Raw genomic sequence first — 56,668 nt, 5'->3', positions numbered from 1 at the left:
CGGCCCACTCCACCGCGGTCGTCTCGAGCTCGGCGTGCGGGACGACCGCGTTCACGGCACCCATCTCGTAGGCGCGCTGCGCGGAGTACTCCCGCGCGAGGAAGAACACCTCGCGCGCGGCCTTCTGCCCGATCTGGCGGGCGAAGTACGCCGAGCCGTAGCCCGCGTCGAAGGAGCCGACGTCGGCGTCCGTCTGCTTGAAGCGCCCGTGCTCGGCGGAGGCGAGGGTGAGGTCGCAGACCACGTGCAGCGAGTGCCCGCCTCCCGCGGCCCAGCCGGGGACGGCCGCGATGACGACCTTCGGCATGAAGCGGATGAGGCGCTGCACCTCGAGGATGTGCAGGCGGCCGTTCCGCGCGGAGTCGATGCCCTCGGCGGTCTCGCCGTCGGAGTACCGGTAGCCGTCGCGGCCGCGGATCCGCTGGTCTCCCCCGGAGCAGAACGCCCAGCCTCCGTCGCGCGGGCTCGGGCCGTTGCCGGTGAGGATGACGACGCCGATGCGCGGGTTCGTCCGGGCGTCCTCGAGGGCGCGGAACAGCTCGTCGACCGTGCGCGGCCGGAACGCGTTGCGGACCTCGGGCCGGTCGAACGCGACCCGCGCGATGCGGCCGGAGCGGTCGTGGTGGTAGGTGATGTCCTCGAGTGCGTCGAAGCCGTCGACGGCCGCCCAGCGGTGCGCGTCGAACAGTTCGGAGACCTGCGTGCTCATGTCACGACCCTACTGATCCGGACTGCACGGCGACTCGACACCGCTCGGGCAGACGGAAGGGGACCCCGCTGACGCGGAGTCCCCCTGCCGGTGCTCGCCCCTACTTGGCGGCGGAGGTGGTGCGGTTCTCGGCCGACACCATCCAGGCGTACTGCTCGAGGCTCTGGATGATCGCGTGGAGGAGGTCCGCGCTGGTCGGGTCCTCCTCGTCCACCTGGTCGTGGACCTCGCGCATGGTGGCGGCGGTGTTCTCGAGGCGGATCGTGACCAGGTCGACGGTCTCGGCCGTGTCGATCTCGCCGTGCGGGTACTCGGGGAGGGTGGTGGTCGCGGCGACGGTGTCGCTGCGGCCGTCCGGGATCCCGTGGAGGGCGCGCATGCGCTCGGCGATGTCGTCGCTGAACTCGCGCGCGGCCTCGATGATCTCGTCGAGCTGCAGGTGGAGGTCGCGGAAGTTCTTGCCGACGACGTTCCAGTGGGCCTGCTTGCCCTGGACGTGGAGCTCGATCAGGTCGACGAGGACGATCTGGAGGCTGTCGAGCAGCTCCTTGGAGGCCTTGAAGCCCTTCTCGGCGTTCTGACGGCGGCTGGTCTTGGCACCGGAGCCCGCGGGGGCTTCGACGTGGCGTTCGAGGGTGGTGGTCATGGACCGTTCCTTTCTCTTGCAGTGCCGGGTGCGGTGTCCCGCCCCGAGTCTGGCTTCTTCGGCTGGACGGCGCCCGCACGCGCGGGGTGCGCGCGCTGGGCGGGGCCCGTGGTTGCGGGGATCAGATCGTGGCGACGGATCCGGAGTCGACGCGGTAGTTCGAGCCGTTCACGAACGAGGCGCGGTCGGAGCAGAGGAAGGCGATCACGGCTGCGACCTCCTCGGCCTCGCCCCGGCGCTTCAGCTCCATGTACGGCCGCTCCTCGTCGAGGAAGGACGAGATCGCCTCGTCGACCGAGGTGCCCCTCTGCTCGGCGCGCTTCGACATCATCGCGTCGGTCATCGGAGTGCGGATGAACGCGGGCGAGACCGTGTTCACGAGGAGGCCCTCCTGCGCGTAGGAGCGCGAGAGGCCCTTGGCGAAGGCGAGGACCCCCGCCTTCGCGGCGCAGTAGGGCAGTTCGTCGTCGTAGGGCTGCACGGCGTCCTCGGAGGCGGTGAGCACGAGCCGGCCCCAGCCTCCGGTGCGGAGGTCGGGGAGGAACTCGCGCACGAGCCGCACGGGGCCGAGCAGGTCGACCTCGAGGGTGCTGGTCCAGCCCTCGTCGTCGATCTCGTGGAAGAGGCCCTGCGCCCCCGTGACTCCGGCACACTGCACGAGGATGTCGATCGCGCCGACCGCTCCGGCCACGCGGCGGTGCAGCTCGGCGAGCTGCTCCGTGCTGGTGACGTCGGCGGCGAAGGCGTGCAGGCGGCCCTCCGGAGCGTCGAGCCCGGCCGCCGCCCGGTCGAGCTCCGCCTGGTCCTTGTCGGTGATCACGACGGTCGCGCCCTCGGCGAGGAGGAGCTGCGCCGTGGCCAGGCCGATGCCGGAGTCGCCTCCGGTGACGAGGGCGATGCGGCCGCTGATGCCGAGATCCATGCTGAGGTGCTCCTTGTGGGTGCGGTGCGAGGGGGTGGTACTGGTCTACGCCCCTCGGAGCCGGCCCTCAACGGGTTGCGCGGACGCCGTCGGCGGGGTTACGCGCGGCCGACCTTCTCCGGCGCCAGCTCCTCGATGGTGATGGCCGCGTTGATCAGCGCGAGGTGGCTGAGCCCCTGCGGCAGGTTGCCCCAGAAGGCCAGGTCGTCGACCGCGATCATCTCGGACATGATCCCGACGTCGTTCGGGACCGTGGCGACGAGCTCGTCCATCAGGGCGACCGACTCGTCGTGCCGACCGACGCAGGCCAGGGCGGACGCGAGCCAGAACGAGCAGGCCACGAACGGGTGCTCCTCGCCCTCCATGCCGGAGTAGCGGAACAGCAGCGCACCGCGGCCGAGCTCCTTCACCAGGGCGTCGATGGTGGAGATCATCCGCTCGCCGCGCTCGTAGCCGCTGGGCGCGTGCAGGAGCACCGAGGCGTCCAGCTCCTCGCTGCCCGGGTACATCACGTAGGAGCCGAGCTCCTCGGACCAGCAGTGCTCCTCGATCCACTCGCGGATGCGGTCGCGCTCGAAGCGCCAGCGGTCGGGGCTGCCCGCGACCTGGCCGAGCTCCGCCAGGTGCACGGCCGCGTCGAGCGCCTGCCAGCAGCCCATCTTCGAGGAGGTGTAGTGCTGCTCCTCCTCCAGCTCCCACATGCCCGCATCGCGGTTCCGCCACAGGTCGCAGGTGGTGTCGGCGACGCGGGCGAGGAGCCGACCGGTCTGGATGTCGAGGACGTTGCCCTCGTCGACGTAGATGCGGCAGATGTCGAAGAGGTCGCCGAAGACGCCCAGCTGCAGCTGGCTCTGCGCTGCGTTGCCGGCGACGACAGGGCCGATGCCGGCGTAGCCCGGGACGTCGAACTCCTCCAGGACGGTCGGCATGGAGCCGTCGAGTCCGTAGAAGATGTGCAGGTCCGGCCCGTGCTCCTTGATCGTGCGGAGGAGCCAGGACAGCGCGGCGTGCGTCTCCTCGCGCAGGCCGAAGCGCACCAGCGCGTGCATCGTGTACGCGGCGTCGCGCACCCAGGCGAAGCGGTAGTCCCAGTTCTTGCCGCCGTTGGGCGACTCCGGGAGCGACGTGGTCGCGGCAGCGGCGATGGCTCCTGTGGGCGAGTAGATCAGCAGCTTGAGCGCGAGGGCGCTGCGCTGGACGGCCTCGGACCACGGGCCGTCGTAGGAGAACTCCTCCGACCAGTCCTGCCAGCTGCGGATGGTGCGGTCGATGCCGCGGTCGACGTTCTTCGCGACCGGGAAGTGCAGCGGCTCGTCGTGCGTGGCCGACACGACCAGGACGTGCCGCACGGCGTCCTTGCCCGCGGTCACGACGAAGGAGCCCGTCAGCTCGTCGCCGGCGCCGGAGGGCGCGTCGTCGCCGTCGGGCCCGTGCTCCTGGCCGGTGACGCCGATGGTGATGTCGCCGGCGCGGATGAGCGAGCGGCCGTCGGCGTTCTGGATCCACGGGGAGAACCGGCCGAGTCCCGTTCCGGGACGCACGGCCCACCGCATCCGCACCTCGCCGTCGACACCGTCCACGCGGCGCGCGAGCTCGGCCCACGGGAGGCGGCCGGCGATCCCGGTGACGAGCGCGTCCGTCACGCGGACGGTGCCCGACTCGGTGGTGAAGGTGGTCTCGAGGACGTTCGTGTCGCGGATGTAGGCGCGCGAGACCTCGGCGGGCTCCTCGGGGGCGAGCTCGACGCAGCCGCCGGACTCGGCGTCGATCAGGGCGGCGAAGGCGGGGGTGGAGCCGAGGTCCGGGACGGGCATCCAGTCGACGCTGCCGTCCTTCGCGATCAGGGCGACCGTGCGACCGTCTCCGATCGCGGCGTAGTCGCGCAGGGGCCTGGTCGAGCGGGGTGCAGCCATCCCCTCACCGTAGGGCGCGGGCGGTGCGCCGATTCGGGCTTGCGGGCGGACGAGCTTGCTTGTAGCGCCCGGTCAGGTCGTGGCGACTCCGCCGTACTCCTCGAGGCGGTCGGTGAACTCGCCGCGGTCCTCGTCCTGGAGGACCCCGTTCGCGTACCCCGCCAGGAACGCGCCCTGCGGGTCCGGCGAGAGGCCGACTCCGTCGAGCATGTCGGCGACCAGGCCGGTCATATCGGCGTCGAGGTCGACGAGGCCCAGCTCGATCGCGGGCACGAGGTCGGCGGAGGAGCGGGCGGTGACGATCCAGAGCGCGGCCGAGGCCTCCTCGTCCGAGAGGTCGCCGTCGAGCTCGTAGCCCGCCTCCGACCACTCCTCGGGGGTGTCGGCCACCTCGACGTCGTCGAATCCGAGGGGCGCGAGCGCTGCGGTGAAGCGGTCGACCGCCGCCTGCCTGTCGGCGTCGGTCGAGACGTCGGCGGCGGCGTACTCGGTCGCCGAGATGTAGTCGTACAGAAGGGAGGGCCCGCCGTAGGCGTTCTGCGACTGCTCGTAGTACTCGTCGTCGGCCGAGGTCCACTCCTCGGGGACGGCGCCCTCGACGGCCGCGACGGCCTGCTCGGCACTCGCGCGCACGTCCTCCGCGGACGGCTGGCCGAGTATCGTCGCGGCGTCGCCGTCCTGGTAGCCGGGGTAGTCGTAGAGCGGATCGGACGGGTCCCCGCTGCCGAACGGGTCGTCCGTCGGGTCGCCGAACGGCTCGGACGGAGCGCTCGTCGACGCGCTGCCGGCGGCGGAGTCGAGCGCGCCGCCCACTCCGACGGCGACGAGCGTGCCGAGCACGCCGGTGTAGACGACGCCCACGAGGAGGCTCGTGCCCAGCGCGATCCAGGCGCCCCTGCCGAGCGGGCGGTGGGAGGGTACGGAGCCCTGCGTCGGGCCCGGGGCGGGCGCGGGCGGCGGGCTCATCGGCATCTGGCTCATCGCACTCCTCCGGACTCCAACGGCAGCCTCGTCAGTCTGGCACCTCGGCGGGCGCTCGGAGGAGGGACCCCGGGGGCTTGCGCGCGCGTCGCCGACCTCCTGCGCCCGGGTGGCCGCCGCGTCGCCCCGGCCGGTGGACAATGGCCGGATGGACGACGTCGTGCCCGCCTCCCCGCTCCCCTCCCTCGGCGAGATCGACGCGGGACTCCGCGTCGTCGCTCTGCCGCTCCGCACCCGCTTCCGCGGCGTCGACAACCGCGAGATCGCGCTCGTGCGCGGCCCCGAGGGCTGGACCGAGTTCTCGCCCTTCCTCGAGTACGGCGCGGAGGAGTCGGCGGCGTGGCTCCGGGCGGCGATCGACTACGGCTGGAGCGAGCAGCCGGCACCGCTGCGCGACCGCATCCCGGTGAACGCGACCATCCCGGCCGTCGCACCGCACGAGGTCGCCGCCGTGCTCGCGAGCTACCACGGCTGCCGCACGGCGAAGGTGAAGGTCGCCGAGCGCGGCCAGACGCTGGCCGACGACGTGGCCCGGGTCGTCGAGGTCCGCCGCCTGCTCGGTCCGGAGGGTCGGATCCGCGTGGACGCGAACGGCGGCTGGAACCTCGACGAGGCCGAGCACGCCGTCCACGCCCTCGCGGAGTCCGACCTCGAGTACGTCGAGCAGCCGTGCGCGAGCGTCGACGAGCTGGCGGAGCTGCGCTACCGGGTGAAGTACATGGGCATCCCGATCGCCGCCGACGAGAGCGTCCGCAAGGCCGCCGATCCGCTCGCCGTCGCCCGGTCCGGTGCCGCGGACCTGCTGGTCGTGAAGGCCCAGCCGCTCGGCGGGACGCGCCGGGCGCTGGCGCTCGTCGCCGAGGCGGGGCTGCCGGCGGTGGTCTCGAGCGCGATCGACAGCTCGGTCGGACTCGCCATGGGCGCCGCCCTGGCCGCGGCGCTCCCCGAGCTGCCCTTCGACTGCGGACTCGGCACCGCGTCCCTCCTCGCCGCGGACGTCACGGAGCGGCCGCTGCGGCCGGTCGACGGCAGCATCCCCGTCGGCCGCGTGGAGGTCTCGGAGGAGCTCCTCTCCCGTCACGCCGTGTCGCCGGAGCGGCTCGCCTGGTGGCGGGCGCGGCTCCGCGACTCCTACGCGCTGCTCTGATCGTCGGCGGCGGGCGCCGCGTCCGAGGAGCGGCAGAATGGGAGCGTCGGCCGCCGGTGCCCGACGCGTCCCCCACCCTCGAGCATCGGAGCACCGTGAGCGCATCGACCGTCCCCGTCTTCCTCGACTGCGACACCGGCATCGACGACTCGCTCGCCCTGGCGTACCTCCTCCGCTCGCCCCGGGCCCGCCTCGTCGGGATCAGCACGGTCAGCGGCAACACCGACGCCCGCCGGGCCGCCGTCAACAGCCTCGGCCTGCTCGCGCTGGCCGGCCGCGACGACGTGCCGGTCGCCGTGGGGGCGCACCACTTCCTCGAGGAGGACTACGCCGGCGGATCTCCGCACGTGCACGGCGACGACGGCATCGGCGGGGTCGCGCTGCCCGAGGGCGGCGAGCCGGTCGACGAGGATCCGGCCGACCTCCTCCTCCGTCTCGCTCGTGAGCACGAGGGCGAGCTGCGGCTGGTCGCGATCGGCCCGCTGACGAATCTCGCGCTCGCCCTCCGTGCGCACCCGGAGATCGCGTCCCTCGTCCACTCGGTGACCGTGATGGGCGGAGCCGCGCTGGTCCCCGGCAACGTGACCGCCGTGGCGGAGGCCAACATTTGGCATGACCCTGCGGCCGCCGCCGAGGTCGTCGCGGCCGACTGGGATCTCACGCTCGTGCCCCTGGACGTGACCATGCGGCACCTGCTGACGGAGGAGGACCGCGCCGTCCTGCTCGCGTCGCCCGATCCCCTCGCGCAGGCCATCGGGCAGGCGCTCGACTTCTACTTCGACTTCTACGTCGGCCACTTCGGCGAGCGCACCGCTGCCATGCACGACCCCATGGCCGCCGCGATCGCCGTCGACGCCGTCGCCCTCACCTCCGCCCCGCGCGTCCACGTCACTGTCGACGCCACCCACGGCCCCGGCCGCGGCCAGACCGTCGCCGACCTCCGAGGCATCTACCGCGGCGTCCATCCCTCCGACGCCCGCACCCGCATCGTCCTCGCCCTCGACGCCCCTTTCGCCCCCCACCTCATCGACGTCGTCACCGCCGCCTGACCCGTCCGCCGTCGCCCCCGACGTCCACCACAGCCACTCGACAGGCACGGATCCGCCCGCAGCCCGTCCATGCCCCCTATGCGCGACACGCCCGCTCCGCGCACTACTCGACCAGCAAGCACCGCCCATGCGCGTCGATCTGCGGGAACTCGACCGACTCGCTCCGCGCGTTCGCGCCACAGGATCTCGATACACGCGCTGCTCGCTACTCGATCAGCATGTCCCGTCGGCCGCCGTCCCCCGGCCCTGCCGCGAAGCGCAGCTGATCAGAACCCGACCGCGTAGCGGAGCCCACCCGGACCCGATCGCGAAGCGGAGCCCGGCCAGACCCGACCGCGAAGCGGAGGCCCCCGCGGCGACCGCGAAGCGGAGCCGTCCTCAAAGCGTGTCCTGGTGGGCGGTCGGCGGGGCCTGGTGGGGTCGATCGCAAGGCGGAGGCGTCGGGCGTAGCGGGAGCTACGTTCGTCGCCGACAACGCCGCGAGCGGCCCCGCCAGGCCCCGCCGATCACATGCCGGTGTCGAGGCCGGAGTAGGCGTGGAGTCCCTTGAAGAACACGTTGACGACGCCGAAGTTGAACATGACGGCGGCGAAGCCGACGATGGCGAGCCAGGCGGAGGGGGTGCCGCGCCAGCCGCGGGTGGCGCGGGCGTGGATGTAGCCGGCGTAGATGGTCCAGATGATGAAGGTCCAGACCTCCTTGGTGTCCCAGCCCCAGTAGCGGCCCCAGGCCTTCTCGGCCCAGACGGCGCCGGCGATGAGCGTGAAGGTCCAGAGGATGAAGCCGAGGATCGTGACGCGGTAGGCGAGGTTCTCGAGGGTGAGGGAGCTGGGCAGGGTGCGCAGGAAGCGGAGGACCGAGCGGGGGCTGTCACCGGAGGATTCGCGGCGGGCCTGGAGAAGCTGGGTGACCGAGAGCGCGAAGCCGAGGGCGAAGAACGCGGTGCCGAGGATCGCGACGAGCACGTGGATGACCAGCCAGTAGGACTGGAGTGCCGGCGGGAGCGGGACGACGGCGACGTAGTAGTTGACGGTCGCGATGCCGAGGAGCACCAGGACGAGGCCGGTGATGAACGCTCCGAGGAAGCGGAGGTCCCAGCGCAGCTGGACGGCGAGGAAGACGCCGATGATGATGAGCGTCCCGGTCATCGAGAACTCGTACATGTTCGCCCAGGGGACGCGGCCGGCGGCGACGCCGCGGAGCACGGTCGCGCCGAGGTGGAGCACGAAGCCGAGGAGCGTGAGCGAGAACCCGATGCGCATGGTCTTCGAGCGGGCGGGGGCGCGGTAGACCTCGTCCTCGACGCGGCTGCCGATGCGGGAGAGCGTCGCGGTGCGTCCGGAGCCGGCGGCGGCGACGGTGGCCTTGCCGCTGGCCGCGCGGTCGGCGGCGGCCGCGGAGGCGACGCGCTCCGCCTCCTGGACGACCTCGATCGACTCGCCGTCGGCCAGGGAGGCGCGGCGGGCGAGGTCGATCGCGAAGAAGACGAACGCCATGGCGTAGATGCCCATGGCGGAGGAGAGGCACAGCACCGAGTACTGCGAGAGGGTCGCGATCACCTCCTCAGGGTAATCGCTCGCCGCCCCGCCCGCCCCTTCGCGCTTGCACAGACTCGGCCCCTGCCCAGCCGGGCGACGGCTGTGGAGGGGCGTCCGGGAGGCGGGTCAGTCGAGCGGGGCGTGCCGGTCGGCGATCGTCCGAACGGCGCGCACCAGCTGGGGGTCCTCGCCGCGGGCGAGTCCCGCGTACTCGAGGAGGAGGCCGCCGTCGTCCTGGGCGGTCGCCTTCACCCACACGCGGCGCCGCGGGACGAACAGCGAGGTGAGGAGTCCGGCGAGCACGAGGATCGCGAAGAGCAGCACCCAGCCCTGGGTCGCGTCGTGGTGGATGTCGAACGAGGCGAAGCGCTTGACGCTGTCGGTGCCGATCCGCGTGGGGTCGGCGCCCGTGTTGTCGAAGGTCACGCTGCCGAGCCCGTTCGGGAGCTCGGCCGTGTCGCCGGGCTTGAGGGTGATCGGCGCGACGCCGGTGGTGCCGCCGGTGAGCCGGGTCAGCGAGTCGGTGTTGAGCACGTAGACGGACGTGGGCACTCCCCCGTCGAGGCCGAGGTCGCCCGCGAAGACGTTCAGCGAGAGCACGGGGTACTGCAGGTCGGGGAAGATCGAGGTCGACGCCCCGGAGGCCAGCGTGTCCTGCGTCGGGTAGAAGAAGCCGGTGAGGCCCAGCTGCTCGGAGAGCCCGTCCGGCACCTTCACGACGCCGACGGAGGTCAGATTCGCGTCCTGCGGGAGGAACGGCACCGAGTCGGTGAAGATCGCCCGGCCCGAGGGGTCGCGGACCGTGATCGTCGGGGCGTAGCCGTTGCCGAGGAGGTAGACGTTCGTGCCGCCGATCGCGAGCGGGTCGTTGACCTTGATCGTGCGGTCCTCGGTGCCCCCGCCGCGCTCGGAGGTCGTGACGTTCGCGGTGAAGTCGACGGGCTGGCCGAGCGCCGACTGGTTCTGCTCCTCGTACTTCACGTCGAGGCTGTCGAGGGTCAGCTGGTACGGGTCGAGCTGGCTGCTGTCGAAGAAGCGGCCGGGGTTGAAGGAGTCGTAGGCCGCGAGGTTGTTCGCGAACCCCTGGGAGCCCTCGACCAGCACGCGCTGCCCGCTGTAGCCGAATCCGCCGCCCATTCCGACGGCGACGAGGATGCCGACCAGGGCGGAGTGGAAGACCAGGTTGCCGGTCTCGCGGAGGTAGCCGCGCTCGGCCGAGACGCTCGACCAGCGGCCGCGCGGGTCGTCGTAGCGCTCGACGCGGTAGCCCGCCCGGCGCAGGACGGAGTGGGCGGAGGCGACGGCCTCCTCCTCCGTCGCGCCCTCGACCTCGCGGACGGTGTAGCCGGCGAGGCGCTGCAGGCGCGCGGGGGTGCGCGGCGGGCGCGACCGCATCGCCTGGAAGTGGTGGCGCGTGCGCGGGACGATGCAGCCGATCAGGGAGATGAACAGCAGCAGGTAGATGCTCGAGAACCAGGCGGAGGTGTAGGTGTCGAACGCCTGCACCCTGTCGAGCAGGGGCGCGAGGTCGGGGTTGTCGACGAAGTACTGGGTCACGCCGTTGGGGTCGGAGGAGCGCTGCGGCACGAGCGATCCGGGGACCGCCGCGATCGCCAGCAGCAGCAGGAGGAACAGCGCCGTGCGCATGCTGGTGAGCTGGCGCCACATCCAGCGGAGCCAGCCGGTGAACCCGAGCGCCGGCTGCGTGACGGTGCCGTCGGAGTCGTAGTGGTCGGCGGGGCGGAAGGAGGCGTCCGTCCTCCGCTGTGCGGCCTCGTCGGGGCGGCGCGTGCTCTCCTCGGGCTCAGATCGCCGGCTGGAAGCCATCGATCACCGCCGAGAGGGATCCGTAGACGAGGGTGTTCCAGATGCCCGTGACCATCAGGACTCCGATCAGGACGAGGGCGGCGCCGCCGAGGATGTTGACCACCCGGATGTGGCGCTTCACGAAGGCGAGCGTGCTGGTCACCCAGCTGAAGCCGAAGGCGACGAGGAGGAAGGGGATGCCGAGGCCGAGGCAGTAGACCAGGGCGAGGAGGGCGCCGCGCCAGGGCGAGCCCACGCCGTAGCTGAGGGCGAGGATCGAGCTCAGCGTCGGGCCGAGGCAGGGCGTCCAGCCGACGCCGAAGACGATGCCGAGCAGCGGCGCTCCGATCAGCCCGGTGGCGGGACGGATCCCGGGCCGGAGCGTGCGCTGGAGGAACGAGAACTGGCCGATGAAGACGAGCCCCATCGCGATCACGACGAGCCCGAGGACGCGGGTGATCAGGTCGGTGTACTGGCGCAGCCAGAAGCCGACCGTGCCCGCCGCCGCACCGTAGAGGACGAACACCAGCGAGAATCCGAGCACGAAGAGGAGGACGCCCAGCACGACCCGGCGGCGTCCGCGGGCCGCACGCTCGTCGGCGTCGGTGAATCCGCCGACGTAGGCGAGGTAGCCGGGCACCAGCGGGAGCACGCAGGGCGACGCGAAGGACACGAGCCCGGCCAGGAGCGCGATCGGCACGGCCAGCAGGAGCTGACCGCTGACGACGATGTCGCCCACGCCGCTACTGCCCCTCGGCGAGCGTGTCGCCCACGAGGGTCGAGAGGATCGACGCCTCCTGGAGCTGGCCGAGGATGCGCGACGCGACGCGCCCCTCCCTGTCGAGGACGAGCGTCGTGGGCACGGCGTTCGGCGGAACGGTGCCGGTGAAGGCGAGCTGCACCGACGAGTCGGTGTCGACGATGGAGGGGTAGCCGAGCCCGAAGGTCTCGGCGAAGGCGGCCGCGGTGGGGGCCTGGTCGCGTACGTTGACGCCGACGAACGACACGCCCTTGTCGGCGAACTCCGTGTTCACCGTCTCGAGGTCCGCGGCCTCGGCGCGGCACGGGGCGCAGCTGGCGTACCAGAAGTTGACGACGACGACCTGCCCGGCGAGGTCGGCGGAGTCGATGGTGGCGCCGGTCTCGTCGGTGCCGGAGAAGACGATGGGGTCGTCCCGGTCGGCGGCGGCGATCTCGGTGACGGTGCCGTCCCCCGAGATGTAGCCCTTGTTGCTGCCGTTGCGGTACTGGTCGGCGAGCGGATCCTCGGAGCAGCCCGTCAGCGCGAGCGCGGCGGCCAGCGCGAGGACGCCCGCGGCGCTGAGCCGCCCCGTCCGGCGCATCAGACCGCTCCCACGTCGGTGGCCAGGCCCTGCAGGCCGGCGGCCGGGTCGGAGTAGCCGACCTCGACGAAGCCGTCGCCGCGGCGCTCGAGGGTCGTGATGCTCGAGAGCGCGCAGCGGCGATTGCGCGGATCGTGGAAGAGGCGCTCGCCGGCGAGGGCGCGGTGGACCGTCCAGATGGGGAGCTGGTGGCTGACGATCGCGGCGTCGCCCTCCTCCGTGCTCTCCCACGCCGACTCGATCGCCGCGTACATCCGCGCCGAGATGGAGAGGTACGGCTCGCCCCAGCTGGGCTCGAAGGGGTTGCGGAGCCAGGGCCAGTGCTTGGGGTTCCGCAGGGCGGAGCTGCGCGCGGCAAGGGACTTCCCCTCGAAGCGGTTGCTCGGCTCGATCACCCGCTCATCGGTGCGGATCTCGAGCTCGAACGCCTGCGAGATCGGCTGCGCGGACTCCTGCGTGCGCTGGAGCGGCGAGGCGATCAGCGCGGTGACGTGGCGCTTGCGCTCGAGCAGGTCGTCCGCCGCGGAGCGCGCCATGCGATGGCCCAGGTCCGAGAGCCGGAAGTTCGGGAGTCGCCCGTAGAGGACCCGGTCGGGGTTGAACACCTCGCCGTGCCGCACGAGATGGATCTGATCGGCAACCACGAGCGTCAAGTGTACGGAACGCGGCGTGGGGGAACGCCGGGAAAAGGGTCGCCTGAGCCGGACCTGAGCGGAGCCTCAGCGCCGCGCCGAGACCGCCGCCGACAGCCGCCGCACGAGCGGTCCGGGCAGGTGCCGCACCACGGCCATCGGGACTCCGAAGCGCACCGACGGCACCGAGACGACGGAGCCGCGCGCGACGTCGCGGAGGAACTCCTCCACCACCGCGTCCGCATCGAGCCAGAGGAAGGAGGGGATGGAGGAGGTGTCCATCGCCGCCCGCTCGTGGAACTCGGTGCGCACCCAGCCCGGGCAGAGCGCGGCCGAGCGGACGCCGGTGCCGCGCAGCTCGACGGCCAGCGACTGCGCGAAGGCGGTCGCCCACGCCTTCACCGCGGAGTAGGGGCCGAGGTGCACGAAGCCCGCGACGCTCGACACCGTGAGGATCGCGCCGCGGCCGCGGGTGGCCATCGCCTCGGCCACCGCACCCGAGAGCACGGCGACCGAGCGCACCATCACCTCGAAGGCGTGGTCCTGAGCGGCGACGTCCGGCTCGGCGAAGGTCCCGTCGATCCCGAAGCCGGCGTTGTTGACGAGGACGCGGACGGGCCGGGCCGGATCGACGAGCCGCGCTCGCACCTGCTCGACCTGCTCGCGGTCGCCGAGGTCGGCGGGCAGGACCTCGACCGCCGCGGCGCCGAGGCCGCGCAGTCCGGCCGCCGCCTCCTGGAGGCGCTGCTCGCTGCGGGCGACGAGGACGAGTCTCCAGCCGCGGCGCGCGAACGCCCGGGCGAAGGCGAGGCCGATGCCGGAGGACGCGCCGGTGATCAGTGCGGTGCTCATGCTCCGACGCTACCCGTCGCCGCCCGGCGGCCCCCGAGTAGACTCCCCTACCGTGACCGACGAGACCCGCCTCCCCCGAACCACTGTCAAGAAGCTCGCCGCGCTCGAGGACGGACCCGTCCGCGTGTCCGGCTGGGTCGAGACCGTGCGCGACCAGAAGAAGGTGCAGTTCGTCGTCCTGCGCGACGAGTCGGGTGCCGTGCAGCTGGTGAACCCGGCCGTGCGCGAGGCCGTCGAGGGCGACGACGCGTCGGCTGCGCGCCTCGCTATTACCGAGGAGATCTCCGGCCTCGCCCAGGGCTCCTTCATCACCGTCACCGGCGCGCTCAAGCACGACGAGCGCGTGAAGCTCGGCGGCATCGAGGTCAAGCTCGAGACGCTCGAGGTCGTCGCCGCGTCGATCCCGGAGGCGCCGATCGCGCCCGACTCCGGCATCGACAAGCGCATGGACTGGCGCTTCCTCGACCTGCGCCGTCCCGAGCAGAACCTCATCGCCCGTGTGCAGACCACGTTCGAGCACGCGCTGCGCACGTACTGGATCGAGCACGACTTCATCGAGATCCACACCCCGAAGCTCATGGCGAGCGCCTCGGAGTCGCGGGCCGAGCTCTTCGAGGTCGAGTACTTCGAGACGAAGGCCTATCTGGCGCAGAGCCCCCAGTTCTTCAAGCAGATGGCGCAGCCCGCCGGCTTCGGCAAGGTCTTCGAGGTCGGCCCCGCCTTCCGCGCCGACCCCAGCTTCACCTCGCGTCACGCGACCGAGTTCACGAGCGTCGACGCCGAGGTCTCCTGGATCGACTCGCACGAGGACGTCATGGAGCTGCACGAGCAGCTGATGGTCGCCGGCCTCACCGCCGTCGTCGAGAAGCACGGCGCCGAGGTCAAGGCGCTCTTCGACATCGACCTGACCGTCCCGACCACGCCGTTCCCGCGCATCCCGCTCGCCGAGGCCAAGCGCATCGTCGCCGAGCGCGGCTACGAGGTGCCCCGCGCCGACGACGACATGGACCCCGAGGGCGAGCGCCGCATCGCGGCCTACGTGCAGGAGGAGTTCGGGCACGACTTCGTGTTCCTCACCGACTACGCGTCGAGCATCCGGCCGTTCTACCACATGCGCCGCGAGGGCGACGGGACGATCACCAACAGCTACGACCTCATCTACAACGGCGTCGAGATCTCGACCGGAGCGCAGCGCGAGCACCGCGTCGACGTCCTCGTCGAGCAGGCCCGCGAGAAGGGCCTGGACCCGGAGGAGCTCGAGTTCTACCTCGACTTCTTCCGCTACGGCGTCCCGCCGCACGGCGGCTTCGGCATGGGCCTCTCGCGCGTGATCATGCTGATGCTGAACCAGGCGAACCTCCGCGAGGTCACCTACCTGTTCCGCGGCCCGACCCGCCTGCTGCCCTAGGCGCGCACCACGGTCGAGGGAGCCCCGGACCATCGAGACCGCCGCGGACGGCGGGTCCCCTCGACGGGCCGGGGTTTCCTTGCGCCAGCGGCTAGGGAGCCGGCAGCACCACGAGGTCGAGGTAGTCGGCCAGGCACGCCACCATGTCCACCGCGTCGCGCTCGAGCAGCCACTGCAGCTGCACGCCGTCCCAGAGCGCGATGATCGACGCCGCCACCCGCTCCGGATCGGACCCCTCGCGCAGGCGCCCGGCGGCCTGGAGCTCGCGCAGCTCGGCCGTGTACTCGCTGCGGAGCCGGCGGAACCGCGCGGCGAAGAAGTCGCGCCCCGGGTGCTCCTGCGTCGTCGACTCGCCGCAGAGCACGGCGTACAGCTCGATCACTCCGGGCGCCGTCTCGTTGTAGCGGGTCTGCCGCAGGATGCCGGCGACCAGCCCCTCCTCCGGGTCCGGCGGCGAGGAACCGTCGCCCGTGATCAGGTCGCGGTGCTCGAGGACCGCGAAGAGCAGGTCGGTCTTCGACGGGAAGTAGTGCAGGAGGCTCGTCTGGCTGAGCCCGACGCGGTCGGCGACCTCCTGGAGGGAGCCGCGGGCGTAGCCCCGTGCGGCGAAGACCTGGTGGGCGGCCTCGATGATGGCGCGGCGGCGCTCGGCCGACTTCGCGTACGGGCCACGTCGCCTCGTCGCCTCCGCCATCGACCCCTCCTCCGCACTGGAGGCGCCTCGCCGTGCCCCTCGAACGGCCAGCGTAGCGGCGGCGGAGGAGCAGTGCCGCCAATTTCGAGTACCTACTCGAATTCGTGGTAGCGTCCCGATCATCGCCGGGTGAGACTCCCCGGCTCTCCACCACGACGAAGTGAGGGAAGATGCATCCGTTCACCCGGAGACAGCTCATCGCCGCCGGTCTCGGCACCGCGGCACTCGGGAGCCTGACGGCCTGCGCGACACCGGGCACCGTCTCGGTCAACACGGCGCCGACGATCGCCCCGGCCACCGGCCCGGTCCGCCTGCAGTACTGGGGCTGGCTGAAGGACCTGCAGAAGGTCTGCGACGTCTGGAACGCCTCGCACCCCGAGATCCAGGTCGAGGCCGTCTGGATCCCCGGCGGCAACGCGGGCGGGTACCAGAAGCTCTACTCGGCCCTCGCCGCGGGCGGCGGGCCGGACCTCGGCCAGGTCGAGATCCGCTCCGTCCCCGAGTTCATGCTCGTCAACGGCCTGGTCGACCTCACCCGGTACGGCGTCGAGCAGTACCGCGACCTGTACGACCCCACGCTCTGGGGCCAGGTCAGCTACACCGGCGGCGTCTACGGCATCCCTCAGGACAGCGGCCCGATGGCGCTCTTCTACCAGCCCGAGGTGTTCGGGAAGGTGGGTGCGGAGCCGCCGACGACCTGGGACGACTGGGCTGCGGTGGCGACGGAGCTGCGCGGAGCCGGCTCCTACATCGACTGCTTCCCGCTCGCCGACGCCTCGGTCTTCGCCGCGTTCGCGACGCAGGCCGGCGCGCAGTGGCTGCGCCCGGAGGAGGACGGCTGGGTCATCGACATGACCGACGACGCCACGACGCGCGTCGCCTCCTTCTTCGACACGGCCATCGACCAGGACCTGGTGCAGACCGGCTACGGCGCCTACTCCCCCGCGTGGTTCGCGGCCGCGGCGAAGGGCGGCATCGCCTCCTGCGCCACCGGCAGCTGGGGCGACGCCCTGATCGAGGGGGTCAGCGGAGGCGCGGGCAAGTGGCGCGCGGCTCCCATGCCCGTCTGGGGCGACACCGGCTTCGGCTCGAGCTTCCTCGGCGGATCGACCGCGGCGGTGTTCTCGAGCAGCAAGCACCCGGAGGAGGCGATCGAGTTCGCCGTCTGGATGACCACCACGCAGGAGGGCATCGACGCGATGATCGCCAACAGCGGCATCGGCTGGTCTCCCGCGGTCGGCGAGATCGGCACGGCCCGCAAGGGTCCGAGCGACTTCTTCAGCGGGCAGAACTACAACGAGGACGTCCTCGTGCCCGCATCGAAGGAGCAGAACCCGGACTGGTCCTGGTGGCCCGTCACGCAGCAGTCCTTCAACATCCTCAGCGACGGCTTCCGGAAGAAGGCGTCCGGGCTCTCGCTCGTGGACGCGGTCGCCGAGGCGGAGCAGCAGATCATCACGGTCTTCGAGAACAAGGGCCTGAGCATCAGGAGGGCCTCCGCATGACCACCACGACCTCCCCCGCCGCCGCCGCGGTCGCGGCCACCACGCGGACGCCGGGCGCGCCCCGGCGCAGCCGCGCGGTCGCCCGCGCCCCGTGGATCCTCCTCGGACCCTTCCTGGCCCTGTTCGTCCTCACGTTCATCGTCCCGATCGTCGTCGCCGTCGGCTCCAGCTTCACGAAGGTGACGCGCTCCGGCCTCTTCGGCGAGGCCGGGGTCACCAGCGGGTTCGCGGGCTTCGACAACTACGCGCAGGCCCTCGCCGACGGCAACTTCATCGCCTCCATCGGGCGGATGTTCCTCTTCGGCATCGTCCAGGTGCCGGTGATGATCGCCCTCTGCACCGTCCTCGCGCTGATGCTCGAGTCGGCGTCGGCGAAGTTCCCCGGCTTCTTCCGGGCGGCCTACTTCCTCCCCTACGGAGTGCCCGGAGTGATCGCGACGATCCTGTGGTCGTTCCTCTACGTGCCCGGCCTCAGCCCGCTCATCGACGCGGCGAACGTGGTCGGGCTCCAGCCCGACTTCCTCGGTGCGGACACGGTGCTCTGGTCGATCGCGAACATCTCGCTCTGGAGCTACACCGGCTACAACATGCTGATCATCGTCGCCCAGCTCAAGGCGATCCCGGTCGAGCTCTACGAGGCGGCGAAGGTCGACGGCGCCTCCACCTGGCGCGTCGCCCGCAGCATCCAGCTGCCGCTCATCCGCCCCGCGCTGGTGCTGACGACGATCTTCTCGATCATCGGAACGCTCCAGCTGTTCGCCGAGGCGCAGGTGCTGAAGACGGTCGCTCCGGCGATCGACAGCCAGTACACGCCGAACCTCAGCGCGTACACCACGGCCTTCGCCTACAACGACTACAACGTCGCCGCCGCCCAGGCCGTCCTGATCGCGCTGGTCGCGTTCCTGCTCTCCTTCACGTTCCTCTCGATCTCGAACAGGAGGTCGTCATGAGCCGCACCGAGACCCCGCCGACCACGACCACCGGAGTCGTCACCGCCGACCGCCCCGTGAAGGCCGGACGCGGGCCCGACCGCTCGGCCGGCCGCAACCGCGCCTCGACCATCATCGTCACCGCGATCCTCGTCGTCGTGGCGGTCTACTTCCTCATCCCCGTCTACTGGGTCGTCGTCGCGGCGACCAAGACGACCGAGGACCTCTTCGCCACCTACGGCTTCTGGTTCGCCCCGACGTTCGCGCTCTGGGACAACCTGACGCAGGTGCTGACCTACGGCGACGGCATCTTCGTCCGCTGGTTCCTCAACTCCGTCCTCTACGCCGGAGTGGGCGCCCTGCTCGCGACCTACCTCGCCGCGGCGGGCGGCTACGCGCTGGCCAAGTACGAGTTCCGCGGCAGCAGGCTCGTGTTCGGGACGATCCTCGCGGGCGTCCTGGTGCCGGGCACCGCGACCGCTCTGCCGCTGTTCCTGCTCTTCAGCCAGATGGGCATCGCGAACACCTACTGGAGCGTGCTGATCCCCTCGCTCGTCTCGCCGTTCGGGCTGTTCCTCTGCCGGATCTACGCTCAGGCGACGGTGGACACCGCGATCATCGAGGCGGCGCGCATCGACGGCGCCGGGGAGCTGCGGATCTTCCACACGCTCGGGCTGCGCATCCTGACTCCCGCGCTGGTCACCGTGTTCCTCTTCCAGCTGGTCGGGATCTGGAACAACTACTTCCTGCCCCTGGTGATGCTCTCGGACACGAACCTGTTCCCGATCACACTGGGACTGAACAACTGGCTCGGACAGGTCGACCGCCTGCCCGAGTTCTACGAGCTGACGACCGGCGGCGTCCTGCTGTCGATCATCCCGCTCGCCATCGCCATGATCGTGCTGCAGCGCTTCTGGCGCGGCGGCCTGACGGAAGGCTCCGTGAAGTGACGACTCCCCCGACGACCTCCCACTACCTGACGGACACCGGACCGGGCTCCGGCCGCCGCCGGGCCCCCCGCTCGTGGCTGCACACCGACGCCCCTGCGCTCCCGCTGGACGGGGAGTGGCGCTTCCGCCTGCTCCCCGCCGCTCCGGGGACCCCGGGCGGCGCCGGCGTGCTGCCGGAGGGCGAGGGCGTGGACGCCGTCGGGGACGAGTCGTTCGACGACTCCGGCTGGGATCTGATGCCGGTGCCCTCGCACTGGGTGCTGCAGGGCGACGGGCGCTACGGACTGCCGGCCTACACGAACGTGCAGTTCCCGTTCCCGACCGAGCCGCCGTTCGTTCCGGACGCGAACCCGACGGGCGACTACCGCCGCACCGTCGTGGTCCCGGAGGAGTGGGACTCCGCCAGGGCGGTCGTCCTGCGCTTCGACGGGGTCGAGTCCCGCTACCGCGTCTGGGTCAACGGCGTCGAGATCGGCATCGGGTCCGGCAGCCGGCTCGCGCAGGAGTTCGACGCCACCGGCGTCGTCCGCCCGGGCGAGAACCTCGTCGTGGTCCGCGTGCACCAGTGGTCGGCCTCGAGCTACGTGGAGGACCAGGACCAGTGGTGGCTGCCGGGGATCTTCCGCTCGGTGCACCTGCTCGCGCGCCCCGTCGGCGGGATCGAGGACGTGTGGCTGCGCTCCTCCTTCGCCGGCGGCGCGGGCCGCATCGAGGCGGAGGTGACCGCCGCGGCCGACGCGTTCCCGCTGACGCTGCGCGTGCCCGGGCTCGGGATCGAAACGGTCTGGGCCTCGGCGGAGGAGATCGCCGCGATCGAGGTGCCCGAGGTCGAGCCGTGGTCGGCGGAGGCTCCGCGCCTCTACGACGCGACGCTCGCCTCAGCCGGCGAGACGGTCTCGCTGCGGCTCGGCTTCCGCACGGTCGAGATCCGCGGCGACCGCTTCCTGGTCAACGGCGAGCGCGTCGTCTTCCACGGAGTCAACCGCCACGAGACGCACCCCGACCGCGGTCGAGCGTTCGACGAGGACTCCGCCCGCGAGGACCTCGCGATGATGAAGCGCTTCAACGTGAACGCCATCCGCACCAGCCACTACCCGCCGCATCCCCGTCTGCTCGACCTCGCCGACGAGCTCGGCTTCTGGGTGGTCCTCGAGTGCGATCTCGAGACCCACGGCTTCGAGCGGGTCGGCTGGGCGGGCAACCCCAGCGACGACCCCGCCTGGCGCGAGGCCTACCTCGACCGCATCGAGCGGACCGTCGAGCGCGACAAGAACCACCCCAGCATCGTGCTCTGGTCCCTCGGCAACGAGGCGGGCACCGGCGCGAATCTCGCCGCGATGTCCGCCTGGGTGCACGGCCGCGACCCGGAGCGCCCCGTCCACTACGAGGGCGACTACACCGGCGCCTACACCGACGTGTACTCGCGGATGTACTCCTCGATCCCCGAGACCGAGCGGATCGGCACCGACGGCTCGCTCACTCCGCTCCTCGGCTGCTCCCCCGGCGAGTCCGCTCGGCAGCGCTCCAAGCCCTTCCTGCTCTGCGAGTACGTGCACGCGATGGGCAACGGCCCGGGAGCGATCGACCAGTACGAGGACCTCGTCGACCGCTTCCCGCGGCTGCACGGCGGCTTCGTCTGGGAGTGGCGCGACCACGGCCTGCGGGCGCGCACGCCGGAGGGCGTCGAGTACTACGCGTACGGCGGCGACTTCGGCGAGGTGGTGCACGACGGCAACTTCGTGATGGACGGCATGGTGCTCTCCGACGGCACGCCCAGCCCGGGCCTGTTCGAGTGGAAGCAGATCGTCGCTCCGGTGCGCCTCACGGTCCGCGGCGACGGCGTCGTCATCGAGAACCGCCGGCACGACGCCTCCACCGCCGATCTGCGCTTCGCGTGGCGGGTCGAGCGGGACGGGCGCGTCACCGCGGAGGGAGTGCTCGACGCCCCGGTCATCGCGGCCGGCGACGCCGTGCACGTGGAGCTCCCCCCGCTCGAGGTGCGCCCCGGCGGCGAGACCTGGCTCACCGTCGACGCGGTCCTCGACGCCTCGACCGCCTGGGCGGAGGAGGGCCACGTGCTCTCCACCGGTCAGCACCTCCTCGCCGCGCCGTCGGCGGTGCCCGCGTGGACCCGCGCCGTCCGCGCCGCTCCGCCCCTCGAGGGCGGCGCGCTCGGAGTCGCGCGGTTCCGCGACGGCCGGCTCGCCTCCCTCGCCGGCCTGCCCGTCGACGGACCGCGCGCCGAGCTCTGGCGCGCCCCGACCGACAACGACGAGGGCGCGGGCTTCCCCGGCTACGTCACCGGCGACCCGTACGACGGCGACGGCCGCGGGATGCCGGCCCCCTCCTCCGCCGCCCGCTGGCGCGAGGCCGGACTCGACCGCCTGGTCGGCCGCGTGCAGGAGGTGGACACCTCCGCCGGGCTCCGCCGCGTGACCCGCTTCTCGGCCGCGGACCTCGATGCGGGACTCCTGATGGAGGAGCGCTGGAGCGTCGACGGGGAGAGCACGGTCCTCCGCGTCGACCTCGTGCCGACCCGGGGCTGGGACTCCTTCTGGCCGCGGCTGGGCATCCGGATCGACATGCCCGCGTCGATCGACGGCGCGGAGTGGTTCGGCACCGGCCCGCTCGAGTCCTACCCCGACAGCCTCCGGGCCGCGCGGGTGGGGCGCTTCACGGCGGAGATGGACCGGCTGACGACTCCGTACGCCCGCCCGCAGGAGAGCGGTCACCGCAGCAGCGTGCGCGAGCTGACGCTGACGGAGGCGGGCTCGCCCCGGCTCCGCATCGAAGCCGCGCGCGACCTGCACTGGCGCCTTCCCGGCTTCACCCTGGCGCGGCACACGCCGCAGGAGATCACGGCCGCCGCGCACCCGCACGAGCTGCCGGAGTCGGAGCGCGCGGTCCTCGTGATCGACGCCGCCCAGCACGGCCTGGGCTCCCGCGCGTGCGGTCCGGACGTGTGGCCCGACTTCCAGCTGCGGCCGGAGGCGCGGACGATCCTCCTCCGCTTCACCGCGGCCCGCTGAGCGCCGGGAGAGGACGAGGGAAGGCCCGCGGGATCGCGTCCCGCGGGCCTTCCCTCGTCCTCCGGACGCGTCAGTCGCTCTGCGTGCGCGGCAGCGGTCCGCCGATGAAGAGGTCCGTGTTCATGCGCCGGCGGCGCATCACGACCAGGACGGCCGCGCAGGCGACGAGCGACGCGGCGACCGCGCCGCCGCCGATCATCAGCGCGGTGGTCGGTGTGATGCCGGCCGGTCCCGCCGAGGCGGCCGTGCTGAGGAAGGCGGTGCGCGCGGCGCTGATCGCGGTGCCGCAGACCTGCTGCGCCTCCCACGGTGCGGCCGTGGTGTCGCTGTCACGGTAGGAGACGGTCACGGCTGCCGTGCGGTGCGACTCGCGACCGAAGGCGACGACGCAGTAGACGGAGGGGTCGGGGTCGGCGACGACCGCGTCGCCCAGCGCCAGCTCGGCCCAGCCGATGGAGTCGGACTGCACGGCGACGTCGCCGGCGGCCAGGTCGGCGCGGGCTCCGGAGGTCTCGAAGGCGCCCACGGCGACCTCCTCGTCGGCGTCGAAGCCCCAGACGGCGCCGCGGGGCGCCTCGGTGCTGCCGTCGCCGAGCTCGCGCGGCTCGAGCAGGAGGCCGTTGCCGGTGGAGGGCGCGAGCCGGAAGACGACCTTGGCGGCGGAGCCCTGGTCGCCCGTGAGGTCGACCGTGAAGGCGCCCGACTTGGTGATCAGCGCGGTCGGCACGGTCGCGGTGCCGCTCCCCGCCTCGAGGGTCAGCGGGGTCTTGGTGCCGTTCGGGTCGCGGAGGACCGCGGAGACGGCCTCGCCGCTGGCGAAGCCGGTGTACGAGAAGCCGACGCCGTAGAACCGGGCGAGCTCGACGGTGAGCGCCTCCGGCTGGACGGCGAGCTCGCGGGTGAGGAAGACGTCCGCGGTCGCGGCACCGGCCGCCGGCTTCGCGCCCTCGGTCGAGGTGCCGAGCTCGGTGCGTCCGGGGGCCGACGCCGCCGGAGTGACGGCGCCCGCACCGGAGGAGCCGGCGGTGCCGGACGTGGTGGTGCCGGAGGTGGTGCCGCCGCCGGAGGTGCCGCCGGACGTCCCTCCGCCGGTGGAGGTGCCGCCGCCAGAGGTGCCGCCGCCGGAGCCGGAGCCGCCGGAGGACGATCCGCCGCCGGTGGAGGGCTGGCCGCCGCCGGAGCCGCCCTGCTGGCCGCCGCCGCCGGTCGATCCGCCGCCAGTGGATCCGCCGCCGGTGGAGGGCTGGCTCGGCTGCTGGGGCGCGGGGTCGACCGGTGCCGGATCGACCGGCGCGGGGTCCACGGGGGCGGGGTCGACGGGCGCGGGCTGCTCGGGTTCTGCCGGCTCCTCGGGCACTCCGGGAACGGAGGGCTCCTCGGGGACGCCGGGAACGGGGTCGGAGCCGCCGTCGCCCGGCTGCTCGGGATCCTCCGGTACGCCGGGGATTGTCGTCGCGGCCGGCTGCTCGACCGTGGTCGAGACCGTCGAGGCGGAGGGTGCCGCGACGGCCGCTCCGGGGAGGGCCAGGCCGAGCACGAGCGCCGCGAGAGCGGCGGCGGGCAGGGCGAGTCGGCGGGATGACGGCATGGCGGTTCCTTCCTCCACGGGCGACGATCTGCGTCCGCGCACGGAGGAGCGCACTCCCCCCTCACGAGGGTAAGGGCGAGAGGCGAGCTATCGCGAGCCGTCCCGTCCCCCGTCAGAGGGACGTCGCGGTCGTGCTTCCGTCCGGACGGCCCGGTCGAAGCTCACCCGCGATCGAGGAGGGCCCGCCGGAGCCGCGCGGGATCGACCCGCCAGAAGGTGTGCACGCGCCCGTCGATCAGCACCACCGGGATCTCCTCGACGAAGCGCTCGTGCAGCTCGGGATCGTCGAGGATCGACACCTCCGAGACGGCGACCGACGCCTCGCCGCCCAGATCGGCGACTACCTGCTCGACCACGGTCCGCGCGTCGTCGCAGAGATGACAGCCCGGCTTGCCCACGAGTGTCAGCTCCACGTCCACCATGCGGTCAGTGTACGGCGACCCCGGCGACGGGCGCCGAGACGGCGAGCGCCGCCGGGATCATCTCCTGAACGCAGACGAGCGCCCGACCCCGGAAGGGCGGACGCTCGAGTGGGAAGAGGCGCGAGCCTACTTCTTGTTGCGACGCTGGTGGCGAGTCTTGCGAAGCAGCTTGCGGTGCTTCTTCTTCGCCATACGCTTGCGACGCTTCTTGATGACAGAACCCACGAAGACCTCACAACGTTCAGGGGGTCGACCGCCCGACGGGCGGCCGCTTACGAAAAACTGGCTCCCGCGAGCTTACACGACCCGGGGCTCCACCGTTTCCGGCTCCTCGGCGCCCCTCACTTGCGGATGCGCAGCGCCTCCGCGACCTTCGTCGCTCCCTCGCTGACGCCCCGCTGGATGTCCTGCACCACGGTGCTGACCTGGTGGGTGCGCTCGGCGAGCGCCCGACCCAGCGACTCCGCCCGGGCCGCGGTCGGAGCGTCGAGCAGGGCGCCGGCCGCCTCGTCCTCGGCGAGGAAGGGCAGCAGCCAGTCCTCGACCTCCGCCAGCGGCGCGTACTCGAGCGCGTAGAAGCGGTGCTGTCCGCTCTCGCGCACCGTGACGAGGCCGGTCTCGCGCAGCACCTTGAGGTGCTTGGAGACGGTCGGCTGGCTCAGCTCGAGGCGCGCCACGATCCGCGACACGCTCATGCCCTCGGCCGAGCCGTCCCGCCGCTGCTCGAGCAGCAGGGCGAGGATGTCCCGGCGGGTCCCGTCCGCGATCACCCCGAAGATGTCAGCCATGCGCCCAGGCTAGTCAGCGCCCCGGGGGCCCGGCACCGAGCGGGTAGCATGGCCGCGATCGAGTGGAGGATCCGCCGTGGTGGTTCGGCAGCAGTTCCGCAGCCCCGTGGGCGTCTCGCCCGTCTCCCCCTGGTCGGGGTTCGAGCGGGCCCGCGACCTCGTCGACGACTTCGCCGGACGCTCGCCGTCCCGCTTCGCGATCCTCATCTTCTCGGCGCTCGTGCTCGTGTTCACCCTGCTGTTCTCGCTGCCGGTGTCGAGCACCACGGGCACCGTCACTCCGCTGCACGACGCCTTCTTCACCGCGATGTCGGTGATCTGCGTGACCGGCCTCGCGACGGTCGACATGGCGACGCACTGGTCGGCGTTCGGCCACTCGATCATCTTCGTCGGCGTGAACATCGGCGCTCTGGGAGTGCTGACGCTCGCCTCGATCATGGGCCTGGCGATCTCGCGCCGCCTCGGGCTCCGGGCGAAGCTCATGGTCGCCAGCGACTCGAACCCGCTGCGGATCCACTCCGGCCCCGTCGCCGAGGGCCAGGCCGTGCGCCTGGGCGAGATCGGCGGACTGCTCGCCACCGTCGCGATCAGCGCCGCCGCGATCGAGATCATCGTCGCGCTCCTGCTGTTCCCGCGGATGCTGATCGACGGGATCCCGATCGGCGAGGCCGTCTGGCACTCCTTCTACTACTCCGCGATGGCGTTCACGAACACCGGCTTCGCCCCGAACGCCGCGGGCCTCACCCCGTTCGAGGACGACTACTGGTTCCTCGGCATCCTGATGCTCGGCGTCTTCCTCGGCTCGATCGGCTTCCCCGTCATCTACGCCTTCTCCCGCGGCTGGCGGCGCCCGCGCAAGTGGTCGGTGCACGTGAAGCTGACGCTGGTCACCTCCGTGATCCTGCTCGTCGCCGGGGCCGTCCTCTACATCGTGCTCGAGTTCGACAATCCGAGGACCTTCGGCAGCCTCGATGCGGGAGACACCGTCTTCCAGTCCTTCTTCCTCTCGACGATGACGCGGTCGGGCGGCTTCTCGACGATCTCGATCCCCGACCTCAACGGCTCGAGCCTGCTCGTGACCGACATGCTGATGTTCATCGGCGGAGGATCGGCCTCCACGGCCGGCGGGATCAAGGTCACGACCCTCGCGATCCTGTTCCTGGCCGCCTTCGCCGAGGCCCGAGGCAACAACGACATGGAGGCGTTCGGCCGCCGGATCCCGAACGACGTCCTCCGCCTGGCCGTCTCGGTCGTGCTGTGGGGCGCGACGACGGTCGCCGTGTCGAGCGTCCTGATCCTGCACATCACCAAGGCCTCGCTCGACCACGTGCTCTTCGACGTGATCTCGGCCTTCGCGACCTCCGGGCTCTCGACGGGGCTCACCGCGGAGCTGCCGCCGTCCGGGGTCTACATCCTGGCGCTGACGATGTTCATGGGCCGCGTTGGTACCGTGACTCTCGCCGCCGCGCTCGCCGCGAGCCAGCGGAGGCAGTTGTTCAGACGACCGGAAGAGAGGCCCATCGTTGGTTGACCGCATCAGGTACGACGCCCCGGTGCTGGTGATCGGCCTCGGGCGCTTCGGAGCCGCCACGGCCGGCCAGCTCGACCGCCTCGACCGCGAGGTCCTCGCCATCGACGCCGACGCCGGTCTCGTGCAGAAGTGGTCGGAGCGGGTCACCCACGCGGTGCAGGCCGACGCCCGCTCGCTCGACGCCCTCGCGCAGATCGGCGCGCAGGACTTCCAGGTCGCCGTCGTCGCGGTCGGCTCCTCCATCGAGGCGTCCGTGCTGATCACCGCGAACCTCGTCGACCTCAAGATCCCGCAGATCTGGGCGAAGGCGATCTCGCGCTCGCACGGCAAGATCCTCGAGCGGATCGGCGCGAACCACGTGATCTACCCCGAGGCGGAGGCGGGCGAGCGCGTCGCGCACCTGGTCTCGGGCCGCATGCTCGACTTCATCGAGTTCGACGACGACTTCGTGCTCGCGAAGATGTACCCGCCCAAGCCGATCCGGGGGCTGACGCTCACGGAGTCGGGCGTGCGCCGCAAGCACCGCGTGACCGTCGTCGGCGTCAAGAGCCCGGGCAAGCCCTTCACCTACGCGACCGAGCAGACCGTGGTCTCGAACCACGACCTCATCGTGGTCAGCGGCACCCCCAGTGACATCGAGCGCTTCGCGGCCCTCGGCTCCTGAGCGGCGCCCCCTCCCTCCTCCTCCTCCTCTGCGGGATGCCGCTCCGGTACGCCCGCTCCGGCGTGTCGCGTACCCGAGCGGCGTCTCGCGGAGAGGAGGGCGGAGTCAGGAGGCGGCGAGCTCGCGGGCGCGGGCCAGCGCGGCGTCGGTCGCCCGCGTGAAGAGGGCGGCGAGGTCGGCCTCCTGCAGGACTGCGACGGCCCGCTCGGTGGTGCCCTTCGGGCTCGTGACCCGCCGGCGCAACTCCGCGGGCTCCTCGCCGGAGTGGGCGAGCAGCTCGGCCGCGCCGCGGAACGTGCCGACCACCATCGTCGACGCCTGCTCCGGAGTGAAGCCCTTCGCGACAGCGGCCGCGATGAGCTCCTCGATCAGCAGGAACACGTAGGCGGGCCCCGAGCCGGAGATCGTCGAGAGCGCGTCGAGCTGCGACTCCGGCACCTCGACCACCTCGCCGACCGTCTCGAACAGGCGGCGCACGAGCGCCAGGTCCTCGTCGCCGGACCGCGTGCCCGCGCTGAGGCCGGTGACGGCGCGGCCCACGACCGCGGGAGTGTTCGGCATCGAGCGGAGCACGGCGACGGACGCGGGCAGGTGCCGCTCGAACGTGGCCGCGGTCACGCCGGCGGCGACGGAGACGACGACCGCGCCCGGGGCGAGCGCGTCGGCGATCTCGTCGAGCAGGTCCGGCACCATGTGCGGCTTGACGGCCACGAGCACGATCGCCGCGCCCTCGACCGCACGCCGGTTGGCCTCCGGGTCGTCCGCGGTGGCGAAGGCGGTGACCACCGGGTGGCCGTCCCACGCGGCGGCCTTCGCGGAGTCGCGGTTGGTCACCCGCACGCCCCCCTCGACGCGCACGCCGGGAGCCAGCAGGCCCTGGAGGATCGCGCCCCCCATCGAGCCGAGGCCGAGGACGGCGATGGACGGGAGCAGGACGGGCGCATCGGTCACGTCGCTCATCCTACGAAGAGCCCGCGGCAAGGGGGTCCGGGTGCGGTCCGGCGCCTCGTAGGATGGCCCGACCATCCAGCGGCGAGCCCGAGGAGACCACGTGAGCGCATCCGGAGGCGGCACCGCGATCATCGCGGCGCTCGCGGCCAACCTCGGCATCGCCCTGACGAAGTTCGTCGCCTGGTTCTTCTCCGGATCCGCCTCCATGCTCGCCGAGGGCGTGCACTCGCTCGCCGACTCCGGCAATCAGCTGCTCCTGCTGCTCGGCGGCCGCAAGTCGCGGAAGGCCGCCGACGAGGAGCACCCGTTCGGCTACGGGCGCGAGCGCTACGTCTACGCCTTCGTGGTGTCGATCATCCTGTTCTCCGTCGGCGGCGTCTTCTCCCTCTACGAGGGCATCGAGAAGATCGCCGAGCCGCACGAGCTCGAGAACGCCTGGCTGCCGATCCTGGTCCTCGTGATCTCGATCTGCCTCGAGGGCTACTCGCTGCGCACCGGAGTGAAGGAGTCGAACCGGGTCCGCGGCTCGCAGTCCTGGTTCCAGTTCATCCGCCGGGCGAAGGCGCAGGAGCTGCCGGTCGTGCTCCTCGAGGACGTCGCCGCGCTCACCGGCCTGACGTTCGCGCTGCTCGGAGTCGGGCTGACCGTGATCACCGGCGACTCGGTCTACGACGCGATCGGAACGATCATGATCGGCACCCTGCTGATCGTGGTGGCGATCGTGCTGGGCGTCGAGACGAAGAGCCTGCTGGTCGGCGAGGGGGCGACTCCCGCCGACGCCGCCTCGATCCGCGCCGCGCTCGAGGCCGGGCGCGACGTCGACCGCGTCATCCACATGCGCACCCTCTACCTCGGGCCGGACGAGATCCTCGTGGCCGCGAAGCTCGCCTTCCCGGCCGCCGAGACCCTCGAGCACGTGGCCGCCGGGATCGACGCCGCGGAGAAGCGGATCCGCGAGGCCGTTCCCGCCGCCACCACGATCTACCTCGAGCCCGACGTCGACCGTGGACGCGCAGGATCGGCGGCGACCCGTCCGGCCGTGACGGAGGCGGCCGCTGCCGCCGCTCCGCCCGCCGCCTCCCCGCCGGCCGCGCCGCACGGGAGCGCCTGAGATGCGCCGGGCCCTGGCGATCGTCAACGAGCGCGGTGCCGGGCTCGGCGCGCTCGAGCCGATGCTGACCGAGCGGGGGTTCGCCGTCGACGCCGTCGCAGGGACGGACCTCGACGCGATCGACATCCTCGCCCCCGACCTCGTCGTCACGCTGGGCTCCAGCGCCGGCGTCTACGAGACCTCGCGGCACCCCTTCATCAGCCCCGAGATCGCGCTCCTGCAGGACCGGATGCACCACCGCCGTCCCACGCTCGGCGTCTGCTTCGGAGCGCAGCTGATCGCGGCCGCCCTGGGCGAGTCCGTCCATCCGGGATCGGCCCGCGAGGTCGGCTTCCGCCCGGTCGTGCTCACGGAGGAGGGCGCCGGCTCCCCGCTCCGGCACCTCGCCGGCGTCGACGTGATGCAGTGGCACGGCGACACCTTCGCGCTGCCGAGCGGAGCGGCGCTGCTGGCGTCGTCGCCGGCGGGCGAGGTGCAGGCGTTCGCCGTGGAGGACTGGCTCCTCGGCGTGCAGTTCCACCCCGAGCTGACCGGCACGATGGCTGCGCAGTGGCTCGAGGGCGACGGGGAGTGGGCGGGAGCGGCGGGCTACGACGCCGCCGCGCTCGCCGAGGACGTCGCGGCGGAGCGCTTCGAGCGGATGCACGCGGCGACGCGGCTCGCGCTGAAGGAGTGGCTGGGCGCTCCGAGCTGAGGGGTTCGGCGGCGGTCGGCGTCAGCGGCGGTCGGCGAAGAAGTCGAGCAGGAGCCGCGAGCTCTCCGCGGCGCGGACCCCGGGGTACACCTCGACCACGTGGTTGTGCCGGCGGTCGCGGAGGAGATCGTGCACGGATCCGGAGGCGCCCGCCTTCTCGTCCCACGCGCCGAAGACGACGCGGTCGATACGCGCCGCCAGGATCGCTCCGGCGCAGAGCACGCACGGCTCGAGCGTGACCACCAGCGTGCAGCCCTCGAGATGCCAGTCGCCGCGGGCCTCGGCCGCCGCGCGGATCGCGACCACCTCGGCGTGCGCCGTCGGATCCCGCCGCAGCTCGCGCTCGTTGCGCCCGAGCCCGAGCACCGCACCCTCCGAGTCGAGGACCACCGCGCCCACGGGGACGTCGCCCCAGCCCGCGGCCCGCCGCGCCTCGTCGAGCGCCAGGCCCATCCACTCCTCGGAGCGGCGGGGGACGCGGAGATCGCTGTCGCGCATCGCTCCCCCTCCTGCGGCGGCCCGCTGCGGCCGGTGGGGCGCCGCTCCGGCCAGTAGATTGAGCTTATGCGCGTCCACGTAGCCGACCACCCGCTGATCACCCACAAGCTCACCGTGCTGCGTGACAAGCGCACCCCCTCCCCCACCTTCCGGCAGCTCGCCGAGGAGCTGATGACGCTCCTCGCCTACGAGGCCACCCGCGGCGTCCGCACCCGCACCGTCACCATCGAGACCCCCGTGACGCAGACCACCGGCCTCGCGCTCAGCGACCCGCAGCCGCTGGTCGTCCCGATCCTCCGGGCCGGCCTCGGGATGCTCGAGGGCATGGTCAAGCTCATCCCGACCGCCGAGGTCGGCTTCCTGGGCATGGCGCGCAACGAGGAGACGCTCGAGCCGACCACGTACGCGGAGCGCCTGCCCGACGACCTGTCGAACCGCCAGTGCTTCGTCCTCGACCCGATGCTCGCGACCGGCGGCTCGCTCGTCGCGGCCATCCAGTTCCTCTTCGACCGGGGAGCGGTCGACGTCACCGCCGTCTGCCTGCTCGCCGCCCCCGAGGGCCTGGCCGCCGTCGAGAAGGCCTTCGGCGACCGCGACGTGACCATCGTCCTCGGCTCCCTCGACGAGAAGCTCAACGAGCTCGGCTACATCGTCCCCGGCCTCGGCGACGCGGGCGACCGCCTCTACGGCCTCGCGGGCTGAGCCCGCCGGCCCCCGGACGAGCGGGCCTCGCGTCGCGCGCCGGAACACGGAGCCCCGCTGAGCCGTGCCGGTCGGCCGGCGCAGCGAGGGTCTCGACACCCCACCGCGACCGTCCGGCAAAGCCCGTCCTGCGGATCGAGCAGCCCGCGCAGCGGCCGCATCACGATCCCCCGTCACGGCGCGCGCCTCCTCCCGAGCACCGGAACCACCCCCGACGCGCCGTCCATCCCCACGGAAGTGTTGACGCCGTGCACCGGCCTCCGCTTTACTGACGGACATGACTGACACCCTGCACGCCCTGACCTCCCTCGAGGCCATCGGGAATGCCGGCATGATGATGGCCGGTGGCCCCGTCATGTGCTGTCGAATGTGTGCATGAGGAACTGACCTCGCCGGATCCCCGCACCGCCTCCGCCCGCTGATCGTCACGATCGGCTGAGCGTCCGAGGCGCGGACGATCCCCTGGATGCCCCGCATCCGTCTCTGCCGCCACCGCGCACCGCGGGCCGGCTCGATCGCGCACACCCGGATCCGCTCCCTCGGACACTCGTCCCGGATCCGACCAGCCAAGGACTCGTCATGACCCTCCTCCACACCCGCACCGTCACCGCCGCCACCTCCACCGAGGCGCCCCGCCTCCAGCCGGTCGCCGACGCCGCGCCCGCAGCACCCCGCCTCCGCGCCGTCCCCCAGGGCACCGAGGCCCGCGGCTTCGCCCTCTACGTCGGCATCGACGAGGCCAAAGCTCGCGCCGCCGGAGTCGACCTCGGCCGCCTGGTCGAGGAGCTCAAGCGCGTCACGGCGCAGCTCGCCCCCGACGCCGAGACCTACGCCTCCGTCGCCCTCGCCCCGCAGGGCGCCGGCGGCCGCGACGTGGACGTGGTCCGCCTCGCGCTGCAGGACCCGGCCGCCGTCGCCAAGCGCCGCTCCGACGCCGAGCCCGACCCCGACCGTGCACCTGGCGGCGTCGTCATCGACATCTCCCGCAAGCGCGTCGTCCTCGACGAGGAGACCACCCCCCTCACCTACAAGGAGTTCGAGCTCCTCCAGTACCTCGTGCTCCGCGAGGGCCGCACCATCGAGCGCGCCGAGCTCATCGCCTCGCTCTGGGGCGCCGCGGACGACGACGCGCCGAACGAGCGCACCATCGACGTCCACGTCCGCCGCCTCCGCGCCAAGCTCGGCCGCTACGAGGAGATCGTGCGCACCGTCCGCGGAGTCGGATACCGCTTCGACCGCCACGCCGACGTCGCCATCCGCTACGCGTCGACGCCGTCGCCGGATCTGTTCTGAATTGTAAGGAGAGCGCTTGCGCTCTCCTTACCGCGGTCGGCTTCACCAGTGGTCGCGATTCGGAGAGCGGGTCGCGACCGGCTAGCGGGAAACGCTGACACGCGTTTCCCGCGTTCGCCTCGAGGGCGGAACGTCCTCCCGACCTCCGGGGATGTGCGCGCACCGCCCCTCACATGGGGAGGGCTGCTCGACGGCCCGCTGCGTGGTCGAAGCCGTGGCGGGGCGGGTCGCGCCTCGCGGGGCAGGACAACGGGGCCGGGCCGCGTCGGCGGGGGACGAGGGCAGGAGGTGCTCGTCGTGTCCGTCAACGGTCAGGGATGGGCTGCGGTTCAGTGCGGACGTCGGAGGCAGCAGACGGGGCGTCCTGGGTCAGGAGAGAGTCGTGCGGAGCGCGAGCGGGCGCGGCGACGGGCGGGGCGGGGCGGCTCAGGGAGGATTCAGGAAAGAGAGGGTTGCGTCGTTACCGGGTCGTTATATAGTTCAAGTGCGTTGACCGTTTGCTGTGGCGGGAAGCGCGAGAAGTGATTGCAGGACACTCTTGGTGCAAGGGAATGAAGGCCGGCCGCTCGCCTCAGCGGCCGGCCTTCTGTCGTTCCCCCGGCCCCCTTCCTCCGACTCCCCTCCTCTCAGCACCCCGGCGTAGGCTGTACGGCGTCTGGATGTCAGGGAACCGCTTCCTGAGCGCCGAGAAGGAGGACCAGTGGGGTCGAGAGAGGCCGTCGCCGCCTGGGAGTCGCTCTTCCGCGCCCAGGTCCAGGTGATGCGCACCCTGAGCACCGAGTTCCCCTCGCGGGAGATCTCGATGAACGAGTACGACGTGCTCTTCAACCTCACCCGGCAGCCCGGTCGGCGCGCACGGCTGCGCGACCTGAACCGGCACGTCCTCCTGACGCAGCCCAGCGTCAGCAGGCTGATCGACCGGCTCGCCGCCCGCGGCTGCGTCGAGAAGAGCGAGGATCCGGCGGACGCCCGCGGCACGATCATCGCGATCACCGACGAGGGCTACGCGCTCTTCCGCCGCGTCGCGCTCACCCACATGAGGACCATCTCGGAGCAGGTCGGCGGCGTCCTCGACGAGGACGAGCTGAAGCAGCTGACCGCGCTCTGCGACAAGCTCCGCGACGGCATCGCCTCCGCCTGATCCGTCCCCGCTAGCACGGGCCGCAGCGACCGGCCAGGTCTTCGCCGCGGCGCGGGACTCGCGGATCATGGTGGTCACCATGAGTGACACCTCCCCCACCCTCGTCTGGCTCCGCGACGACCTGCGCCTGGCCGACAACCCCGCTCTGCGCGCCGCGATCGACCGTGGCGGCCCCGTCGCGGTCTGCTACGTGCTCGACGAGGAGTCGGCGGGCATCCGTCCGCTCGGGGGCGCCTCCCGCTGGTGGCTGCACGGCAGCCTCGCAGCCCTCGCCGCCGACCTGCGCGAGCACGGCGCCCCGCTGATCCTGCGCCGCGGGCCGGCCGAGGCCGTCGTCCTCCAGCTCGCCGAGGAGATCGGCGCCGGAGCCGTGCACTGGAACCGCCGCTACGGGAGGGCCGAGCGCACCGTCGACGCGGCGGTGAAGGAATCGCTCCGCAACGGCGGTCTCGAGGCCGAGAGCCACCAGGGCTCGCTGATGTTCGAGCCGTGGACCGTGCAGACCGGCGCCGGCGGCCCCTACTCCGTCTACACGCCCTTCGCCCGCGCCTGCCGCGCCAAGCCGACGCCGCGCGCGCCGCTCCCCCGCCCCCGCTCGCTCGACGGCGTCACGGGAGACATCGCCTCCGACGCCCTCGACGACTGGGAGCTGCTGCCCACGCGTCCCGACTGGGCGGGAGGGCTGCGCGAGCGCTGGGTCCCCGGCGAGAAGGCGGCGGCCGACCGGCTGCGCGCGTTCCTCGCGGAGCAGCTCGACGACTACGCCGACGGCCGCGACCGGCCGGCGGAGGACGCCACCTCGAACCTCTCCCCGCACCTGAGGTGGGGCGAGATCAGCCCCTTCCAGGTGTGGCACGCCCTGGAGGAGGCGCACGCGAAGGGCCTGCACCGCGGCGACGGCAGCGACCGGTTCCTCTCCGAGGTGCTCTGGCGCGAGTTCTGCTACCACCTGCTGTTCCACTGGCCGGATCTGGCGACCGCGAACTTCGACACCCGGTTCGACTCCTTCCCGTGGGGACGCCCCGGCCAGGAGGCGATCGACGCCTGGCACCAGGGGCGCACCGGCTACCCCCTGGTGGACGCCGGCATGCGCGAGCTCTGGAGCACCGGCTACATGCACAACCGGGTCCGGATGGTGACCGCGTCGTTCCTGATCAAGAACCTGCTGGTCGACTGGCGGGTGGGCGAGGAGTGGTTCTGGGACACCCTGGTCGACGCGGACCAGGCGAGCAACGCCGCGAACTGGCAGTGGGTCGCGGGCTCGGGAGCCGATGCGTCGCCGTTCTTCCGGGTCTTCAACCCGGTCACGCAGTCGAGGAAGTTCGACCCGGCCGGCGAGTACATCCGCCACAACGTGCCGGAGCTGGACGGAGTCGAGGGCGCCGCCGTGCACGAGCCGTGGACGCTCGAGGACACGCTGACCGGAGGCGCGGACGGCTACCCGGCGCCCCTCGTCGACCTCAAGGAGACGCGGGCGCACGCACTCGACGCCTTCGCGCAGATCAAGAGCGCCCCGCGCGACATCTCGCCGAGGGGCGACGACTGAGCGTCGCCGGCTAGACGCGTCCCGCCGGGCCGGTGGAGCGGCCGGACCCGGCGAGCGGGTCCTCCTCCCCGCCCTGATCGCGCAGATCGCGGGCCGGGATGCCGACGAGCACCGCCCCGTCGGGCGCATCCTTCACCACGACGGCGTTCGCGCCCACGCTGACGTCGGATCCGAGCACGAGCGGGCCCAGGACGACCGCGCCGGCGCCGACGACCACCCGGTCGCCGAGCGTGGGGTGCCGACGCTCGCGCCGGGCCGACCTCCCGCCCAGCGTGACGGAGTGGTAGAGCATGCAGTCATCGCCGATCCGCGCGGTCTCGCCGATGACGACGCCCATGCCGTGGTCGATGAACAGGCGCCGGCCGATGGTCGCACCGGGGTGGATCTCCACTCCGGTCGCCGCGCGCGCCGCCTGGCTGAGCAGCCGGGCGGGCAGGCGGAGGCCCCGCCGCCACCAGGCGTGCGCGACGCGGTGCACCCAGACCGCGTGCACTCCCGGGTAGGAGAGGACGACCTCCACCGCGCTCCGGGCGGCGGGGTCGCGCTCCCGGGCGGTGCGGACGTCCTCGCGGAGCAGGGCGAGGAGCCCGGGACGCTCCGGTCCGGACGGGACGCGGCGCTCCGGCCGACCGTCGCGTCCGGAGCGGGGCGTCCCGCCTCGTCTCGAGGGGCTCAGCTGCGGAGGTCCTCGTACAGGACGGTCGAGATGTACCGCTCGCCGAAGTCGCAGACGATGGCGACGATGGTCTTCCCCGCGTTCTCGGGGCGCTTCGCGACCTCGAGCGCGGCCCACATGATCGAGCCGGAGGAGATGCCGCCGAGGATCCCCTCCTGCGCGGCCATCTCGCGGGCCACCCGCACGGAGTCGTCGAGCGTCACGTCGATGATCTCGTCGTAGACCTCGCGGTCGAGGATCGCGGGGACGAAGTTGGCGCCGATGCCCTGGATCTTGTGCGGACCGGCGGTGCCCTGGGTGAGGAGCGGGGAGTCGATCGGCTCCACTCCGATGATCTGCACACCGGGCTTGCGCTCCTTGAGCACCTGGCCGACTCCCGTGATGGTGCCGCCGGTGCCGATGCCGGCCACGAAGACGTCGACCTCGCCGTCGGTGTCCTCCCAGACCTCCTCCGCGGTGGTGCGGCGGTGCACCTCGGGGTTGGCGGCGTTCTCGAACTGGCGGGCGAGGATCGCGCCGGGGGTCTCGTCGACGATCGCGCGGGCGCGCTCGACCGCTCCGCGCATGCCCTCGCTGCCGGGGGTGAGCACGATCTCGGCTCCGTAGGCGCGGAGGAGGACCCGGCGCTCGACGGACATCGTCTCGGGCATCGTGAGGACGACCTTGTAGCCGCGGGCGGCACCCACCATCGCGAGCGCGATGCCGGTGTTGCCGCTCGTGCCCTCGACGATCGTCCCGCCGGGGTGCAGCTCGCCGGAGGCCTCGGCCGCGTCGATGATGGCGACGCCGATGCGGTCCTTCACGCTGTTCGCGGGGTTGTAGAACTCGAGCTTGGCGAGGACCGTCGCCTGGTCGGCGCCCTCCAGCCGGTTGATGCGGACGAGAGGGGTCCTGCCGACGAGCTGGGTCACGTCGTCGTGGATGCGTGCCATGGTGTGCGCTTTCTGCCGGGGCCGGCCGCCCGGGGCCCCGGAGCGGTGGGTGGAACGGGTGCTGCAGCGCCCCTCGGAGCGGCGCTCCCCCCACGATACGGATGCATCGACCCGAGGTCAGCACCCCGGACGCGCCCGCTCCTGCGCATCACCCGCCAGCTCCTCATCTCCACCGGGAGGAGGACGCCCCGCGGGCGCACCCGTCACGTACCATGAACCCGGGGGATCGCGCGACTGCTCGCGAGGCTTCTCGCCACCCTCCCTCACATCTCCGCGGCGCCGCGCCGCGTCGAAAGGACGACCGCTCCATGGCACTTCCCACTGCATCCCGCCGCTCCGTCCGGCCGCTCGGGATGTCGCTGCGGGCGGTCATGGGGTTCATCGGGATGAGCGCCGTGGCGGGCGTCCTGATCACCGTCGGCGTCACGCCGGCCCTCGCGCTGACGGGCCTGGCGACGAGCAACACGATCGGCATGTTCCAGAACCTGCCGGGCTACCTCGACGTGGGCCAGCTGATGCAGCGCACCAACGTCTACGCGAGCGACGGGACGACCCTCCTCGCCTCCGTCTACGACCAGAACCGCGTCGAGGTCGGCTGGGACGACGTCGCGCAGTCCGCGAAGGACGCGGCCGTCGCCGGCGAGGACCCGCGCTTCTACGAGCACGGCGGCATCGACCTCCAGGGCACGCTCCGGGCCATCGCCGTCACGCTCACGGGCGACGACCTGCAGGGCGGGTCGTCGATCACGCAGCAGTACGTGAAGAACGTCCTGGTGCAGAAGGCGGAGTCGATCACCGACGAGGCCGCGCGCGACAAGGCCTACCAGGAGGCGACGGACCCGACCCCCGAGCGCAAGCTCAAGGAGATGCGCCTCGCGATCGGCCTCGAGAAGGAGGCGTCGAAGGACGACATCCTGCTCGGCTACCTCAACATCGCCCTCTTCGGGGGCACCGTCTACGGCATCGAGGCCGCGGCGAACTACTACTACGGCATCCCCGCGAGCCAGCTCTCGACCTCGCAGGCGGCCGCGCTGCTGGCGATCGTGAACAACCCGGCGAAGTTCCGCTTCGACAACCCGGGCGACGAGGCGAACGGCGCCGCCAACGGCTACGCCGCCACCAAGGAGCGCCGCGACTACATCCTCTCGGAGGAGCTCAAGCACGGCCGGATCGACCAGGCCGCGCACGACGCCGCCGTCGCCGAGCCGATCACCCCGAACATCACGGAGCCCTCGACCGGCTGCACCACCGCCGGCAACGCCGCGTACTTCTGCGACTACGTGCTGAACGTCCTCCGCAACGACTCCGTCTTCGGGGCGACCGACGACGAGCGCTATCAGCGCATCCGCCAGGGCGGCTTCGACGTCGTGACGACCCTCGACCTCGACATCCAGCAGGTCTCGCAGGCGGCGCTCAACGCCTACATCCCCTCCGTCGACCCGCGCTTCCAGGTCGGCGCGACGGCCGCCTCCGTCGAGGCGAAGACGGGCCGCGTGCTCTCCATGGTGCAGAACACGCAGTACAGCCAGGACGAGCAGTTCCTCGCCGCGAACCCCGGCTACAGCGCGATCAACCTCAACGTCGACCTCAGCATGGGCGGCGGCTCCGGCGTGCAGACCGGATCGACCTACAAGGTGTTCACGCTGGCGCAGTGGCTGAAGGCGGGGCACACCGTCAACGAGTCGTTCGCCTCCCCCACCTCCGGCTTCAGCTCCTACCCCCAGAAGTGCAACGTCGAGGGCGACGGCGGCTACTACGGCAGGTTCTCGCCTCGCAACGACGACCCGTCGGAGGACGCGAGCTCGATGAGCGCGCTCGGCGCGACCACGAACTCGATCAACACCGGCTTCATGGGAATGGCGCAGCAGCTCGACCTCTGCGACATCCGCACCACCGCCGAGTCGTTCGGGATGCACCGCGCCGACGGCCGCGAGCTCGCCAACGGGCCGGCCTCGGTCCTCGGGACGAACGAGATCGCGCCCCTGACGGTGGCCAACGCCTACGCCGGGATCGCGAACGACGGCACGACCTGCTCGGCGATCGTCATCGACCGGATCACCGACAGCGAGGGCAACGCCGTCGCCGCCCCGGCATCGGCGTGCACGCCCTCCGTGTCGCCCGAGGTCGCCCGAGGGATGCAGTACGCGATGCAGCGGGTGATGACCTCCGGAACGGCCTACGCCTCGAACCCCTTCGACGGGATCGAGCACATCGGCAAGACGGGCACCACCGACGAGGCCGCCGACGTGTGGACGGCGGGCGCCAGCAAGGCCGCCTCCCTGGCGGTCTGGGTCGGCAGCATCAACGGCTTCGCCGACAACACCAAGCAGAACCTGCGCTTCATCAGCCTGACGGGCGAGAAGGGCACCATCCGCGCCTCCAACGCCCGGCACGCCATCTGGAAGCCGATCATGACGGCGCTCGACGAGAAGTACGGCGGCGACGACTTCACGGCACCGCCGGCCTCGATGCTCGCGTACTCGCCGCGATCGGCGGCGAACTCCGAGGTCCCCGACGTCACGGGCGAGACGGTCGAGAGCGCCACGGCGATCCTCACCGCCGCCGGTTTCGTCGTCGGGATGCACGAGTCGGTCGACTCCGCGACGATCCCTGAGGGCTCCGTCGTGTCGACGACGCCGAGCGCGGAGGAGACGGCGGTCGCCGGCGGGGTGATCCCCCTCCAGGTGAGCACGGGCAAGGCTCCGGCCAATCCGAACGACATCTCGGACCTGAACGGCGACCTGATCGAGTAGAGACGTCGCCCGTCCCGTGAAGGGGCCGATCCCTCCGGGGGTCGGCCCCTTCTGCTGTCGTGACGCCGAGCCTGCGCGGGCGCCCTCGCGCCGACTCCGGGCGGACGGGCGTCCGGCGCGGCCGTGGCGCGCCTCGTCGGGGATGTCGCAGGCCTCGCCTAGGGTGCTGGTGCAGCGAGAGGATCCATCCTGAAGCGACCGAACGTCCCCGTCTTCCAGCCCCGTCGAACCGTCCACGGGGCTCTCGGCGCGCTGTTCGGATTCGTGATCGTCAGCGTCCTGGCGGGTCTGCTCGCCTCGCTCGTGGTCGCCCCCGCCGCCGCGCTCACCGGCGCGGCGACCTCCGGCACCATCTCGGCGTTCCAGTCCCTCCCGAGCTACCTCGAGGTCGGGCGCTTGATGCAGAAGAGCGACGTCTACGCGGGCGACCCGGACGATCCGACGCTGCTGGCCTCCTTCTACGACCAGAACCGGATCGAGGTGCCGGCCGACCGGATCGCCGACTCCGTGAAGGACGCGCTCGTCGCGAGCGAGGACCCGCGCTTCTACGACCACGGCGGGATCGACCTGCAGGGCACCCTCCGCGCCATCGCCAGCACCTACCTCCTCGACGGCGACACCCAGGGCGGCTCGTCGATCACGCAGCAGTACGTGAAGAACGTGCTGGTGCAGAAGGCCGAGTCGATCCCGGACGAGTCGGACCGCGACCGCGCGTACGCGGAGGCGACGGCGACCACGGCCGAGCGCAAGCTCAAGGAGATGCGGCTCGCGATCGGGCTCGAGAAGGTGTCCTCGAAGGACGACATCCTGCTCGGCTACCTCAACATCGCGCTGTTCGGAGGCACCGTCTACGGCATCGAGGCGGCGGCGGAGTACTACTACGGCATCCCGGCGGCCGACCTCTCCCTCGCGCAGTCCGCCTCGCTCCTGGCGATCGTGAACAACCCCGAGAAGTTCCGCTTCGACCGGCCGGACGACACGGCCAACGGCGAGTCGAACGGCTACGCGCAGACCCGGGAGCGGCGCGACTACATCCTCGACCGGATGCTCGAGACGGGGAGCATCGACCAGGCCGCGCACGACGCCGCGGCCGCCGAGGCGATCATCCCCGACATCACCCCGCCGTCCACCGGCTGCCAGACGGCCGGCAGCGCGGCCTACTTCTGCGACTACGTGACCCACGTCCTCCGAGACGACCCGGCGCTCGGAGCGACCGACGACGAGCGCTACGCGGCGATCAAGCAGGGCGGCATCAAGGTCTACACGACGATCGATCTCGACCTGCAGAGGACCGCGCAGGAGCTGATGGACGAGCAGGTCCCCTCCTCCGATCCGCGCTTCGACGTCGGGGCGACGGCGGTCGCCGTCCAGAACGGCACCGGGCGCATCCTCACGATGGTGCAGAACAAGCGCTACAGCCAGGACCCGGACGTGATCGCGAGCGGGCCGGAGTTCTCGGCGATCAACCTCAACGTCGACGCGTCCGCGGGCGGCGGCAACGGCTTCCAGACCGGCTCCGCCTACAAGGTGTTCACGCTCGCCGAGTGGCTCGACCGCGGGCACACCCTGCTCGAGCAGTTCGACTCGAAGCAGAAGAACTGGACCGGCTTCGCCGACAGCTGCGAGGGCACCTGGGACTACGACTCCTACAACCCCAAGAACGCCGGCGACGGCGGCTACACCGACACCCAGACGGCGCTGTACTCGACGATCTACTCGCTGAACACGGGCTTCACCGGGATGTCGCACCTGCTCGACCAGTGCGAGATCCGCAAGCAGGCCGAGGCCTTCGGAGTGCACCGCGCGGACGGGACCGCGCTCGTGCAGTCGCCGGGAGCGGTCCTCGGCACCAACGAGATCGCACCGCTCACCATGGCGACCGCCTACTCCGGCATCGCCGCGAACGGCACGACCTGCACCCCCGTCGCGATCACGGCGATCGTCGGCGCGGACGGCCGCGAGATCGAGCCGGTGGAGACGACCTGCAGCCGGGCGGTGTCGTCGAGGGTCGCCTCGGCGATGCAGTACACGATGCTCAAGGTGACCGCCGAGGGCACGGGTGTCGAGGACGATCCGAAGAACGGCATCCAGCACATCACCAAGACGGGCACCACCGACAACTCCGCCGACACCTGGGCCATCGGGGCCTCGACCGAGACCTCCCTCGCGGTCTGGGTCGGCAGCATCTCGGCACGCGCGGACGGCTCGAGGGTGAACCTCGACTCGATCGACTTCGACAGCGGCTGGGCGCCCTCGGCACGCCACCGGATCTGGAAGCCGTTGATGACGGCGATCGACTCCCGCTACGGCGGCTCCGACTTCCCGCAGGCCGACCAGTCGCTCATCGCGGCGCCGCAGGTCACCGTGCCGGACCTGTCGGGCCGGACCAGCGACTCCGCCGCACAGGCGCTGACCGCAGCAGGGCTCACTCCCGGAGCGACGTCGCAGGTCGACTCGACGCAGCCGATGAACACCGTGGCCGGCACCGGCCCGGCCGCGGGCACCCGCGTGGACAAGGGCTCGGTGGTGGGCGTGCAGCTGAGCACGGGGAAGGCGCCGCCCGCTCCTGCTCCGGGCGGCTGACACCGCTGGACCGGGATGTCGCCGGTCGGCGAGGATCTGCGACGGGAACGGGTCAGGGGGAACGGCTCAGGGAAGTCGGCTCAGGGCCCGACGGCTCCGGCGGGGAGGAGCCCGAACTCGACGAGCTCGTCGTCGGTGAGCAGTCGGCTGCGGATCATGAAGCGCTTGCCCTCGGGGGCTTCGACGCTGAATCCGCTGCCCCGACCGTCGACGAGGTCGACGGTGAGGTGGGTGTGCTTCCAGTACTCGAACTGGGAGCGGGACATCCAGAAGTCGATCGGGTCCAGGCCGTCGAGCCGGAGCGATTCGACGAGCACGTCCGAGGCGCCGGTGCGGAACATCCCGGTGGGGAAGCACATCGGGGAGCTGCCGTCGCAGCATCCGCCTGACTGGTGGAACATGAGCGGCCCGTGCAGCGCCGTCATCCGGCGGAGCATGCCGGCCGCCTCCGCAGTGACGTCGACCCTCGTGGAGGTCATGGGTGGTGCTCCTTCGCTCGTTGTGCGGAATGTCTATATGCGCCCGACCGCTGACGGCGGACGCTCCTCCGGGCGGCGTCTCGATACGCCGCTGCGCGGACTACTCGATCAGCACGAGCGGGCGGCCCGTCGCCAGGTGCCTCGCCCGCAGGGCCGAGCACCGTCCTTCCGCGCGTCGCCAGGTGCCTCGCCCGCAGGGCCGAGCACCGTCCTTCCGCGCGTCGCCAGATGCCTCGCCCGCAGGGCCCAGCACCGAACGGCGGATCCGCGTGCCAGCGGATCCGTCTCGGTGCGAACGCTCCCCGCTCCTCCCCACCCGGCCACATCCACAAGCCGACCGCGGCACGGGCGACGAGGAACGAGGAGCCCGTGCCAACCAGCACCGAACGGCGGATCCGCGTGCCAGCGGATCCGTCTCGGTGCGGACGCTCCCCGCTCCTCCCCACCCGGCCACGTCGGCGAGCCGACCGCGGCACGGGCGACGAGGAACGAGGAGCGCGTGCACATCAGCTCAGAAGAAGCCCATCGGTCCTTCCGCGTAGGAGACGAGGAGGTTCTTCGTCTGCTGGTAGTGGTCGAGCATCACCTTGTGGTTCTCGCGTCCGATGCCCGACTGCTTGTAGCCGCCGAACGCCGCGTGCGCGGGGTACTGGTGGTAGGTGTTCGACCAGACGCGGCCGGCTTCGATGGCCCGGCCGGCGCGGTAGAGCTGGGCGCCGTTGCGGCTCCACACGCCGGCGCCGAGGCCGTAGAGGGTGTCGTTGGCGATGCCGATCGCGTCGTCGAAGTCGTCGAAGGAGGTGAGGGCGAGGACGGGTCCGAAGATCTCCTCCTGGAAGATGCGCATCGAGTTGCTGCCCTCGAACACGGTCGGGTTGACGTAGTAGCCGCCGCTGAGCTCGCCGCCGAGGTCGGCGCGGTCGCCGCCGATGAGCAGCTTCGCTCCCTCCTGCTTGCCGATGTCCATGTAGGAGAGGATCTTCTCGAGCTGGTCGTTCGAGGCCTGGGCGCCGATCATCGTGGCGGTGTCGAGCGGGTTGCCCTGTTTGATCCGCTTGACCCGCTCGAGGCCGTCTCCGACGAAGTCGTCGTAGATCGAGCGCTGCACGAGCGCCCGCGACGGGCAGGTGCAGACCTCGCCCTGGTTGAGGGCGAAGAACGAGAAGCCCTCGAGCGCCTTGTCGTAGAAGGAGTCGCGTTCCGCGGCGACGTCGGCGAAGAACACGTTGGGGCTCTTGCCGCCCAGCTCCAGCGTCACCGGGATGAGGTTCTCGCTGGCGTACTGCATGATCAGGCGGCCGGTGGTCGTCTCGCCGGTGAAGGCGATCTTGCGGATGCGCGGGTGGGAGGCGAGCGGGGCGCCCGCTTCGAACCCGAATCCGTTGACGACGTTGAGCACGCCGGCGGGGATGAGGTCGCCGATCAGGTCGAGCAGCACGTGGATGGACGCCGGCGTCTGCTCGGCCGGCTTCAGCACCACGCAGTTGCCCGCGGCGAGCGCCGGTGCGAGCTTCCACACGGCCATCAGGATCGGGAAGTTCCAGGGGATGATCTGCCCGACCACGCCCAGCGGCTCGTGGAAGTGGTACGCGATCGTGTCGTGGTCGATCTCGGAGACGCCTCCCTCCTGCGCGCGGATCGCTCCGGCGAAGTAGCGGAAGTGGTCGATGGCGAGGGGGATGTCGGCGGCGAGGGTCTCGCGCACGGGCTTGCCGTTCTCCCACGTCTCGGCGACGGCGAGCAGCTCGAGGTTCGCCTCCATGCGGTCGGCGATCTTCAGGAGCATGTTCGAGCGCTCGGCGGGGCTGGTCTTCCCCCAGCTCGCGAACGCTTTCCAGCCCGCCTCGACGGCGCGGTCGACGTCGGCGGCGGTGCCGCGGGCGATCTCGCAGAAGGGCTTCCCGGTGATCGGGGTGATGTTCTCGAAGTACTGGCCGCTCGCGGGGGCGACGTACTCGCCTCCGATGTAGTGGTCGTAGCGCGAGCGGAAGGAGGCGACGGATCCCTCCGTGCCTGGATTCGCGTAGACCGTGGAACCCGGCTCCTGCGGTGCCTGCTCGGCGACCTGGTCGGCGTACAGCGTCATGTGGACCTCCATCGACGTCGTTGTCGTGGGCGCGGGGTGGGCGCCCGGTCCTGACGCTACGTCGCGGGGGGTTGCACGACGTTGCACGGGTCGACGCACCGGCGGGAGCGGCGAGGACGGAGGCCGGACCGGCCGGGCGGAGACGCGGCCGCCCGAGGAGGACGGCCCCGCGGCCCGGACCTCAGACGCTCGCGAGCAGACGCTGGGCGATCCGGCTCATGTAGACGCCGTAGGTCACCGTGGCCGCTGCGGCCCCCGCGCCGACCCAGGACCACACCTGCGGCCAGGCGGAGCCGTCGACGAGGACCACGACGACTCCGATCGCTCCGACCAGCGTCGTCCAGGTGGCGAGCCAGAGGTCGAGCGTCCGGCCGAAGATCCTCGCCATCGGGTAGAAGTGCAGGCCCACGATCACGGCGATGGCCGGCACGAGGAACCGCTCGAGCCCGGTGCCGGTGAGGACGCCCACCGCGACACCGATCAGCACGCCCTCCGCGGCGAAGACCGCCCCGAACAGCAGACCGTTCGGCTTCGCCGCGCGGTCGGCGTCGGTGAGCTCCACCGCCATCCTCCGCCGGGCGACGAGGAGGCGGACGGCCTGCACGGCGAAGACCACGGCCGCGAGCGCGCAGACGGTCACGGCGGTCGTCGCCGCCGGTGCCGGCCAGCCGACCGTGGTGTCGCTCGCCCACCACATCGTGAAGACCGCCATCAGGAGCAGACCCCCCGCGACTCCGCTCGCCAGGGCCTGGGGAGGTGGTGCGAGGGTGCTCATGCGTCGAGGCTAGCGAGACGGCTCCGCGGCCGGACGGCTCCGGCGGGACTCCCGGGAGCGGACGGGACGGCTCAGCGCTGCTCCGCCTCGATCGTCTCGAGGTGCGCGGCGACACCGGCACGCCGCGGCGAGCGGGGCGGGAGGACGCGCAGGAGCTCCCGCCACACCTCCGCGTCGTCGCGGCCGTCCGGGCCCTCCGCCCAGGCGAGGAGGGTCGCGGGCGCCGCATCGGCGAGGACGCTCGCCCGCACCCGCAGGCGCAGCTCGCCGGCGATCGCCCGGATCCCCGGCGCCTCGGACGAGGGCAGCGGCGCGCCCCGGTAGGCGTCCAGGGCGAGGCGGTGGGAGCCGCGGTCGAGCAGGCCGAGCACCTGGCGGGCGTCGAGGTCGACCGGGCTCGCCAGGCGGTAGGGGCGCGAGAGGGGCACGAGGCGCGGGAGGGTCGGCTCGAGCGCGCGGCGCAGCCGCACCATCTCGGCGCGGACGGTGACCACCGCGTCGTCCCGGCCGTGGAGCAGGAGGGCGAGCTGCTCGGCCGAGAGCCCGGCCCGGTGCCAGGCGAGCAGGGTCAGGATCTCGGCGTGCCGGGTGCTCAGCTCGAGCGTCGCTCCGGCGGCCGTCACCAGGCCCGTCTCGCGCCCGAGGACCCGCAGGCTCGGCGCCCGGGCCGCCGCCGTGCTCCGTGCAGCGGGCCGCCGCGGGCGGAGGAGCCGCTGCACCATCAGCTCGCTCTCGACGGCGGCGGCGGTCGCCTCCATCAGCGGGAGGGTCTGCGGGGCGACGACGTCGGCGCCTCCGGTGATGTCGATCACTCCGAGGATCTCGTGCGTCTCGGGGTCGTGCACGGGGACTGCGGTGCAGCTCCACGGGTGCACGAGCGAGGCGAAGTGCTCGGCGCCGTGGATCTGCACGCCGTGATCGAGCACGAGGGCCGTCCCCGGCGCGGACGTCCCGACGTCGGGCTCGGCCCACGCCGCGCCCTCGACGAACGACATCCCCTCGGCGAGGCTCTTGAGGTGCTGGTCCCCGTCGATCCAGAGCAGCCGCCCGAGCGCATCGCCCACCGCGACCAACACGCCGCTGTCCTCGTCGGCGTCGCGCACCAGCAGGCGGCGGATGACCGGGAGGACCGAGGCGAGCGGATGCCCGGTGCGGTACTCGCGGAGGTCGTCGCCCGAGAACGAGAGCGGCGCCGTCAGCCGGTCCGGATCGAGGCGCCGCCGCCGTGCGCGCTCCCACGACTCCTCGACCAGCGCGCGCCGCCGACCGCTGCCAGGGCGGGCCAGCCACGGGTTGGTCATGCGCTCCGCCTCGTCGTCGGGTCGGTGGGAGTCGACGCTACTCCGCGGAGCGCGCCGGCGCCTCTCTCCGCGCACCGGAACGGCCGCGCCCCCGCACCGCCAGCAGCAGCACCGCCGCCACCAGCACCGCGACGCCCAGGACGGCTCCCGCGGTCAGCCGCTCCCCCAGCACCGCCACGCCGAGGAGGGTCGCGGTCGCCGGCTCGAGGAGGGTGAGCGTCGAGACGGTCGCCGCGGGAAGCACTCGCAGGCCGCGCGCGAAGAAGGTGTAGGCCACGGCGACCGTCACCACTCCGAGCCAGAGCACGGCCGGGATCGAGCCGGAGAGCCGCGACGGATCGCCCAGCAGCAGGAACGGGAGCGCCAGCAGCGCCGCGGCTCCGAACTGGGCTCCCATGGCGGCGACGGGGCTGAGTCCGCGCTCGAGCAGCAGCTTGCCGCAGACGGCGTAGAGCGCGTAGGAGGCGCCGGCGCCGGCCGACGCGGCGAGGCCGGGGAGCGTCACGCCGCCGGATCCGCCTCCGCTGAGGAGCACCACGCCGACCGCGGCGAGCGCGGTCGAGGCGAACCAGCGCGGGCTCGGCGTCGTCCGCAGGACGAGCCACTCCAGCAGGCCGGTGAAGGCGGGAGCGGAGCCGAGGGCGACGATCGTGCCGACCGCGACTCCGTTCTGCGCGGTGCCGGTGAAGAAGGCGGGCTGGTACGCGGCGACACCGACCGCTCCGAGCACGACGAGCAGCACGACGGCCCGGGTCGGGCGGGAGCGGCTCCGCCGGCGCAGAGCCTCCACGCCGAGGAGAGCGGCCAGCAGGGCGCCGCCGAGGACGATGCGCGCCGCCCCGAGGAGGAGCGGATCGACGCCCGCCGCTCCGAGGGCCTGGGCGGTCCCCGTCGTGCCGAAGCAGACGGCGGCGAGGAGGACGGCGCCGATCGCCGAGGTCCGGGCCCCGCTCATCCCGCCCCGCTCCCCCGGCCGCCTGATGACCGGCTCCCAGTGTCCCAGGGATGGGCGCGTGCTCTTCCGCCTCTCGCACCGGGGGCCCAGGATGGAGGGACCGGACTAGCGGAGGAGCACGACGTGGGCATCGCGGAACCGTTCGACCTCGAGGACCACCACCGCAGCGCGCACGGCGCCCTGCGCGAGCACTTCTCGGTGCGCGAGTTCGAGGAGGTGCCGCTGGACCGCGAGGCCATCGTCGCCACCGCGTACCTGCGGGCGATCGAGCACGCCACCGTGGCCCGGGTGCTCCCCCTCGCGCGCGCCCACCCCGACGAGCAGGTCCGAGCGTTCGCGTCCGTCTGGGCCGCCGAGCGGCACCGGATCGCCGACGCCCTGGGCGAGGTGCTCGCGGCCTCGCCGCAGATCCGCGGCATCGACGTCCGCCCGCCGGAGCCGACGGTGAGGTCGCGCCCACTCCTCGACCGCGCCGCGGCCTCCCTCGCCGGCCCCGTCGCGCTGGCCCTCGCGGTGGACGCCCGGGTCGCGGTGCACGGCTACCGCCGGCTCGCCCGGCTCTCGCTGCACCCCGAGATGGAGCGCCTCGCCGAGACGGTCACGGGCATCCTGGAGCGGCAGGCCGACTTCTTCACGGTGCACGCGGCGGGACGCCTCGGACGCCCGCTGCCGCGCCGGGTGCAGGCGGCCGGCCTGCTCGCCGTGCTGCGCCTCCCGATCGGCGAGGCCGACCTGCCGGAGGCTCTCGCCCTCGAGGGCCGGGAGCTCGTCTTCGGCCGGGACGACGGCGGACTGGACGGGATCGACGCGGGCGTCGTCGCGGCGTTCGCGCTGCCCTGCACGGCGGCCCGGCGGCTCGTGCACCCCTACCGGCCGGTGTCGATCCGTGCCGCGCACCGCCTCGGACGGCTCGCCGCCGACACCCGCGCCGCCGTCACGACCCTGCTGGAGCAGGTGCGCGAGTAGCGGCGGCGCTCAGCCCAGCAGCTCGCGCACGTCCTCGGCGGTGATCCCGCCGGTGGCCGCCGCGCCGTCGTCCGACATGACCGCGGCGAAGAGCGCGGCCTTCGCCTCCTTGAGGGCCATCACCTTCTCCTCGATCGTGTCCTTCGCGACCAGGCGGTAGACCATGACCGAGCGGGTCTGGCCGATGCGGTGCGCGCGGTCGACCGCCTGCGACTCGGTGGCGGGGTTCCACCACGGGTCGAGCAGGATGCAGTAGTCGGCCTCGGTGAGGTTGAGGCCGAAGCCGCCGGCCTTGAGCGAGATCAGGAACACGCCCGCCGCGCCCGAGCGGAACCGCTCGATGACCTCGTCGCGCTTCTTCGTCGCTCCGTCGAGGTAGGCGTACTCGATGCCCGCCGCGTCCAGCCGCCCGCGGACCCGGCCGAGGAACCGCGTGAACTGGCTGAACACCAGCACGCGGTGCCCCTCGCCGAGTGCGTCGCCCAGCAGCTCGTCGAGCAGGTCGAGCTTGGTGGAGGGCACGCTCTCGTGCGCCTCGTCGACCAGTGCCGCGTCGAGCGCGACCTGGCGAAGCACGGTCAGCGCGCGGAAGATCGCGAAGCGGTTCTTCTCGAAGTCGCCGATCAGGCCCAGCACGCGCTGCCGCTCCCGCGCCAGGTACGTGTCGTAGACCTTCCGCTGCTTCGGGCCGAGCTCGACCTCGAGGGTCTGCTCCTGCTTGGGCGGCAGCTCCTTGGCGACGAGCTCCTTGGTGCGCCGCAGCATCAGCGGGCGGATGCGCCGCCGCAGCTGCGAGAGCTTCTCGCTGTCGGCCTCGCGCTCGATCGGCTTCTGGTAGAACTCGACGAACCCGGCGGGCGAGGGGAACAGGCCCGGAGCGACGATCGACAGCAGCGACCAGAGCTCCATCACGTTGTTCTCCATCGGCGTTCCCGTGATGGCGAGCTTGAAGGGCACGTCGAGCCGGCGCGCGAGCTGGTGCGTCGCCGACTGGCGGTTCTTGACGAACTGCGCCTCGTCGAGGAGGAGCCCCGACCACTGGATGCCTGAGTACGACTCGTAGTCGAGCCGGAACAGGGCGTAGGAGGTGACGACCAGCTCGGCCTCGCCGATGACGCTCGAGAGCGCCTTCCGCTTCTTCTTCGACGTCTCGTCGATCCCGACGACGCGGAGGTCCGGGGCGAAGCGCTTGGCCTCGCCGACCCAGTTGGGCACCACGCTGGTGGGCGCGACGACGAGGAACGGGCGCGGCGAGGTGCCCGCCTCCGCGGCCGCGGCGCGCTGCTCCTGCATCACCCGGGTGACCAGGGCGAGGGACTGCACGGTCTTGCCCAGGCCCATGTCGTCGGCGAGCACGCCGCCGAGCTGGTTGTCGTAGAGGAACGAGAGCCAGTCGTAGCCGAGCTGCTGGTAGGGCCGCAGCTCCACGGCGAAGCCCTCGGGCAGGACCCGCGACTCCAGCGCACCGGTCGCGGTGAAGCCGGAAAGCCCCTCCACGGAGCGGCGCCACGCGGCGGCCTGGGCCTCCACGACGCCCAGCTCGACCAGCTCGTCCCAGAGGGAGGACTGGAACCGGCTGATCCGCAGGGTCTCGCCGGGGTCGTCCGAGAGCTCGCGGGCCTCGGCGATCAGCTCGCGGAGGCGGCCGAACCGCTCGTCGTCGAGGGCGAAGTAGACGCCGCTGGGCAGCACCATGTACTCGTCGCCACGGGCGAGCGCGAGGAAGATCTCGGCCAGCGGGACCGCCTCGTCGTTGACGGTGACGGAGATCTCGAGGTTGAACCAGTCGCGGCTGTCGGGCTGGGCGACGGTCTGCACGGCGACCACGGGCGCGGTCTGCGCCTCGCGGTACTCGACGCGCTCGCCGATCTCCTCGATCTCGACGGTGCCCAGCTCGCGGAGCCGCTCGACCTCGCCGGTGAGGAAGCCGACGGTCTGCATGCCGCGCAGGTCGAAGGTGGGGCGCAGGCGCCTGCTCGACGGCGACACCAGGGCAGGCGTCGACTCCGGGTCGAGACCCGCTCCCACGAGGGAGTCGAGGATCCGCTGCTCGGCCTCGGGGTCGCGGTAGCCCGCGTCCTCGCCGACCCGCAGCGGGAGCCGCTCGGCGTCCACGCCGCCGCGCGCTCCCTCCACTCCGTAGCGCCACCACCACGAGCCGCGCAGGCCCGCGCCGTCGGTGTGCTCGAGGGTGAGGCCGAGGCGCGGCTCGGGCACCGCCGGCGCCTCGAAGGAGCTGTCGCGGGAGACGATGTCGAACAGCCGGTGCAGCCGCTGGTAGTGCTCGGTGAGGAACGCCGACTCCTCGGCCACCGGGATGCGGATGGCCTCGCGGCTCCAGAGGAACGTGCGCGCGGAGGACAGCAGCGGCGCGGCGAACGGGATGAGCGTGACCGGGCGGGCGCGCATCTCGTCGCCGCCCTCCCACGTGTAGAGGCCGACGGCCGGGTCGCCGATGAAGCCGAACTCCTCGGGCGCCGGGTGGTCGCCGATCGCGACGAGCGAGCGCAGCTCGAGGCCGGCGGCGGTGCGCGTGACGTCGATGGAGGCGGTGGCCGTCGTGTCGAGGATCTTCAGCGGCGTCTGGTCGCGGTCGCCCATCACCAGGCCGATGCCCGCGCGGACGGCGCCGTGCAGTGCCGCCCAGATCGCCTCGCTCCGGCACTGGTCGAGGTAGAGCCAGGTGTCGGGCGAGTAGTAGCTGGAGGCGCTGTGCCCGGAGAGCAGGCCCTGCATCTCGCGGATCACGTCGATCTGGCGCTCGTCGTAGTCGTGGCTGTAGTGCAGGTAGCCGAGGTCGCGCCAGCTGGTGCCGGTGCGGACCCAGCGGTCGCGGTCGCCCATCCGCACCGGGCGCACGCCCAGGCGCGGGCGCGGCTCGGGCGGCGGCCGGTAGGAGTTGTAGCGGCCGGGCGGGCGACGCACGGGCTCGCCGGGCAGCAGCTCGAACTGCAGGCCGAGCGGGATGCCGGTGTGCGAGCGCTCCGCGCCGGCGAGGAGTGGGGCGAGCGCGCTGCGCCACTCCGGGACGGCGTCGACAGCGGCCTCGCCCGGGAAGGGACCGGCCGCTCCGCCCTCGCGCTCGCGGCGCAGGGCCTCGATCAGGACGGCGGCGACGTGCTTGCACTCGTGCTTGACCGGGCAGCTGCAGGCGCCGCCGAGGAGGGTCCAGTGCTCGCCCTCGTCGCGGAGCTGCACGCTCACGGCGTACGGCGAGCGCCCGGATCCGCGGACCTGGCCGAAGAGGCGGGTGCGGCCGCCGAACCACTGCAGCTCGCGCACGCGGCCCTCGTCCGCGTACGCGGTGCCCTTCTCGACGGCGGCGGTTCCGACGAGGGCGCGGATGTCCTGCTCGGAGAAGGGCTCGTGGCCGGCGGTCACCGGCCCGGGTGCGGCCGACGGCAGCACCTCACCGGGGGGACTCTGGCGGGCCATGGACCTCACGCTCTCCGCGCTCGAACGAGCGCATCCGTCTATTCAACCCGATTCCGGAGGCGCTGCGAGCCGCGGGCCGGGATCCGTGGAGGACGCACGGCCGTCCCTACGATGGAGGGATGCCCCGTCTGGCCGTCGTCTCGGCGCACACCTCCCCGCTCGAGCAGCCGTCGACGGGCGACGCGGGCGGGATGAACGTGTACCTCGCGGCGGTGCTCCCGGAGCTGGCGGCGCTCGGCTGGGAGATCGAGGTGCTGACCCGCGGCGAGGGCGTCCGCATGCTCGCGCCGGGTGTGCGGGTGGTCGGCGTGCCGGTGCCGGCGGGCGACAAGTACGCGCTGGCAGCCGCGGCGCCGGAGTTCGCGCGCGCCGCGGAGGGGGCCGACGTCGTGCACTCGCACTACTGGGTGTCGGGCCTCGCGGGGGCGCTCACCGGCAGGCCGCACGTGCACTCGATGCACTCGGGCTCGCTCGCGAAGAACGCCCGGCTCGCCCCGGGCGACGTCGCGGAGCCGCAGCAGCGGATCGACGCGGAGCGCTCCGTGCTCGCCTCCGCCGACGCGATCGTGGTGGCGGGCGCCTCGGAGCGGGAGGACGTCGTCAGCGGGTACGGCGCGGATCCGGACCGGGTCGTCGTGGTGCCGCCCGGAGTCGACGCGCGGTTCCGCCCGGGCGGCGGCGAGCGCTCCGGAGTCGTCCTGGTCGGCCGGGTGCAGCCGCTCAAGGGCCAGCTGCTGGCGGTCGAGGCGCTCGCGGCGATGGCGCCGGCGGAGCGGCCGGTGCTGCGGCTGGTGGGCGGGGCGGCACCGGGCCGGGAGTCCTACCTCGACGCGGTGCGCGCCGCGGCGGCTCCGCTGAGAGATCGAGTGCTGATCGAGGGGGCCGCCGACCGCGACCGGGTGGCGGAGCGGCTCCGGAGCGCGCAGCTGGCGCTCGTGCCCTCGGCGGCCGAGACCTTCGGGCTGATCGCGCTCGAGGCGGCCGGCAGCGGCACTCCCGTGCTCGCGCATAGGACGACCGGCCTGGTGGACGCGGTGCGCGACGGCGGGAGCGGCGTGCTGCTCGACTCCGACTCCCCCGCGGCGTGGGCCGAGGCGATCCTGACCCTGCTGGGCTCGCCCGGTGAGCTGGCGCGTCTCGGCCGCGGCGGCGTCGACTGGGCGGCCGCCCACTCCTGGCCGGCCGCCGCCGCCCGGCTGGACGCCGTCTACCGCGGCCTGTCGGCCCGCTGAGGGAACCCCGGACCGTTGAGGGACCCCGCTCCGCCGGATTACCTCGACGGGTCGGGGCTCCCTCGGTGCAGGGAGGGGGTCAGTCGGCGATGGCGGGGGCCCCGGGGTCGAGGCGGGCGCCGCGGGTGGAGCGGTACCAGGGCGCGAGGCGGTCGGGCGAGACGGCGACCATCGCGGCGCCCGTGAATCCGGCGTCGTTGCCGAAGCGGGCGGGGACGATCTCGGTGCCGATGTCGAGGAAGCGGGCGAACTCGTCGAAGACGTGCGCCGCCGCGCCGCCGATCACGAACAGCTGCGGCGAGAGCAGCATCTCGAGGTGCCGGTAGTAGACGCTGAGGCGACCCGCCCACTCCTCGAGGGTGATGCCCTCGCGGCGGACGGCCGAGAAGCCGACCTTCGGCTCGAAGTCGGGACCGTCGATGTGCAGGTGACCGAGCTCGGAGTTGGGGATCACCACGCCCTCGTGGACGAGCGCCGTCCCGATGCCGGTGCCGAGGGTGGTCAGCAGGAGGAGGCCCTCGCGTCCGCGCATGGCCCCGAACTCGCGCTCGGCGACTCCTGCCGCGTCCGCGTCGTTGACGACGACGACGTCGACCCCGGTCGCCTCCGAGAGGAGGGCCTGCGCGTCGAGCCCGACCCAGCGCTGCGAGACGTGGGTGGTCTGGCGGACGACGCCGCCGCGGACGATCCCGGGGAAGCCGACGCCCACGGGCGTGCCCGCGATCGGCGAGACGTCCCGGACGATGCCGGCGATCGCCTCGGCGAAGTCCTCGGGCTCCTTGCCCAGCGGGTTCGCGACCGCGAAGCGCCGAGCCGCCCGCTCGCCGGTGGTGACGTCGACGAGGGACGCCTTGATCGACGTCCCCCCGATGTCGACGCCGACGGCGAAGCGCGGGAGGAGGCCGTCGTGGGGCTGGGTCACGGATGCTCCGTCTGCAGTGGTGGGCGAGCGCGGGGACTCGCGAAAACGGTCGGCCCGTCGGATCCGGGATCGCGACGAGCCGAAGGCGATTCTACGAGCCGTCAGGTGCGCGCGGGCTCCGAGAGGGCGCGGAGGACGAAGTCGATCACCGGCTCGTAGAGATGGACGGCCAGCCCGTCGTCGATCGGGACGACCACCTCGATCGAGCCCTGCGCCTCGGCGACGAACACCGCCGGGTCGTTGCAGTCGGCGATCGCGATGACCGGCAGCCCCCGCCGGCCGGCCGCGCCCGCGAAGCCGTGGTCGGCGACGACCAGGTCGGGGCGGATGCCGAGCTCGTCGAGGCGGTCGAGCAGCGCGTCCATCGGCTCCGGCGAGTGCGTGTGCTGCAGCCCTCCCCCGCGGTAGACGCAGGTGACCCCGCCGGTGCACCACAGGGCCTGGTGCTCGTCCGCGAGAGGAACGCGGATCCTGTCGGGGGCGGCGAACGGGAGCGCGTTCACGTCGATCACGCGAGCGCCCCGCTCCGTCGCGGCAGCAGCGAAGCGGCGGTAGACGTCCATCAGGGTCGCGGGGTGCGCGGTGGCGAACAGGAGGAGCGCCCCCTCGCGGACAGCGGCGGCGAACCGGTCGCGGTAGCGGGCGAGCCCCGCGACCGTCAGGCGGGCGTCGATCCGGTCCTGCCCGCTCTCGAAGGAGGGGTCGGTGCTGATCCCCACGCGCTCCCCCATCAGCGCGAGCAGTCTCTCGAGCGTCCAGTCCTCGGCCACGTCCACCCCGTAGAGGTGCGCGGGCTCGCGGGCGGCGAGGCCGCGGAGGTTGCCGAGGTTGCTCGCGCGGCCGGTGAGGACGTCCCCGGCGAGGAGGGAGGAGTCGAGGTACGCCTCGAGCTCGGAGTCGGGAAGCGGCATGCGGGACCTCTCGATCGACGGGGAGCTCCCAGGCTACGGGCAGTTCAGGTGTTGACATCCGATCCGTCACCGATATATCGTTACTGCATCGCCGACAGATCGGAAACAGCCGCTCCCGACGGGCGACCGGATCCGATCGAAAGGGATCCCCTCACGACAGAGAGCAGCACACCCATGAACTCCAGGACCTTCTTCTCCGACGACCGCCGCGACTCGTGCGACGGCGACCACTCCTCCCGCCACGAGCACCCCGGCCGCGGACAGCGCCGCGGACCCGGCGGTCACGGCCGCGGCTTCGGGCCCGGCTTCGGCTTCGGCCCGGGCTTCGGCCCCGGCTTCGGCGGCCCCTTCGGCCGCGGCGGAGGACGCGCCCGACGCGGTGACGTCCGCGCGGCCCTCCTCTCCCTCCTCTCCGAGAAGTCCTCGAACGGCTACGGCCTGATCAAGGCCATCGCCGAGAAGACGAACGGATCGTGGCGTCCCAGCCCCGGCTCCGTCTACCCCACCCTCCAGCAGCTCGTCGACGAGGGCCTCATCACGGCCGTCGGCGAGGGCCGCGGCACCGAGTACCAGCTCACGGACGCGGGCGGCACCTACGTGCGCGAGCACGCCGACGAGCTCGACGCGGCCTGGGAGGCCACCCCCGGCGCGAGCGACGCCGATCGCGCCTTCATGGAGAACGTCGGCAAGCTGATGGGCGTCGTGCAGCAGTTCCGCGGAGCGACCGAGGCGCAGCGCGCCGCCGCGTCCGCCAAGCTCGACGAGACCCGTCGCGCGCTGTATCTCATCCTCGCCGACTGACCTCGGCTCCCCTCCCGCGATCCGTCGCGGGAGCCCCGGACGGACGGGACCCCCTCGCCTCGGCGACGGGGTCCCGTCCGTTCCGTCGTCTCCGGACCCGGCGCCTCAGCGGGCGGCGGACAGGCGCGCCAGACCCTCGTCGAGGGTGACCGACGGGCTCCACTGCAGATCGGCGCGCGTGCGGCGCTGGTCGAACCAGTGCGCGGTCGAGAGCTGCTCGGCGAGGAAGCGGGTCATCGGCGGCTCATCGGCGCCGGGCCGCACGGCCCACACGCGCTCGACGAGCGAGCCCGCAGCGCGGGCGACGGAGGCGGGGACGGACCAGCGCGGCGGCTCGACGCCCGAGGCGCGGCAGATCCCGGCGAGCAGCTCGGCGACCGGGCGCGGCTCGCCGTTGGTGACGACGTAGGAGCGGCCGTGCACCTCCTCCGCCCGCCCGAGAGCAGCGACGATCGCCGAGGCGGCGTTGTCGATGTAGGTGGAGTCGATCAGCGCCTGGCCGTGCCCGAGGAGCGGCAGCCGGCCGGCGCGCGCCCGCTCGACGATGCGGGCGACGAGCTGGGTGTCGCCCGGACCCCAGACCAGGTGCGGGCGCACGGCGACCACCGCCAAGCCGGGGGCGTCGGCCGCGAGGGCCAGCAGCTCGGCCCGGGCCTTGGTGCGCGCGTAGTCGCCGCGGGCCCGGTCCGGATCGGCGGGCTCGGCGTCGTCGCCGGTGATCGAGGAGCCGGAGTGGGCGACGGAGGGCGACGAGATCTGGACGAAGCGGCTCACGCCGGCGCGGGCGGCGGCGGCGAGCAGACGCCGGGTACCGTCGATGTTCACGCGGTCGAAGTCGCCAGGATCGCCGGCGAGCGAGACCTTCGCGGCGAGGTGCAC

At 72.5% G+C, this 56,668-nt stretch carries 49 protein-coding genes (2 of these 49 only partly in view); 20 read left to right on the top strand and 29 right to left on the bottom strand.

The window, feature by feature from the left end:
* The 5 genes from C5B92_RS04130 to C5B92_RS04110 all read right to left on the bottom strand — a co-directional run.
* A protein-coding gene (locus C5B92_RS04130) for a 1,4-dihydroxy-2-naphthoyl-CoA synthase (RefSeq protein WP_068255374.1) crosses the window boundary here: on the bottom strand, nt 1–709 show its 5' portion. It extends 203 nt beyond the left edge of the window; the window shows 709 of its 912 coding nt (coding positions 1–709); the start codon lies at nt 707–709; its stop codon lies beyond the left edge, outside the window.
* A gap of 100 nt (nt 710–809) precedes the next feature.
* Nucleotides 810–1,355: a Dps family protein gene (locus tag C5B92_RS04125; protein WP_104223596.1), complete on the bottom strand. Its 546-nt coding sequence runs from the start codon at nt 1,353–1,355 to the stop codon at nt 810–812.
* A gap of 121 nt (nt 1,356–1,476) precedes the next feature.
* Entirely contained in the window at nt 1,477–2,277 is an 801-nt protein-coding gene (locus C5B92_RS04120) for an SDR family NAD(P)-dependent oxidoreductase (RefSeq protein ID WP_104225910.1), read from the bottom strand.
* A 98-nt stretch (nt 2,278–2,375) separates the two neighbouring features.
* Nucleotides 2,376–4,190 carry a glycoside hydrolase family 15 protein gene (locus C5B92_RS04115; RefSeq protein ID WP_104247930.1) on the bottom strand — a complete coding sequence of 605 codons (1,815 nt, stop codon included), beginning with the start codon at nt 4,188–4,190 and terminating at the stop codon, nt 2,376–2,378.
* 72 nt (nt 4,191–4,262) lie between these two features.
* Entirely contained in the window at nt 4,263–5,171 is a 909-nt protein-coding gene (locus C5B92_RS04110; RefSeq protein ID WP_104274183.1) for a hypothetical protein, read from the bottom strand.
* Between the two features lie 148 nt (nt 5,172–5,319).
* On the opposite strand from C5B92_RS04110, the gene C5B92_RS04105 reads away from it, so the two are divergent.
* Together C5B92_RS04105 and C5B92_RS04100 are read left to right on the top strand one after the other, a co-directional pair.
* Nucleotides 5,320–6,318, top strand: a complete 999-nt coding sequence (locus tag C5B92_RS04105) for an o-succinylbenzoate synthase (protein ID WP_104350093.1) — start codon at nt 5,320–5,322, stop codon at nt 6,316–6,318.
* 95 nt (nt 6,319–6,413) lie between these two features.
* Nucleotides 6,414–7,367: a nucleoside hydrolase gene (locus tag C5B92_RS04100; protein ID WP_104254893.1), complete on the top strand. Its 954-nt coding sequence runs from the start codon at nt 6,414–6,416 to the stop codon at nt 7,365–7,367.
* 506 nt (nt 7,368–7,873) lie between these two features.
* On the opposite strand, the gene ccsB is transcribed toward C5B92_RS04100, so the two are convergent.
* The 6 genes from ccsB to C5B92_RS04070 form a co-directional block, all read right to left on the bottom strand.
* Nucleotides 7,874–8,878 (bottom strand): c-type cytochrome biogenesis protein CcsB, encoded by a 1,005-nt coding sequence (ccsB, locus tag C5B92_RS04095; RefSeq protein ID WP_104224871.1) that lies wholly within the window; start codon nt 8,876–8,878, stop codon nt 7,874–7,876.
* 153 nt (nt 8,879–9,031) lie between these two features.
* A complete protein-coding gene (locus tag C5B92_RS04090) occupies nt 9,032–10,732 on the bottom strand; it encodes a cytochrome c biogenesis protein ResB (RefSeq protein WP_104254852.1) in 1,701 nt (566 codons plus the stop codon).
* The gene (locus tag C5B92_RS04085) at nt 10,710–11,450 is read right to left on the bottom strand and encodes a cytochrome c biogenesis CcdA family protein (RefSeq protein WP_244230512.1); all 741 of its coding nucleotides are present in this window, start codon (nt 11,448–11,450) and stop codon (nt 10,710–10,712) included. The genes C5B92_RS04090 and C5B92_RS04085 overlap by 23 nt, the downstream gene beginning before the upstream one ends.
* Before the next feature lie 4 nt (nt 11,451–11,454).
* Entirely contained in the window at nt 11,455–12,054 is a 600-nt protein-coding gene (locus C5B92_RS04080; RefSeq protein ID WP_104254853.1) for a TlpA disulfide reductase family protein, read from the bottom strand.
* Nucleotides 12,054–12,698: a histidine phosphatase family protein gene (locus C5B92_RS04075; protein ID WP_104254854.1), complete on the bottom strand. Its 645-nt coding sequence runs from the start codon at nt 12,696–12,698 to the stop codon at nt 12,054–12,056. The genes C5B92_RS04080 and C5B92_RS04075 overlap by 1 nt, the downstream gene beginning before the upstream one ends.
* Nucleotides 12,699–12,773: 75 nt before the next feature.
* Entirely contained in the window at nt 12,774–13,538 is a 765-nt protein-coding gene (locus C5B92_RS04070; protein ID WP_104254855.1) for an SDR family oxidoreductase, read from the bottom strand.
* Between the two features lie 52 nt (nt 13,539–13,590).
* On the opposite strand from C5B92_RS04070, the gene aspS reads away from it, so the two are divergent.
* Nucleotides 13,591–14,946, top strand: a complete 1,356-nt coding sequence (aspS, locus tag C5B92_RS04065; RefSeq protein WP_244229585.1) for an aspartate--tRNA(Asn) ligase — start codon at nt 13,591–13,593, stop codon at nt 14,944–14,946.
* 91 nt (nt 14,947–15,037) lie between these two features.
* Here aspS and C5B92_RS04060 read toward each other — a convergent pair whose 3' ends face one another.
* A complete protein-coding gene (locus C5B92_RS04060) occupies nt 15,038–15,640 on the bottom strand; it encodes a TetR/AcrR family transcriptional regulator (protein WP_244230513.1) in 603 nt (200 codons plus the stop codon).
* Between the two features lie 170 nt (nt 15,641–15,810).
* On the opposite strand from C5B92_RS04060, the gene C5B92_RS04055 reads away from it, so the two are divergent.
* From C5B92_RS04055 to C5B92_RS04040, 4 genes are read left to right on the top strand one after another with little or no spacing between them, the layout of a single operon-like run.
* Nucleotides 15,811–17,145: an ABC transporter substrate-binding protein gene (locus C5B92_RS04055; RefSeq protein WP_104224859.1), complete on the top strand. Its 1,335-nt coding sequence runs from the start codon at nt 15,811–15,813 to the stop codon at nt 17,143–17,145.
* Nucleotides 17,142–18,095, top strand: coding sequence for a carbohydrate ABC transporter permease (locus C5B92_RS04050; RefSeq protein ID WP_104225918.1), 954 nt, complete (start codon nt 17,142–17,144; stop codon nt 18,093–18,095). The genes C5B92_RS04055 and C5B92_RS04050 overlap by 4 nt, the downstream gene beginning before the upstream one ends.
* A complete protein-coding gene (locus C5B92_RS04045) occupies nt 18,092–19,024 on the top strand; it encodes a carbohydrate ABC transporter permease (protein ID WP_104225919.1) in 933 nt (310 codons plus the stop codon). Before C5B92_RS04050 ends, C5B92_RS04045 begins: the two co-directional genes overlap by 4 nt.
* Entirely contained in the window at nt 19,021–22,053 is a 3,033-nt protein-coding gene (locus tag C5B92_RS04040) for a glycoside hydrolase family 2 TIM barrel-domain containing protein (RefSeq protein WP_219814226.1), read from the top strand. The genes C5B92_RS04045 and C5B92_RS04040 overlap by 4 nt, the downstream gene beginning before the upstream one ends.
* 70 nt (nt 22,054–22,123) lie before the next feature.
* Here C5B92_RS04040 and C5B92_RS04035 read toward each other — a convergent pair whose 3' ends face one another.
* From C5B92_RS04035 to C5B92_RS04020, 4 genes are all read right to left on the bottom strand, one after another.
* The gene (locus tag C5B92_RS04035; RefSeq protein ID WP_104254856.1) at nt 22,124–23,641 is read right to left on the bottom strand and encodes a hypothetical protein; all 1,518 of its coding nucleotides are present in this window, start codon (nt 23,639–23,641) and stop codon (nt 22,124–22,126) included.
* A gap of 161 nt (nt 23,642–23,802) precedes the next feature.
* Nucleotides 23,803–24,063, bottom strand: coding sequence for a glutaredoxin family protein (locus tag C5B92_RS04030; RefSeq protein WP_104224855.1), 261 nt, complete (start codon nt 24,061–24,063; stop codon nt 23,803–23,805).
* Between the two features lie 126 nt (nt 24,064–24,189).
* Complete coding sequence (locus C5B92_RS04025; RefSeq protein ID WP_003792170.1) at nt 24,190–24,288, bottom strand: 30S ribosomal protein bS22; 99 nt, start codon at nt 24,286–24,288, stop codon at nt 24,190–24,192.
* A 116-nt stretch (nt 24,289–24,404) separates the two neighbouring features.
* On the bottom strand, nt 24,405–24,851 hold the full coding sequence (locus C5B92_RS04020; RefSeq protein WP_104224854.1) for a helix-turn-helix transcriptional regulator: 447 nt from the start codon (nt 24,849–24,851) through the stop codon (nt 24,405–24,407).
* A gap of 106 nt (nt 24,852–24,957) precedes the next feature.
* Here C5B92_RS04020 and C5B92_RS04015 point away from each other — a divergent pair, with 106 nt between their 5' ends.
* Together C5B92_RS04015 and C5B92_RS04010 are read left to right on the top strand one after the other, a co-directional pair.
* The gene (locus tag C5B92_RS04015; protein WP_104254895.1) at nt 24,958–26,382 is read left to right on the top strand and encodes a TrkH family potassium uptake protein; all 1,425 of its coding nucleotides are present in this window, start codon (nt 24,958–24,960) and stop codon (nt 26,380–26,382) included.
* Nucleotides 26,375–27,046, top strand: coding sequence for a TrkA family potassium uptake protein (locus C5B92_RS04010; protein ID WP_068255410.1), 672 nt, complete (start codon nt 26,375–26,377; stop codon nt 27,044–27,046). Before C5B92_RS04015 ends, C5B92_RS04010 begins: the two co-directional genes overlap by 8 nt.
* A gap of 105 nt (nt 27,047–27,151) precedes the next feature.
* On the opposite strand, the gene proC is transcribed toward C5B92_RS04010, so the two are convergent.
* Nucleotides 27,152–28,006 (bottom strand): pyrroline-5-carboxylate reductase, encoded by an 855-nt coding sequence (proC, locus tag C5B92_RS04005; RefSeq protein ID WP_104254857.1) that lies wholly within the window; start codon nt 28,004–28,006, stop codon nt 27,152–27,154.
* A 91-nt stretch (nt 28,007–28,097) separates the two neighbouring features.
* On the opposite strand from proC, the gene C5B92_RS04000 reads away from it, so the two are divergent.
* Complete coding sequence (locus C5B92_RS04000; protein ID WP_104350092.1) at nt 28,098–29,108, top strand: cation diffusion facilitator family transporter; 1,011 nt, start codon at nt 28,098–28,100, stop codon at nt 29,106–29,108.
* A gap of 1 nt (nt 29,109) precedes the next feature.
* On the top strand, nt 29,110–29,802 hold the full coding sequence (locus C5B92_RS03995) for a gamma-glutamyl-gamma-aminobutyrate hydrolase family protein (protein WP_104254859.1): 693 nt from the start codon (nt 29,110–29,112) through the stop codon (nt 29,800–29,802).
* 21 nt (nt 29,803–29,823) lie between these two features.
* Here the strand turns inward: C5B92_RS03995 and C5B92_RS03990 are convergent, their stop codons facing one another.
* Nucleotides 29,824–30,300 (bottom strand): nucleoside deaminase, encoded by a 477-nt coding sequence (locus tag C5B92_RS03990; RefSeq protein ID WP_104254860.1) that lies wholly within the window; start codon nt 30,298–30,300, stop codon nt 29,824–29,826.
* Between the two features lie 66 nt (nt 30,301–30,366).
* Here C5B92_RS03990 and upp point away from each other — a divergent pair, with 66 nt between their 5' ends.
* The 4 genes from upp (at nt 30,367) to C5B92_RS03970 (ending at nt 34,982) form a co-directional block, all read left to right on the top strand.
* A complete protein-coding gene (gene upp, locus C5B92_RS03985) occupies nt 30,367–31,002 on the top strand; it encodes a uracil phosphoribosyltransferase (protein ID WP_104224850.1) in 636 nt (211 codons plus the stop codon).
* Nucleotides 31,003–31,581: 579 nt separating this feature from the next.
* The gene (locus C5B92_RS03980) at nt 31,582–32,295 is read left to right on the top strand and encodes a winged helix-turn-helix domain-containing protein (RefSeq protein ID WP_104254861.1); all 714 of its coding nucleotides are present in this window, start codon (nt 31,582–31,584) and stop codon (nt 32,293–32,295) included.
* A gap of 760 nt (nt 32,296–33,055) precedes the next feature.
* On the top strand, nt 33,056–33,436 hold the full coding sequence (locus C5B92_RS03975; RefSeq protein WP_104226067.1) for a MarR family winged helix-turn-helix transcriptional regulator: 381 nt from the start codon (nt 33,056–33,058) through the stop codon (nt 33,434–33,436).
* A 79-nt stretch (nt 33,437–33,515) separates the two neighbouring features.
* Nucleotides 33,516–34,982, top strand: coding sequence for a deoxyribodipyrimidine photo-lyase (locus C5B92_RS03970; RefSeq protein ID WP_104254896.1), 1,467 nt, complete (start codon nt 33,516–33,518; stop codon nt 34,980–34,982).
* Nucleotides 34,983–34,992: 10 nt separating this feature from the next.
* Here the strand turns inward: C5B92_RS03970 and epsC are convergent, their stop codons facing one another.
* Entirely contained in the window at nt 34,993–35,559 is a 567-nt protein-coding gene (gene epsC, locus C5B92_RS03965) for a serine O-acetyltransferase EpsC (protein ID WP_104224204.1), read from the bottom strand.
* A 95-nt stretch (nt 35,560–35,654) separates the two neighbouring features.
* A complete protein-coding gene (cysK, locus tag C5B92_RS03960) occupies nt 35,655–36,590 on the bottom strand; it encodes a cysteine synthase A (protein WP_104237779.1) in 936 nt (311 codons plus the stop codon).
* A gap of 308 nt (nt 36,591–36,898) precedes the next feature.
* Between cysK and C5B92_RS03955 the strand changes: the two genes are divergently transcribed.
* Both C5B92_RS03955 and C5B92_RS03950 read left to right on the top strand, forming a co-directional pair.
* Nucleotides 36,899–39,343 carry a penicillin-binding protein gene (locus tag C5B92_RS03955; RefSeq protein WP_181028729.1) on the top strand — a complete coding sequence of 815 codons (2,445 nt, stop codon included), beginning with the start codon at nt 36,899–36,901 and terminating at the stop codon, nt 39,341–39,343.
* 264 nt (nt 39,344–39,607) lie between these two features.
* Nucleotides 39,608–41,926, top strand: coding sequence for a transglycosylase domain-containing protein (locus tag C5B92_RS03950; RefSeq protein WP_104350091.1), 2,319 nt, complete (start codon nt 39,608–39,610; stop codon nt 41,924–41,926).
* An 80-nt stretch (nt 41,927–42,006) separates the two neighbouring features.
* Here C5B92_RS03950 and C5B92_RS03945 read toward each other — a convergent pair whose 3' ends face one another.
* The 5 genes from C5B92_RS03945 to C5B92_RS03925 form a co-directional block, all read right to left on the bottom strand.
* The gene (locus C5B92_RS03945) at nt 42,007–42,405 is read right to left on the bottom strand and encodes a DUF779 domain-containing protein (RefSeq protein WP_104309405.1); all 399 of its coding nucleotides are present in this window, start codon (nt 42,403–42,405) and stop codon (nt 42,007–42,009) included.
* Nucleotides 42,406–42,916: 511 nt separating this feature from the next.
* On the bottom strand, nt 42,917–44,491 hold the full coding sequence (locus C5B92_RS03940; RefSeq protein WP_104350090.1) for an aldehyde dehydrogenase family protein: 1,575 nt from the start codon (nt 44,489–44,491) through the stop codon (nt 42,917–42,919).
* Nucleotides 44,492–44,672: 181 nt separating this feature from the next.
* Complete coding sequence (locus tag C5B92_RS03935) at nt 44,673–45,266, bottom strand: hypothetical protein (protein WP_146079253.1); 594 nt, start codon at nt 45,264–45,266, stop codon at nt 44,673–44,675.
* A 71-nt stretch (nt 45,267–45,337) separates the two neighbouring features.
* On the bottom strand, nt 45,338–46,567 hold the full coding sequence (locus tag C5B92_RS03930) for a GAF domain-containing protein (RefSeq protein ID WP_104224191.1): 1,230 nt from the start codon (nt 46,565–46,567) through the stop codon (nt 45,338–45,340).
* Nucleotides 46,568–46,604: 37 nt separating this feature from the next.
* Nucleotides 46,605–47,522 carry a DMT family transporter gene (locus tag C5B92_RS03925; RefSeq protein ID WP_104254866.1) on the bottom strand — a complete coding sequence of 306 codons (918 nt, stop codon included), beginning with the start codon at nt 47,520–47,522 and terminating at the stop codon, nt 46,605–46,607.
* A gap of 123 nt (nt 47,523–47,645) precedes the next feature.
* Here C5B92_RS03925 and C5B92_RS03920 point away from each other — a divergent pair, with 123 nt between their 5' ends.
* Entirely contained in the window at nt 47,646–48,488 is an 843-nt protein-coding gene (locus C5B92_RS03920) for a hypothetical protein (protein WP_104254867.1), read from the top strand.
* A 9-nt stretch (nt 48,489–48,497) separates the two neighbouring features.
* Here the strand turns inward: C5B92_RS03920 and C5B92_RS03915 are convergent, their stop codons facing one another.
* Nucleotides 48,498–51,923, bottom strand: coding sequence for a DEAD/DEAH box helicase (locus tag C5B92_RS03915; RefSeq protein WP_104254868.1), 3,426 nt, complete (start codon nt 51,921–51,923; stop codon nt 48,498–48,500).
* 119 nt (nt 51,924–52,042) lie between these two features.
* Here C5B92_RS03915 and C5B92_RS03910 point away from each other — a divergent pair, with 119 nt between their 5' ends.
* Nucleotides 52,043–53,155 carry a glycosyltransferase gene (locus tag C5B92_RS03910; protein ID WP_104350089.1) on the top strand — a complete coding sequence of 371 codons (1,113 nt, stop codon included), beginning with the start codon at nt 52,043–52,045 and terminating at the stop codon, nt 53,153–53,155.
* 79 nt (nt 53,156–53,234) lie between these two features.
* On the opposite strand, the gene C5B92_RS03905 is transcribed toward C5B92_RS03910, so the two are convergent.
* Complete coding sequence (locus C5B92_RS03905; protein WP_258061252.1) at nt 53,235–54,077, bottom strand: ROK family protein; 843 nt, start codon at nt 54,075–54,077, stop codon at nt 53,235–53,237.
* A gap of 101 nt (nt 54,078–54,178) precedes the next feature.
* Nucleotides 54,179–54,988, bottom strand: a complete 810-nt coding sequence (locus C5B92_RS03900) for a phosphatase (RefSeq protein WP_104272803.1) — start codon at nt 54,986–54,988, stop codon at nt 54,179–54,181.
* 174 nt (nt 54,989–55,162) lie between these two features.
* On the opposite strand from C5B92_RS03900, the gene C5B92_RS03895 reads away from it, so the two are divergent.
* The gene (locus C5B92_RS03895; RefSeq protein ID WP_104224185.1) at nt 55,163–55,789 is read left to right on the top strand and encodes a PadR family transcriptional regulator; all 627 of its coding nucleotides are present in this window, start codon (nt 55,163–55,165) and stop codon (nt 55,787–55,789) included.
* Between the two features lie 105 nt (nt 55,790–55,894).
* On the opposite strand, the gene C5B92_RS03890 is transcribed toward C5B92_RS03895, so the two are convergent.
* Nucleotides 55,895–56,668: the 3' portion of an NAD(P)-dependent oxidoreductase gene (locus tag C5B92_RS03890; RefSeq protein ID WP_104350088.1), read on the bottom strand. Its footprint extends 189 nt past the window's final position; only the last 774 of its 963 coding nucleotides appear in the window; its start codon lies off the right edge, out of view; its stop codon occupies nt 55,895–55,897.

The organism is Rathayibacter sp. AY1A4 (genome assembly GCF_002930955.1).
In the GTDB taxonomy this organism is placed as follows: domain Bacteria; phylum Actinomycetota; class Actinomycetes; order Actinomycetales; family Microbacteriaceae; genus Rathayibacter.
The sequence above is the reverse complement of the archived record's forward strand: the minus strand, read 5'-3'. Positions and strand labels throughout refer to the sequence as shown.

Excerpts from the sequence above, each read along its gene's own strand:
- C5B92_RS04035 (WP_104254856.1), bottom strand. The coding sequence starts at position 23,641 with ATGCCGTCATCCCGCCGACTCGCCCTGCCCGCCGCCGCTCTCGCGGCG.
- C5B92_RS03930 (WP_104224191.1), bottom strand. The coding sequence starts at position 46,567 with ATGACCAACCCGTGGCTGGCCCGCCCTGGCAGCGGTCGGCGGCGCGCG.
- C5B92_RS04030 (WP_104224855.1), bottom strand. The coding sequence starts at position 24,063 with ATGGTGGACGTGGAGCTGACACTCGTGGGCAAGCCGGGCTGTCATCTC.
- C5B92_RS04120 (WP_104225910.1), bottom strand. The coding sequence starts at position 2,277 with ATGGATCTCGGCATCAGCGGCCGCATCGCCCTCGTCACCGGAGGCGAC.
- cysK (WP_104237779.1), bottom strand. The coding sequence starts at position 36,590 with ATGGCACGCATCCACGACGACGTGACCCAGCTCGTCGGCAGGACCCCT.
- C5B92_RS04080 (WP_104254853.1), bottom strand. The coding sequence starts at position 12,054 with ATGCGCCGGACGGGGCGGCTCAGCGCCGCGGGCGTCCTCGCGCTGGCC.
- C5B92_RS04090 (WP_104254852.1), bottom strand. The coding sequence starts at position 10,732 with ATGGCTTCCAGCCGGCGATCTGAGCCCGAGGAGAGCACGCGCCGCCCC.
- C5B92_RS03935 (WP_146079253.1), bottom strand. The coding sequence starts at position 45,266 with ATGAGCACCCTCGCACCACCTCCCCAGGCCCTGGCGAGCGGAGTCGCG.
- C5B92_RS04110 (WP_104274183.1), bottom strand. The coding sequence starts at position 5,171 with ATGAGCCAGATGCCGATGAGCCCGCCGCCCGCGCCCGCCCCGGGCCCG.
- C5B92_RS03925 (WP_104254866.1), bottom strand. The coding sequence starts at position 47,522 with ATGAGCGGGGCCCGGACCTCGGCGATCGGCGCCGTCCTCCTCGCCGCC.
- C5B92_RS04055 (WP_104224859.1), top strand. The coding sequence starts at position 15,811 with ATGCATCCGTTCACCCGGAGACAGCTCATCGCCGCCGGTCTCGGCACC.
- C5B92_RS03910 (WP_104350089.1), top strand. The coding sequence starts at position 52,043 with ATGCCCCGTCTGGCCGTCGTCTCGGCGCACACCTCCCCGCTCGAGCAG.
- C5B92_RS03970 (WP_104254896.1), top strand. The coding sequence starts at position 33,516 with ATGAGTGACACCTCCCCCACCCTCGTCTGGCTCCGCGACGACCTGCGC.
- proC (WP_104254857.1), bottom strand. The coding sequence starts at position 28,006 with ATGAGCGACGTGACCGATGCGCCCGTCCTGCTCCCGTCCATCGCCGTC.
- ccsB (WP_104224871.1), bottom strand. The coding sequence starts at position 8,878 with ATGGGCATCTACGCCATGGCGTTCGTCTTCTTCGCGATCGACCTCGCC.
- C5B92_RS04115 (WP_104247930.1), bottom strand. The coding sequence starts at position 4,190 with ATGGCTGCACCCCGCTCGACCAGGCCCCTGCGCGACTACGCCGCGATC.
- C5B92_RS03895 (WP_104224185.1), top strand. The coding sequence starts at position 55,163 with ATGAACTCCAGGACCTTCTTCTCCGACGACCGCCGCGACTCGTGCGAC.
- C5B92_RS04105 (WP_104350093.1), top strand. The coding sequence starts at position 5,320 with ATGGACGACGTCGTGCCCGCCTCCCCGCTCCCCTCCCTCGGCGAGATC.
- C5B92_RS03900 (WP_104272803.1), bottom strand. The coding sequence starts at position 54,988 with ATGCCGCTTCCCGACTCCGAGCTCGAGGCGTACCTCGACTCCTCCCTC.
- C5B92_RS04125 (WP_104223596.1), bottom strand. The coding sequence starts at position 1,355 with ATGACCACCACCCTCGAACGCCACGTCGAAGCCCCCGCGGGCTCCGGT.
- upp (WP_104224850.1), top strand. The coding sequence starts at position 30,367 with ATGCGCGTCCACGTAGCCGACCACCCGCTGATCACCCACAAGCTCACC.
- C5B92_RS04045 (WP_104225919.1), top strand. The coding sequence starts at position 18,092 with ATGAGCCGCACCGAGACCCCGCCGACCACGACCACCGGAGTCGTCACC.
- C5B92_RS03955 (WP_181028729.1), top strand. The coding sequence starts at position 36,899 with ATGGCACTTCCCACTGCATCCCGCCGCTCCGTCCGGCCGCTCGGGATG.
- C5B92_RS03975 (WP_104226067.1), top strand. The coding sequence starts at position 33,056 with ATGCGCACCCTGAGCACCGAGTTCCCCTCGCGGGAGATCTCGATGAAC.
- C5B92_RS04020 (WP_104224854.1), bottom strand. The coding sequence starts at position 24,851 with ATGGCTGACATCTTCGGGGTGATCGCGGACGGGACCCGCCGGGACATC.
- C5B92_RS03990 (WP_104254860.1), bottom strand. The coding sequence starts at position 30,300 with ATGCGCGACAGCGATCTCCGCGTCCCCCGCCGCTCCGAGGAGTGGATG.
- C5B92_RS03940 (WP_104350090.1), bottom strand. The coding sequence starts at position 44,491 with ATGACGCTGTACGCCGACCAGGTCGCCGAGCAGGCACCGCAGGAGCCG.
- C5B92_RS03945 (WP_104309405.1), bottom strand. The coding sequence starts at position 42,405 with ATGACCTCCACGAGGGTCGACGTCACTGCGGAGGCGGCCGGCATGCTC.
- C5B92_RS04070 (WP_104254855.1), bottom strand. The coding sequence starts at position 13,538 with ATGAGCACCGCACTGATCACCGGCGCGTCCTCCGGCATCGGCCTCGCC.
- C5B92_RS03995 (WP_104254859.1), top strand. The coding sequence starts at position 29,110 with ATGCGCCGGGCCCTGGCGATCGTCAACGAGCGCGGTGCCGGGCTCGGC.
- C5B92_RS04060 (WP_244230513.1), bottom strand. The coding sequence starts at position 15,640 with ATGGCGGAGGCGACGAGGCGACGTGGCCCGTACGCGAAGTCGGCCGAG.
- C5B92_RS04050 (WP_104225918.1), top strand. The coding sequence starts at position 17,142 with ATGACCACCACGACCTCCCCCGCCGCCGCCGCGGTCGCGGCCACCACG.
- C5B92_RS03915 (WP_104254868.1), bottom strand. The coding sequence starts at position 51,923 with ATGGCCCGCCAGAGTCCCCCCGGTGAGGTGCTGCCGTCGGCCGCACCC.
- C5B92_RS03980 (WP_104254861.1), top strand. The coding sequence starts at position 31,582 with ATGACCCTCCTCCACACCCGCACCGTCACCGCCGCCACCTCCACCGAG.